48 protein-coding genes, 1 other RNA gene and 2 pseudogenes (1 of these 51 running past the window's edge) are annotated in these 57,671 nt (G+C 42.5%); 30 read left to right on the top strand and 21 right to left on the bottom strand.

All coding sequences use genetic code 11. The features are described 5' to 3' along the window. Positions 1–411: the 5' portion of a CopD family protein gene (locus FTU72_RS09110; RefSeq protein WP_004783286.1), read on the bottom strand. Its footprint begins 42 nt before the window's first position; the window shows 411 of its 453 coding nt (coding positions 1–411); the start codon lies at positions 409–411; the stop codon falls past the left edge of the window. A 23-nt stretch (positions 412–434) separates the two neighbouring features. Then, entirely contained in the window at positions 435–1,664 is a 1,230-nt protein-coding gene (locus FTU72_RS09105; RefSeq protein WP_005234293.1) for a beta-ketoacyl synthase N-terminal-like domain-containing protein, read from the bottom strand. Between the two features lie 275 nt (positions 1,665–1,939). Here FTU72_RS09105 and FTU72_RS09100 point away from each other — a divergent pair, with 275 nt between their 5' ends. The 7 genes and pseudogenes from FTU72_RS09100 (at position 1,940) to rimI (ending at position 9,807) form a co-directional block, all read left to right on the top strand. Then, the gene (locus tag FTU72_RS09100) at positions 1,940–3,442 is read left to right on the top strand and encodes an EcsC family protein (protein ID WP_180052733.1); all 1,503 of its coding nucleotides are present in this window, start codon (positions 1,940–1,942) and stop codon (positions 3,440–3,442) included. Between the two features lie 155 nt (positions 3,443–3,597). After that, a complete protein-coding gene (rpsL, locus tag FTU72_RS09095; protein ID WP_004783283.1) occupies positions 3,598–3,972 on the top strand; it encodes a 30S ribosomal protein S12 in 375 nt (124 codons plus the stop codon). Between the two features lie 180 nt (positions 3,973–4,152). After that, positions 4,153–4,623 carry a 30S ribosomal protein S7 gene (gene rpsG, locus FTU72_RS09090; RefSeq protein WP_004783282.1) on the top strand — a complete coding sequence of 157 codons (471 nt, stop codon included), beginning with the start codon at positions 4,153–4,155 and terminating at the stop codon, positions 4,621–4,623. 131 nt (positions 4,624–4,754) lie between these two features. Continuing rightward, positions 4,755–6,890, top strand: a complete 2,136-nt coding sequence (gene fusA / locus FTU72_RS09085; protein ID WP_159123545.1) for an elongation factor G — start codon at positions 4,755–4,757, stop codon at positions 6,888–6,890. A 94-nt stretch (positions 6,891–6,984) separates the two neighbouring features. After that, the gene (gene tuf, locus FTU72_RS09080; RefSeq protein WP_166139643.1) at positions 6,985–8,175 is read left to right on the top strand and encodes an elongation factor Tu; all 1,191 of its coding nucleotides are present in this window, start codon (positions 6,985–6,987) and stop codon (positions 8,173–8,175) included. 234 nt (positions 8,176–8,409) lie between these two features. Then, positions 8,410–9,235: pseudogene (locus FTU72_RS09075) on the top strand (metal-dependent hydrolase). A 113-nt stretch (positions 9,236–9,348) separates the two neighbouring features. Next, positions 9,349–9,807, top strand: a complete 459-nt coding sequence (gene rimI, locus FTU72_RS09070; protein WP_180002414.1) for a ribosomal protein S18-alanine N-acetyltransferase — start codon at positions 9,349–9,351, stop codon at positions 9,805–9,807. Positions 9,808–9,834: 27 nt separating this feature from the next. On the opposite strand, the gene FTU72_RS09065 is transcribed toward rimI, so the two are convergent. The 3 genes from FTU72_RS09065 to trxB all read right to left on the bottom strand — a co-directional run bounded on the left by FTU72_RS09065 (position 9,835) and on the right by trxB (position 12,446). After that, positions 9,835–10,650 carry an arginyltransferase gene (locus tag FTU72_RS09065; protein ID WP_005234302.1) on the bottom strand — a complete coding sequence of 272 codons (816 nt, stop codon included), beginning with the start codon at positions 10,648–10,650 and terminating at the stop codon, positions 9,835–9,837. Positions 10,651–10,671: 21 nt separating this feature from the next. After that, complete coding sequence (gene aat, locus FTU72_RS09060; RefSeq protein WP_034704429.1) at positions 10,672–11,403, bottom strand: leucyl/phenylalanyl-tRNA--protein transferase; 732 nt, start codon at positions 11,401–11,403, stop codon at positions 10,672–10,674. A gap of 83 nt (positions 11,404–11,486) precedes the next feature. Further along, positions 11,487–12,446 (bottom strand): thioredoxin-disulfide reductase, encoded by a 960-nt coding sequence (gene trxB / locus FTU72_RS09055; RefSeq protein WP_034704432.1) that lies wholly within the window; start codon positions 12,444–12,446, stop codon positions 11,487–11,489. A 238-nt stretch (positions 12,447–12,684) separates the two neighbouring features. Between trxB and FTU72_RS09050 the strand changes: the two genes are divergently transcribed. Continuing rightward, positions 12,685–15,735 (top strand): DNA translocase FtsK, encoded by a 3,051-nt coding sequence (locus FTU72_RS09050; RefSeq protein ID WP_180052732.1) that lies wholly within the window; start codon positions 12,685–12,687, stop codon positions 15,733–15,735. Between the two features lie 61 nt (positions 15,736–15,796). Here the strand turns inward: FTU72_RS09050 and FTU72_RS09045 are convergent, their stop codons facing one another. From FTU72_RS09045 to FTU72_RS09020, 6 genes are all read right to left on the bottom strand, one after another. Next, positions 15,797–16,084, bottom strand: coding sequence for a PA4642 family protein (locus FTU72_RS09045; RefSeq protein WP_004783267.1), 288 nt, complete (start codon positions 16,082–16,084; stop codon positions 15,797–15,799). A gap of 249 nt (positions 16,085–16,333) precedes the next feature. Continuing rightward, positions 16,334–16,606 (bottom strand): cell division topological specificity factor MinE, encoded by a 273-nt coding sequence (gene minE / locus FTU72_RS09040; RefSeq protein WP_004783265.1) that lies wholly within the window; start codon positions 16,604–16,606, stop codon positions 16,334–16,336. Positions 16,607–16,608: 2 nt separating this feature from the next. After that, positions 16,609–17,421, bottom strand: a complete 813-nt coding sequence (minD, locus tag FTU72_RS09035) for a septum site-determining protein MinD (protein WP_166137968.1) — start codon at positions 17,419–17,421, stop codon at positions 16,609–16,611. Positions 17,422–17,485: 64 nt separating this feature from the next. After that, positions 17,486–18,196, bottom strand: coding sequence for a septum site-determining protein MinC (gene minC / locus FTU72_RS09030; protein ID WP_180002419.1), 711 nt, complete (start codon positions 18,194–18,196; stop codon positions 17,486–17,488). Between the two features lie 158 nt (positions 18,197–18,354). Beyond that, positions 18,355–19,419, bottom strand: coding sequence for a preprotein translocase subunit SecA (locus FTU72_RS09025; RefSeq protein WP_180012841.1), 1,065 nt, complete (start codon positions 19,417–19,419; stop codon positions 18,355–18,357). 17 nt (positions 19,420–19,436) lie between these two features. Then, complete coding sequence (locus tag FTU72_RS09020) at positions 19,437–20,363, bottom strand: acyltransferase (protein WP_180052731.1); 927 nt, start codon at positions 20,361–20,363, stop codon at positions 19,437–19,439. A 253-nt stretch (positions 20,364–20,616) separates the two neighbouring features. Between FTU72_RS09020 and FTU72_RS09015 the strand changes: the two genes are divergently transcribed. The 9 genes from FTU72_RS09015 (at position 20,617) to FTU72_RS08975 (ending at position 30,174) form a co-directional block, all read left to right on the top strand. Beyond that, the gene (locus FTU72_RS09015) at positions 20,617–21,270 is read left to right on the top strand and encodes an OmpA family protein (RefSeq protein WP_159124472.1); all 654 of its coding nucleotides are present in this window, start codon (positions 20,617–20,619) and stop codon (positions 21,268–21,270) included. A 136-nt stretch (positions 21,271–21,406) separates the two neighbouring features. Then, complete coding sequence (gene rep / locus FTU72_RS09010; protein ID WP_159124471.1) at positions 21,407–23,446, top strand: DNA helicase Rep; 2,040 nt, start codon at positions 21,407–21,409, stop codon at positions 23,444–23,446. 65 nt (positions 23,447–23,511) lie between these two features. Then, positions 23,512–23,964: a dUTP diphosphatase gene (gene dut, locus FTU72_RS09005; RefSeq protein ID WP_180017037.1), complete on the top strand. Its 453-nt coding sequence runs from the start codon at positions 23,512–23,514 to the stop codon at positions 23,962–23,964. A 418-nt stretch (positions 23,965–24,382) separates the two neighbouring features. Further along, complete coding sequence (locus tag FTU72_RS09000; protein WP_180052730.1) at positions 24,383–25,801, top strand: phosphomannomutase/phosphoglucomutase; 1,419 nt, start codon at positions 24,383–24,385, stop codon at positions 25,799–25,801. 10 nt (positions 25,802–25,811) lie between these two features. Continuing rightward, positions 25,812–26,720, top strand: coding sequence for an acetylglutamate kinase (gene argB / locus FTU72_RS08995; RefSeq protein ID WP_159123314.1), 909 nt, complete (start codon positions 25,812–25,814; stop codon positions 26,718–26,720). Between the two features lie 268 nt (positions 26,721–26,988). Further along, a complete protein-coding gene (locus tag FTU72_RS08990) occupies positions 26,989–27,837 on the top strand; it encodes a class II glutamine amidotransferase (RefSeq protein ID WP_179992931.1) in 849 nt (282 codons plus the stop codon). A gap of 294 nt (positions 27,838–28,131) precedes the next feature. Beyond that, positions 28,132–28,587, top strand: a complete 456-nt coding sequence (locus tag FTU72_RS08985) for a bacteriohemerythrin (protein ID WP_004783243.1) — start codon at positions 28,132–28,134, stop codon at positions 28,585–28,587. Between the two features lie 178 nt (positions 28,588–28,765). Beyond that, entirely contained in the window at positions 28,766–29,845 is a 1,080-nt protein-coding gene (locus FTU72_RS08980) for a hypothetical protein (protein WP_180052729.1), read from the top strand. Then, on the top strand, positions 29,845–30,174 hold the full coding sequence (locus tag FTU72_RS08975; protein WP_005221123.1) for an RnfH family protein: 330 nt from the start codon (positions 29,845–29,847) through the stop codon (positions 30,172–30,174). Before FTU72_RS08980 ends, FTU72_RS08975 begins: the two co-directional genes overlap by 1 nt. Before the next feature lie 103 nt (positions 30,175–30,277). Here the strand turns inward: FTU72_RS08975 and FTU72_RS08970 are convergent, their stop codons facing one another. After that, complete coding sequence (locus tag FTU72_RS08970; protein ID WP_004783238.1) at positions 30,278–30,676, bottom strand: outer membrane protein assembly factor BamE; 399 nt, start codon at positions 30,674–30,676, stop codon at positions 30,278–30,280. Positions 30,677–30,788: 112 nt separating this feature from the next. Here FTU72_RS08970 and fur point away from each other — a divergent pair, with 112 nt between their 5' ends. Continuing rightward, positions 30,789–31,226 carry a ferric iron uptake transcriptional regulator gene (fur, locus tag FTU72_RS08965; RefSeq protein WP_004783237.1) on the top strand — a complete coding sequence of 146 codons (438 nt, stop codon included), beginning with the start codon at positions 30,789–30,791 and terminating at the stop codon, positions 31,224–31,226. A gap of 65 nt (positions 31,227–31,291) precedes the next feature. Here fur and FTU72_RS08960 read toward each other — a convergent pair whose 3' ends face one another. Together FTU72_RS08960 and FTU72_RS08955 are read right to left on the bottom strand one after the other, a co-directional pair. Continuing rightward, entirely contained in the window at positions 31,292–32,413 is a 1,122-nt protein-coding gene (locus tag FTU72_RS08960) for a PilT/PilU family type 4a pilus ATPase (protein ID WP_180052728.1), read from the bottom strand. A 27-nt stretch (positions 32,414–32,440) separates the two neighbouring features. Beyond that, positions 32,441–33,478 (bottom strand): type IV pilus twitching motility protein PilT, encoded by a 1,038-nt coding sequence (locus FTU72_RS08955; RefSeq protein ID WP_004783232.1) that lies wholly within the window; start codon positions 33,476–33,478, stop codon positions 32,441–32,443. A gap of 123 nt (positions 33,479–33,601) precedes the next feature. On the opposite strand from FTU72_RS08955, the gene FTU72_RS08950 reads away from it, so the two are divergent. Continuing rightward, positions 33,602–34,291, top strand: coding sequence for a YggS family pyridoxal phosphate-dependent enzyme (locus tag FTU72_RS08950; RefSeq protein ID WP_166137945.1), 690 nt, complete (start codon positions 33,602–33,604; stop codon positions 34,289–34,291). A gap of 31 nt (positions 34,292–34,322) precedes the next feature. On the opposite strand, the gene FTU72_RS08945 is transcribed toward FTU72_RS08950, so the two are convergent. The 3 genes from FTU72_RS08945 to FTU72_RS08935 are packed head-to-tail and all read right to left on the bottom strand — an operon-like array spanning position 34,323 to position 40,306. Continuing rightward, positions 34,323–35,429 carry an acyltransferase gene (locus FTU72_RS08945; RefSeq protein WP_180052727.1) on the bottom strand — a complete coding sequence of 369 codons (1,107 nt, stop codon included), beginning with the start codon at positions 35,427–35,429 and terminating at the stop codon, positions 34,323–34,325. A gap of 3 nt (positions 35,430–35,432) precedes the next feature. Then, complete coding sequence (locus FTU72_RS08940; protein ID WP_180052726.1) at positions 35,433–39,044, bottom strand: AAA family ATPase; 3,612 nt, start codon at positions 39,042–39,044, stop codon at positions 35,433–35,435. Between the two features lie 8 nt (positions 39,045–39,052). Continuing rightward, positions 39,053–40,306 carry an exonuclease SbcCD subunit D C-terminal domain-containing protein gene (locus FTU72_RS08935; RefSeq protein WP_180052725.1) on the bottom strand — a complete coding sequence of 418 codons (1,254 nt, stop codon included), beginning with the start codon at positions 40,304–40,306 and terminating at the stop codon, positions 39,053–39,055. A gap of 629 nt (positions 40,307–40,935) precedes the next feature. On the opposite strand from FTU72_RS08935, the gene FTU72_RS08930 reads away from it, so the two are divergent. Both FTU72_RS08930 and FTU72_RS08925 read left to right on the top strand, forming a co-directional pair. Beyond that, positions 40,936–41,382: an ABZJ_00895 family protein gene (locus FTU72_RS08930; RefSeq protein ID WP_180052724.1), complete on the top strand. Its 447-nt coding sequence runs from the start codon at positions 40,936–40,938 to the stop codon at positions 41,380–41,382. A gap of 195 nt (positions 41,383–41,577) precedes the next feature. Beyond that, positions 41,578–42,483 (top strand): TIGR01777 family oxidoreductase, encoded by a 906-nt coding sequence (locus FTU72_RS08925; protein WP_180052723.1) that lies wholly within the window; start codon positions 41,578–41,580, stop codon positions 42,481–42,483. Here FTU72_RS08925 and thiO read toward each other — a convergent pair. Continuing rightward, entirely contained in the window at positions 42,472–43,593 is a 1,122-nt protein-coding gene (gene thiO / locus FTU72_RS08920; protein ID WP_180011393.1) for a glycine oxidase ThiO, read from the bottom strand. The two genes, FTU72_RS08925 and thiO, sit on opposite strands and share 12 nt — an antisense overlap. Positions 43,594–43,613: 20 nt before the next feature. Next, entirely contained in the window at positions 43,614–44,627 is a 1,014-nt protein-coding gene (gene hemB / locus FTU72_RS08915; RefSeq protein ID WP_180052722.1) for a porphobilinogen synthase, read from the bottom strand. A 105-nt stretch (positions 44,628–44,732) separates the two neighbouring features. Between hemB and FTU72_RS08910 the strand changes: the two genes are divergently transcribed. The 3 genes from FTU72_RS08910 (at position 44,733) to FTU72_RS08900 (ending at position 48,174) form a co-directional block, all read left to right on the top strand. Further along, on the top strand, positions 44,733–45,230 hold the full coding sequence (locus tag FTU72_RS08910) for a thioesterase family protein (RefSeq protein ID WP_034703122.1): 498 nt from the start codon (positions 44,733–44,735) through the stop codon (positions 45,228–45,230). Positions 45,231–45,495: 265 nt separating this feature from the next. Next, entirely contained in the window at positions 45,496–46,641 is a 1,146-nt protein-coding gene (locus FTU72_RS08905; RefSeq protein ID WP_179992940.1) for an HlyD family efflux transporter periplasmic adaptor subunit, read from the top strand. 6 nt (positions 46,642–46,647) lie between these two features. Further along, positions 46,648–48,174 (top strand): DHA2 family efflux MFS transporter permease subunit, encoded by a 1,527-nt coding sequence (locus FTU72_RS08900; protein ID WP_180052721.1) that lies wholly within the window; start codon positions 46,648–46,650, stop codon positions 48,172–48,174. A gap of 52 nt (positions 48,175–48,226) precedes the next feature. On the opposite strand, the gene glpK is transcribed toward FTU72_RS08900, so the two are convergent. Next, on the bottom strand, positions 48,227–49,711 hold the full coding sequence (gene glpK / locus FTU72_RS08895; protein WP_180012826.1) for a glycerol kinase GlpK: 1,485 nt from the start codon (positions 49,709–49,711) through the stop codon (positions 48,227–48,229). 130 nt (positions 49,712–49,841) lie between these two features. Between glpK and ssrA the strand changes: the two genes are divergently transcribed. The 6 genes from ssrA (at position 49,842) to FTU72_RS08865 (ending at position 55,867) form a co-directional block, all read left to right on the top strand. Further along, positions 49,842–50,201: a transfer-messenger RNA gene (gene ssrA / locus FTU72_RS08890) on the top strand. Positions 50,202–50,375: 174 nt separating this feature from the next. After that, positions 50,376–51,575 (top strand): tyrosine-type recombinase/integrase, encoded by a 1,200-nt coding sequence (locus FTU72_RS08885; protein ID WP_180052720.1) that lies wholly within the window; start codon positions 50,376–50,378, stop codon positions 51,573–51,575. Between the two features lie 74 nt (positions 51,576–51,649). Continuing rightward, positions 51,650–52,450, top strand: a complete 801-nt coding sequence (locus tag FTU72_RS08880; RefSeq protein WP_180052719.1) for a hypothetical protein — start codon at positions 51,650–51,652, stop codon at positions 52,448–52,450. 122 nt (positions 52,451–52,572) lie between these two features. Further along, entirely contained in the window at positions 52,573–52,818 is a 246-nt protein-coding gene (locus FTU72_RS08875; RefSeq protein WP_180052718.1) for a transcriptional regulator, read from the top strand. A 218-nt stretch (positions 52,819–53,036) separates the two neighbouring features. Continuing rightward, positions 53,037–53,549, top strand: coding sequence for a hypothetical protein (locus FTU72_RS08870; RefSeq protein WP_180052717.1), 513 nt, complete (start codon positions 53,037–53,039; stop codon positions 53,547–53,549). A gap of 23 nt (positions 53,550–53,572) precedes the next feature. After that, complete coding sequence (locus tag FTU72_RS08865) at positions 53,573–55,867, top strand: hypothetical protein (protein ID WP_180052716.1); 2,295 nt, start codon at positions 53,573–53,575, stop codon at positions 55,865–55,867. Positions 55,868–57,552: 1,685 nt separating this feature from the next. Here FTU72_RS08865 and FTU72_RS08860 read toward each other — a convergent pair. After that, positions 57,553–57,671 (bottom strand): annotated as a pseudogene (locus FTU72_RS08860) (IS30 family transposase); the annotation flags it as partial.

Genomic DNA, 57,671 nt, shown 5'->3' with positions numbered 1-57,671 from the left:
TAAAATCAGCGTTGGCATTTCATTAAAGAAGCGCCAGAACTTGTGTGACTTGTAATGGGCATTTTCCATCAGTTTCTTACGATAATAACCACATACCAAATGGTAAATGACTAGCAAGCCAACCAAGCCGACTTTCAGATAGAACCATAAGGCTTCATGGTAATGACGCGTTGCATCACCCCAATCGACCAGAAAGTGTGCTGTGATCAGCGTGGCGACCATAGCTGGCCACATAATCCCGCGATACAGCTTGCGTTCCATAATTTCAAAGCGTTGATGACTTACGACATCTTCGCTCATGGCATGGTAGACATAAAGCCGTGGCAGATAGAACAATGCAGCAAACCAGCAAACCACAGCAATAATATGTAATGCTTTTACCCACAAGAAAGCATCAGAAGGAGCATCCATCAAGTCACCCTAAAATGGGCGGCTTAGCCTTCCCATTTTTTGAAAACGAGACAAGCATTTACGCCGCCGAAACCGAAACTGTTACTCATCACAGTATTCAATTTTGCGTCACGTTTTTCAAGTACGATATCAAATGGTTTTGCGCCTTCATCCAGTTCAGTCACATTGATGTTTGGTGCAATAAAGTCATTTTGCATCATCAGGATAGAGTAGATCGCTTCCTGTACACCTGCAGCACCCAGGCTGTGACCTGTCATAGATTTAGTCGAGCTGAGTGGAGGAACCTGACCTTCACCGAAGGCACGTGCCATAGCTTTAAGTTCAGTAACATCACCTGCTGGGGTAGAAGTACCATGTGTATTCACATAGTCAATTTTATCTACACCATGCTGTTTGGCTTCTTCTAGAGCCATCAGGATACAACGTGTTGCACCTTCGCCAGATGGAGCAACCATGTCAGCACCATCAGAGTTGGCTGCATAAGCTACAACCTCAGCCAGAATATTCGCGCCACGTGCCTGAGCATGTTCCAGTGACTCAAGCACCACAAAACCGCCACCACCAGCAATCACGAAACCGTCACGGTCTGCTGAATATGGACGAGAAGCTGTTTCAGGTGTGTCGTTGTATTTAGAGCACAGTGCACCCATCGCATCAAACAGCAGGCTTTGAGACCAGTGATCTTCTTCGCCACCACCGGCAAGCATTAGATCCTGTTTGCCTAATTGAATCAGGTTATAAGCATAACCAATGGCATCGGCAGAAGTTGCGCAGGCGCTGGTAATCGAGTGGGCAATCCCTTGTAATTTGAATGCCACACCGACGTTTGCTGTAATGGTATTCGACATGTTACGTGGTACGAAGAATGGACCAACTTTGCGTGCGCCTTTTTCTTCCAGCAATTTTGTCATTTCTACTACAGAAGCTGTCGAGTTGCCACCTGAACCACCGGCAATACCATAACGTGGATTATTCGCCAGATCTTCCTGTTTTAAACCTGCGTGCTCAACGGCAGCCACAGCGGCGTTGTAGGCATACATTGCACAAACGCCCATAAAGCGTTTCAGCTTACGGTCAATACCATCAAAATCCTGTTCAGCAGCAGCGCTAACATGGCTCTTGAAATTCAGTTCAGCATAAGTCGGATTAAAACGTGTTCCTGAAATCCCGTTTTGTAAAGAGTGATTCACATCCTCTAATGTATTACCAATGCACGAGTTAATACCCATACCAGTGATGACAACACGTTTCATCTACAGATCCTTATAGTTTATCTCTGGGGCAGCGGGAGATATTTGGCGTTGATAAGACTGCAAAATATAGCGCTGACCCCTATTTCACAATGCAGAACATCATAGCAGAAAGATTTTTGAAATCTTATGGCAAATGTTATGCCGTGTGACAGTAGGTTGAGTTTATAAAGTACTGTGTAGAGCTTTTACTAAATGAAACAGAATAAGGTTGAGATAAATGCTGACTACACCTAGTATTTATACCAAATACAAGCACGTGCATGCTGAGGTAAAAAATGGTAAATGCTAATAATAAACAATCTAATGGTCTGATTTCGAATGCCTTTGGAGTGGCGAAAAAGTTCAGTTCAACAGGTTTGGAACTGTTAAATCATGTTGCACCAGATTCTGTGACTAAAACCTTCAATACCGATCATGCTGTTGATGGCTCGGCAAAAGTCAAAAACCCTTTTGCTTCAAAAAAATATGAAAATCCTAAAGACATGCTACGCGAACATCTTCCAAATGTTTCCCGTCAGCTGCTGGGCCGTCGTTTTAATACCGTGAATAATGTCGCGCATTTTGTTTCTCCCCAGTTGGCCGACAAAGTATCTGACTACTTTTATAATCACCTGAATCAGTTCAGCAACCAGATGAGTTCGGTTGATGCCATCCTGAATGAAGCAGGGGCGAAGGATCTAGAAGAACTGACTCAGGATACTACGCGTTCACAACGCATTTCTCAGGCATTTGCCGAACAAAATAAATGGATGGCGACAGTACAAGGTGCTGTAAGTGGCGTCACTGGGGTATTGGGAACTGCGATTGATATTCCGGCTTCTTTATTGATGGCACTGCGTACCATCTATCAAGTAGGACGTTCTTATGGTTTTGATCTGAGCAAGGAAGATGATCAGGAAATCGTACAGCATATCTTTAGACAAATTGATCTCAGTCTGATTGCAGAAAAACAAGCACTCTTAATGGGGCTTAAAGCGCTGAGCAGTACCTTAAAGACACATGACCTGTCCCAGCTACAGACCATGCTCGGGTCAAGCAATGATATAGAAACACTGAAAAAATGGCTCAGTAATCAGGATGGCAGCATGAAGTGGGAATGGATGAACCATTTTCCGAAACTGTCTTTATTAGAGCAGCTAACCAAACTGACTCCATTGGCAAGTGCAGGGATTGGTGCAGTCTATAGCCATCGCTTTGTGAATGATGTGAACCAGAAAGCTCAAGAAGTATTCTCGCATGCTCGTCAGTATTTGCAGCAGCATCAGGATCTAGGTTTGTCGCCATATGCTGCCTATGAAAAAGCCGTTGACCTGCTCCAGCAGGCGACCCCGAAGCTGATGGAAAATCTTGATCATTCAGCCGCTGATAAAGATAAGCCAATTCTGGATAAAGAAATCCCAATTGAAGGCAATCAAACCATCAAGCAAGTCAAACTGGTTAAGAAAGAGCAGGAAAGCTTGAGCCCGGAAGAAGCTGAAGTGAAAAAAGATGAAAAGGTCAGTGAAGGTCTGGATGAATTGACCGATAAACTGGTTGAACATGCCGACGCTAGACAGGAACAAAAACCGGCTATTCCAAAAGATTCTTTTGATGCAGATGCAGCCCTAGAAGAAGAGCTCGGCTTGCAGGAAAATGACACAGAAATGTTACAGGCAGCCGCTGAAGAAGAGACGGATACAAACAATCCAGAAAACTCCGAGACTGCAGACAAACAAACGCAAGCTGAGGAAACTACGGAAGATGTTACAAAAAATGCTGCCACGAAATCGAAAAAATGAATGATTTTCACCATAAAATAAACGCTTAAAGTCGAGATGCGATCGTGTTTTGCCTGACTTCGGCATATTGACCGATTTTGCATCTTGACATACAATTGCATGCCCTCAAAAAGTAGTAGTTTTTTGGGGCTTTTTATTAACGGGAGAATTGCCACATGGCAACAACAAATCAGTTGATCCGTAAGGGTCGTACGACTTTAGTTGAAAAATCTAAAGTTCCTGCGTTGAAGGCTTGTCCACAACGTCGTGGTGTTTGTACACGTGTTTACACAACTACACCTAAAAAACCTAACTCAGCAATGCGTAAAGTTTGCCGTGTTCGCTTAACTTCTGGCTTTGAAGTATCAAGCTACATCGGTGGTGAAGGCCATAACCTACAAGAGCACAGTGTTGTTCTTATCCGTGGTGGTCGTGTTAAAGACTTACCAGGTGTACGTTACCATACCGTTCGTGGTTCTTTAGACTGTGCTGGTGTTAAAGATCGTAACCAAGCTCGTTCTAAATACGGTACTAAACGTCCTAAGAAATAATCTTTCGAGATTAAGTTCTTAGTTCGCTAGAACTGCAATCCTTTATCGTCTCGCTTGTCTGATTTCTGCATTTAATTTTGTGAAAATTCAAGCGACGTGTAGTAAGGCCAGCGAATGCACACGACACTTTGTGCTACTGCTGGATTAACCTGAAGTGTCATATTTATAGGTAGTTTTAAAATGCCAAGACGTCGCGTAGTCGCTGCTCGTGAAATCCTTCCGGATCCTAAGTTCAGCAGCCAAACAATCGCTAAATTCATGAACCACGTAATGCAAGATGGTAAAAAATCTATTGCTGAAAGTATCGTTTACGGTGCTTTAGACCGCGTTCAAGAAAAATCTAAAGTAGACCCAGTTGAATTTTTCGAGACTACTCTTGAAAAAGTTCGTCCTATGGTCGAAGTAAAAGCACGCCGTGTTGGTGGTGCTACATACCAGGTACCTATGGAAGTGCGCCCATCCCGTCGTACTGCCTTGGCTATGCGTTGGTTAGTAGATGCTGCTGCTAAGCGTTCTGAAAAAACTATGGCTTTACGTCTTGCTGGTGAGTTGCTTGATGCAGCTGAAGGTAAAGGCGCAGCGGTTAAAAAACGTGAAGATGTGCACCGTATGGCTGAAGCCAACAAAGCCTTCTCTCACTATCGCTTCTAAGCGGTTAAAACAGCCCCTATTCAGGAGGATGATGAGCCAGTTTTCGCTGTTTTGTCATCGAATCGCTTTAAGCTGCCCAGCAGCTTAAAGCGTCCTGTTTTAAACAACAAAATTTAGGAATGCAAGAAATCATGGCTCGTCAAACCCCAATTTCTCGTTACCGTAACATTGGTATCTCAGCGCACATTGACGCTGGTAAAACAACGACTTCTGAACGTATTTTGTTCTACACAGGTGAGAGCCACAAACTAGGTGAAACTCACGAAGGTTCGGCAACTACGGACTGGATGGAACAAGAGCAAGAACGTGGTATTACCATTACTTCAGCAGCTGTAACATGCTTCTGGAAAGGTATGGGCAACCAGTTCGAACAACACCGTATTAACGTTATTGACACCCCAGGACACGTTGACTTCACAATCGAAGTTGAGCGTTCTATGCGTGTTCTTGACGGTGCGTGTATGGTTTACTGTGCTGTAGGTGGTGTACAACCTCAGTCTGAAACTGTATGGCGTCAAGCGAACAAATATAAAGTTCCACGTATTGCGTTCGTTAACAAAATGGACCGTACTGGTGCGAACTTCTTCCGTGCGGTTGAACAAATGAAAACTCGCTTGGGTGCTAACCCAGTGCCAATCGTTGTTCCAATCGGTGCTGAAGAAAACTTCCAAGGTGTTGTTGACCTTATCGAAATGAAAGCGATTATCTGGGATGAAGCATCTCAAGGTATGAAGTTCGAATATGGCGACATCCCAGCTGACCTAGTTGATACTGCTAATGAATGGCGTACAAACATGGTTGAAGCAGCTGCGGAAGCATCTGAAGAGCTTATGGACAAATACCTTGAAGAAGGTGATTTGACGAAAGAAGAAATCGTAGCTGGTTTACGTACGCGTACGCTTGCAAACGAAATTCAACCGATGATGTGTGGTTCGGCGTTCAAAAACAAAGGTGTTCAACGTATGTTGGACGCAGTAATTGAATTCCTTCCAGCGCCGACTGACGTTGAAGCAATCAAAGGTATCTTAGACGACAAAGACGAAACTGAAGGTTCTCGTGAAGCGTCTGATGATGCACCGTTTGCTGCGTTAGCGTTCAAAATCATGAACGACAAATTCGTTGGTAACTTAACGTTCGTACGTGTTTACTCTGGTGTTCTTAAAGCGGGTAGCCCGGTTTATAACCCAGTGAAAATGAAACGTGAGCGTATCGGCCGTATCGTACAGATGCACGCAAATGACCGTCATGACATCGAAGAAATTCGTGCGGGCGACATCGCGGCATGTGTAGGTCTTAAAGATACAACGACTGGTGATACATTATGTGATGAAAACCACGTAATTACACTAGAGCGTATGGAATTCCCAGAGCCAGTAATTGCACTTGCAGTTGAGCCTAAAACTAAAGCTGACCAAGAAAAAATGTCAGTTGCTTTAGGTCGTTTGGCGAAAGAAGATCCATCGTTCCGCGTACGTACTGACGAAGAATCTGGTCAAACAATTATTGCTGGTATGGGTGAGCTTCACCTTGACATCATCGTTGACCGTATGAAACGTGAGTTCAACGTTGAAGCAAACATTGGTAAACCAATGGTTGCTTACCGTGAAACGATCAAAAAATCTGTTGAACAAGAAGGTAAATTCGTTCGTCAAACAGGTGGTAAAGGTAAATTTGGTCACGTATACGTACGTCTTGAGCCAATGGACCCTGAATCTGGTAAAGACTACGAGTTCGCTGAAGAAGTTGTCGGCGGTGTAGTACCGAAAGAATTCTTCGGTGCGGTTGACAAAGGTATCCAAGAACGTATGAAGAATGGTGTCCTTGCTGGTTACCCAGTAGTTGGCATCAAAGCGACATTGTTCGACGGTTCTTACCATGATGTCGACTCTGACGAATTATCGTTCAAAATGGCGGGTTCTTATGCCTTCCGTGACGGTTTCATGAAAGCAGATCCTGTTCTTCTTGAACCAATCATGAAAGTTGAAGTAGAAACTCCAGAAGACTACATGGGCGATATCATGGGTGACTTAAACCGTCGTCGTGGTATGGTTCAAGGTATGGACGATCTTCCTGGCGGTACTAAAGCAATCCGTGCTGAAGTTCCACTTTCTGAGATGTTTGGTTACGCAACTCACATGCGTTCTATGTCTCAAGGTCGTGCGACTTACTCTATGGAATTTGCTAAATATGCTGAAACTCCACGTAACGTGGCTGAAGGCATCATTGCTAAGTTCCAAGCTGGCGGCAAAAAAGGTGACGACGAGTAATCTTTCGATTACTATATTGCCTAACTAAATTTATAGTTAAAATCTAATACTCATGCAGGTTTACTGCATGAGTAATCTACAAAGGAAGATGAACATGGCTAAGGCTAAGTTTGAACGTAATAAGCCACACGTTAACGTGGGCACAATCGGTCACGTTGACCATGGTAAAACAACTTTAACAGCTGCGATTGCAACTGTATGTGCTAAAAAATTCGGTGGTGAAGCGAAAGACTACGCTGCAATCGACTCTGCACCAGAAGAAAAAGCACGTGGTATTACAATTAATACTTCACACGTAGAATACGATTCTCCAACTCGTCACTATGCTCACGTAGACTGCCCGGGCCACGCCGATTATGTTAAAAACATGATTACTGGTGCTGCTCAGATGGACGGTGCGATCCTTGTATGTGCTGCGACTGACGGTCCAATGCCACAAACTCGTGAACACATCCTGCTTTCTCGTCAGGTAGGTGTACCTTACATCGTTGTATTCTTGAACAAATGCGACCTTGTAGACGACGAAGAACTTCTTGAACTGGTTGAAATGGAAGTTCGTGAACTTCTTTCTACTTACGACTTCCCAGGTGATGATACTCCTGTAATCCGTGGTTCTGCTCTTCTTGCACTTAATGGTGATGACAGCCAATACGGCGAGCCAGCAGTAGTTGCGCTTGTTGAAGCTCTTGACTCTTACATCCCAGAACCAGAACGTGCAATCGACCAAGCATTCCTGATGCCAATCGAAGACGTATTCTCAATTTCTGGCCGTGGTACAGTTGTAACTGGCCGTGTTGAAACTGGTATCATCAAAGTTGGTGAAGAAGTTGAAATCGTGGGTATCAAAGACACAGTTAAGACTACTGTAACTGGCGTTGAAATGTTCCGTAAACTTCTTGACGAAGGCCGTGCTGGTGAGAACTGTGGTATCTTGCTTCGTGGTACTAAACGTGAAGACGTACAACGTGGTCAAGTACTTGCTAAACCAGGTTCTATCAAACCGCACACTAAATTCGATGCAGAAGTATACGTACTTTCTAAAGACGAAGGTGGTCGTCACACTCCATTCCTGAATGGTTACCGTCCACAGTTCTACTTCCGTACAACTGACGTAACTGGCGCGATTTCTTTGAAAGAAGGCGTTGAAATGGTTATGCCTGGTGACAACGTAGAAATGTCAGTAGAACTAATTCACCCAATCGCAATGGACCCAGGTCTACGTTTTGCGATCCGTGAGGGTGGTCGTACAGTTGGTGCTGGTGTAGTTGCTAAAGTAACTGCATAATCGCTGATTGTGTGAAAAAAGCGTCCCTTTGGGACGCTTTTTTTATATCTGTAAATTCAACCTACTCATTTTCAAGCATATTTAAATTGTCTAACAATATATTTACAAGCTGTCCTTAAGTGATATTTCACTGACCTTATCTGCCCTTATGTGAAAAATTCAACGCAGTAATATAACTATAAGAATTTTAATAATTAGATTTCAGCTCTATATAGAACTGATGGGAGTAAGTGTATGAATGCTCAAGTGAAAATTACCAATCGTGCAGGCGCAAGTTTTCCGGTACGTCGTATGAGTTTTGATTTTGATCAGGTGTCAGAATACTGGATGAATGGTTCAGCAGGACTGACTCACTTTATGACTGCACTTTCTGCATTATTCCCGGCAGGCGAAAAATTCTTTATTGATTCTGTTCGCGCTGTACGTCAGCATCCAGCAATTAAGGACAATGAAGCATTGCAAAAAGAAATTTCTGCCTTTATTGGTCAGGAAGCCATGCATACCCAGGAACATGTTGGTTTTAATGCTTCAGCGCAACGCCATGGCCATGACGTTGATACGCTAGATCATTATACTGACCGAGTCATTCAAACTGCACGCAAAATCTTTGCGGCAGTCGGTAAGCCAGTTGGTATTACCCAGGAAATGGTCGACCTCACTGCGACGACTGCACTAGAACATTTTACTGCGACCATTGCATCTCAGTTACTGACCAATCAGCATATTCAGGAACTGATGAAAGATGACACCATGAAAACCATGTGGCTCTGGCATGCAATTGAAGAGAATGAACATAAGGCCGTGGCCTATGATGTATTCGAAGGTGTTTTCGGTAAAGGTTTAAAATCTTATCTACTTCGTATTGCGTTTATTGAAAGAAGACCGTCAGTTAAGTCTTGGAGCTTTAAAAGAAATCTATACTTATGGTTATAGCCCATCTAAAGGAATTATTACCGGTATGGGTAAAGAAATGCTGATGTACTTTAAACCTGGTTTTCATCCAAATGATCATGACACCCATAGCTTATTACAAAGCTGGAAACAAAAACTGGGCCTTTAATTTAAAACTAGATTAAAAGACTGAAGAGCAACCTAAGTTGCTCTTTTTTTTGCTCGATTTTTTAAATAAAGTTTCTATAATGCGGAGGTTAATTCTAGATAAGATGAACGAAGATGATTCGTTTGATGCAAGCTGCGGATGTACCAGCCGTTGCCAAGATTGAAACCAAAGTACAATCCCATCCCTGGACCTTTAAACAATTTGAAGATGCTGTTACTGCCTATCAAAGCACTGTGATTGAACAAGCAGGGCAAGTCGTAGGGTTCTGCATTTTACAGCCGGTGTTGGATGAAGCCAATTTATTACTGATGGCAATTGATCCTGCGCAACAGGGCAAAGGTTTAGGTTATCAGTTGCTAGATGCCTCAATTGCATTATTGAAAAATAGTCCAGTACAAATCTTTCTGGAAGTACGGGAAAGCAATACTGCTGCAATTAAACTGTATGAAAAAACCGGTTTTCATCAGATTGATCTGCGCAAGAACTATTATCCGAATTCGAATGGCACTCGGGAACATGCCATTATTATGGTGAAGTCCTGTACTGATGATTTTGCCAGCCTGTTTAAATAATATTCCAGCTCTTATTTGACGACTAAATTACTTGATGATGGGATTATTCCATCCGCTAGGCAAGGTCGTCATCAAGGAGTTTCCCAGATGTTCAATCTCCACAGGGGTAAGGGTGCGGTTTAATCGGCGCCATTGCCCGTCAATCAATAATTCAAGTGGCAGGTATTGAGACTTGTAGTTCATTTTGGCTGAATGTGGCACCCAGTAGCCCAGATAAACAAACTGTAAGCCAAGTTTTTGAGTGTGCTCAATCTGTTTCAGAATCGCAAAGGCACCAAGGGAACGGCGGTTCTCATCAGGATCAAAGAAAGTATACACCGCTGAAACGCCATCATCGAGCAGGTCACAAGTCGATACACTGATGAGACGGTCATCTTTCCATAATTCCAGAAAGAAACTATCGGTACAGCTTTGCAGTAAAAACTTTTCGAACTGGTCACGGCTAGGTGGATACATATCACCATCTGCATGACGTTCATTAATATAACGTTCATAGAGGGCGTAATGTATATCTGTGGCCTGTTCAGGATGGGTAATTTTAACCGTCAAATCCTGATTACGTTTCCAGGCTTTTTTTTGCGAGCTGTTCATTTGGAATTCATGAACAGGAATACGTGAAGATAAACATTGACGGCACAGGTGGCATTCAGGCCGATAGACAAAATCACCACTACGACGGAAACCGGTACGAGAAAGCTCGGACAGCGTCACTACATCAATACGGTGCGCTGGATCAAGAAAAACCATGCGCGCGGACTTGTTGGGCAGATAGCTACAGTCATGCGGCGGCGTAATATAATACTGTAAATCGTTCAGTAGGGACTGTGGTTGATAAGAGTTCATAACAAGTGCCCTCTGTTATTTTCATTCACTTAATCGCGCAGACTGCGCTATTGTTTTACTTGAAAATACACCGTCTTGATACTTTTTCCAATTGATCGCAGGCTGTTTTATCACATCTTGTAACGATTTAAGATATGTATGGCGAGAAATTGTACAGGCACCTAGACTCATCAAGTGATCATTCACCAATTGACAGTCAATCCAGGGCAGCTGATTTTCTCTGCCAATCAGCATCAGGGCATAGAAAGCCATTTTAGAAACATCGGTTTGGGTACTAAACATGGATTCACCGAAACAGCCCTTGCCGATAGTCACCCCATAGAGTCCACCTACTAGGCGATCTTCATCCCAAACCTCAATACTATAACCATAACCCGCATTAAACAGGTCGCAATAACCTTGAATGATCTCTTCACTAATCCAGGTCTCATCTGCATAAGCGCGAGGCAATGAGCAGGAACGGATGACTCTTTCAAAAGCATGATTCACCGTAATTTTATAATCCTGTTTTTTCATGCTTCGAAGCAGGGATTTACTTGGATGATAATCTTCTGGCCGAATAATACAGCGTGGTTCCGGACTCCACCAGCAGATCGGATCACCTTCAGAAAACCAGGGGAAGAGACCATGGGTATAGGCCTCATACAAAGTAGAAGGGGAGAGGTCTGCACCGATACAAATCAGGCCTTCACCCTCAAGATCTGCTTCTTCAGGATTGGGGAAAATGTACTGTGAAGGAGGAAGAAGATGCATGCAGAACCCTGATCTTGAAATAGACTGTTTTTATCATACATAAAAAAACCGCCCATGATGGACGGTCTTTTTATTTTCGCTGCTTAGTCTAATTTACCCATTGCATCGAGATATTTTTCTGCATCCAGTGCCGCCATACAGCCTGAACCTGCAGAAGTAATCGCCTGACGGTAGATACTGTCTGCGATATCGCCTGCAGCAAATACACCCGGGATAGAGGTTTGAGTGGCATTGCCCGCGGTACCACTTTGAACCTGAATATAACCATCACGCAGTTCTAGCTGGCCTTCAAACATGGTGCTATTTGGTTTATGACCAATAGCAACAAATAGACCTGATACTTCAACATCCTGAGTTGAATCATCTTGGGTTGATTTCAAACGTACCGCAGTGACGCCAGTGGTATCACCCAACACTTCTTCTACCTGATGATTCCAGATAATGCTGATTTTTCCTTCTTTTTCTTTTTCAAAAAGATGGTCTTGCAGGATTTTTTCAGAACGTAACGTATCACGACGGTGAACTAGAGTCACGTGAGAAGCGATGTTAGAAAGATATAATGCTTCTTCAACAGCGGTATTACCACCGCCTACAACCATCACTTTTTGCTCTTTATAGAAGAAACCGTCACAGGTTGCACACGCGCTCACGCCTTGACCCATAAATGCAGCTTCTGATTCCAGACCCAGGTATTGCGCAGTTGCACCAGTACAAATGATCAGGGCATCACAAGTAAACTCTTCCATATCGCCTTTCAGGACGAATGGACGAACGTTAAGATTAACTTCATTGATATGATCATAGACAATTTCGGTACCGAAACGTTCTGCATGAGCCTGCATACGTTCCATTAAAGCTGGACCAGTCAGACCTTCAGGATCGCCAGGCCAGTTATCTACTTCAGTCGTTGTGGTTAATTGACCACCCAGTTGCAGACCTGCAATCAGGGTCGGTTTTAAGTTTGCACGCGCTGCATAGACTGCTGCGCTATAGCCAGCAGGGCCAGAACCTAAAATAATCAGTCGTGAGTGACGTGCGCTCATTCGCTGTATCCTTTTTTATTTAGAAATTTATTGAATTATACGTGAAACTGTATAACAGTGGTGTGAGATTAAAGTCGATATTATTGATCATCGAAATCGATTTGGGCTATATAGAAGAAGTACACAATAATGCATCTTTTTTGATGCAACAGGTGCATAATATGCATTTTATTGCGACGCTTTTTTTGAAGCATACCAGCAAAAGAATATTCATGAAGAATTGGTTACAGGACAGTATATGACAGCGGTGTCGAGTGCCTATGCACAGCGCTTAGTAATGACATTATTTTTAGTCTCATTTGGGATTTATCTGTTTCTTGCAACAGTGACCTATACACCATTTGATCCGGGGTGGATGCATATCTCTAGTGATACGCAGACAGTTTCAAATGCCAGTGGGGTTGCAGGGGCCTGGATTTCAGACCTGTTATTTGGTTTTCTCGGTTGGGCAAGCCTGCTGATCCCTGTGTATCTGTTTATGGAAGCAATCCAGGTCTGGTGGCCGCGCAGCTTCCTGAACCGTCCATTCCGTTATGCTGCCCAATTCTTCCTGTTATTGACTACATCGGCGTTGCTGTTCCTGTTCTGGCAAGTTCCAGCCGATACGCTGGATAATTCTTCAGGCGGGATCATTGGCTATGAACTGGGCCAAAGTCTTGAACAATTACTAACTGTCTATGGCGCAGCTTTTTTCTTGCTGGTGCTTTGGGTGGTTCTGTTTACCTTGGCATTTGGTGTGAAATGGAACAAGACCTGGAGCAGTCTCAAGGTAACACCTGCTTATCTGCAAGACCTGTTCTACCGTAATGTGCCAGAAGGTATGTCTGATTTTGACCGTACCGCACCTGTAATTAAAAAAGAAGCGGTAAAAGCAGCTGCCAAAAAAGTGACAGTACCAGTCACTGCCGCACCTGAGCATGATCTGGTAGAAGTCGACCCTGTAGTTCGCGATCATGTCGCTGAACGCCTGTTTGAGGATTTTGCAGATAAAGAATCGCACCAGCCTCACCACTATGAAGAAGATATTTCTGAACCTGTACAGACATCAGCTTCAGAACCTGTTCAGGAACAAGCACCGCGAACAGTAGAGCCGGATCGTGTGGTGGCAACAGGGGAGGTGTGGCGTGCGTTACATTCCAATGAAGACCAGCGTCACAAGCAGGATATCGATGCTTTGCTTAAAGCTGCAGAAGAAGAGCAAGCTGATTTTTCTCCTGATGCATTTGCAGCTGCGTCAACGAATCACCATGCTCATGAAGTGACATCATCATCTACCGCCAAGAATAATCTGGACTGGGATGATGATGAAATTTTTGATGAGTTATTGGCCGCAGTCCCGCAAGGTAAAACCGCAACGGATGTGCATAGCCCGTTCAATTCAGCAGCAGCTGAAAAATCCCTCAGAATTGTAGAAGATGCTGGAACAATCAGCTCAACTGCGGCTGCTCCACTTATGGCTGCACATGCGATTAAAAATACCAGCCTGGAAGCGGACTTTGAGGATCTGGACGATTTACTGGTTGAAGCTGATGAACCAAAACCTGCACCTGTACGTGCATCAAGTTATGCCCAATCTTCTGCTTTTGTTCAAGCACCGATTCAGCGTGTAGAGACAGCAGCTCAAACCGCAGCGACCAATGCAGCAGTTCGGGAAGCATTGTCCAAAGAAGAATTTATTGAAGCTTGGCATGAAACTGCCGGTAAGCCTCAGGATGAAGACGAGTTTGACTTCGATGCGCCACTGACCGATGCCGCTGGTCGTCCAATGTCACGAGCCATGCAGGTCGCTGAGCGCCGTAAAGACCTGTCACCATTGCCGGGTCTGGAATTGCTGGATAAAGTCGATCCGAACAAAAAAGTGAATTTCACTGAAGAGCAATTATCCCGTTTATCAGAACTTCTGGAAATCAAGCTTCAGGAATTTAACGTTAAAGCCAAAGTGGTCGAGGCTCAGCCAGGCCCAGTCGTGACCCGTTTTGAACTGGACCTTGCGCCTGGTGTGAAAGCTTCCAAAGTCACTAATATTTCACGTGACTTGGCCCGTTCGATGTCAATGGCTTCAGTACGTGTAGTCGAAGTTATTCCAGGTAAGCCTTATATCGGCATTGAAGTTCCGAACAGTAGCCGTGAAATGGTGCGTTTGATTGAACTGGTACAGATTCCAAAATTCAATGATCCAGATGGCATTTTGTCGATGGCCATGGGTAAGGATATTTCGGGCAATCCGGTGATTACTGAACTGGGTAAAGCACCGCATATGCTGGTAGCAGGGACTACGGGTTCTGGTAAGTCGGTGGCGGTTAACTCGATGATTCTATCGATGCTATTGAAGTACACACCAGACCAGTTACGCCTGATCCTGATCGATCCGAAACAGCTTGAATTGGCCAACTATAACGATATTCCACACCTGTTAACCCCAGTTGTGACCGATATGAAAGATGCAGTCAGTGCCTTGAACTGGTGTGTGAATGAAATGGAACGTCGTTACAAACTGATGTCTTTCCTGAAAATTCGTAAGCTCAGCGACTATAACCGTAAGGTAGAAGAGGCGCTTGCCAATGGTGAAGAGCTATTTGATCCAACCTGGAAAGCGAGTGAATCAGTCGCAGGGGAACGTGCACCGCGCTTAACGCCATTGCCATCGATTGTGATTGTTGCCGATGAGTTCGCGGATATGATCATGCAGGTCGGTAAGAAAGCTGAAGAGATGATTACCCGTCTGGCACAAAAATCCCGTGCTGCCGGTATTCACCTGTTACTGGCAACTCAGCGTCCCTCAGTAGATGTGATCACTGGTCTGATCAAGGCGAATATTCCGACACGTGTCGCACTTCGTGTGAACTCGAAAATCGACTCACGTACCATTCTCGATGCAGGTGGTGCAGAAGATCTGCTCGGTCATGGTGATATGCTGTTCCTTGGCCCGGGTAAAATTGAGCCGGAGCGCGTACACGGTGCCTTTATTGCCGATGATGAAGTGAACCGGATCTGTGATGCATGGCGTGAACGTGGGGCGCCTAACTATGTGGATGAGATCCTGACTCCATTTGATGAAGAACCGTCTAGTCGCGGCTTTGAGGATGGTGGAGATGGTGGATCTGATCGAGATGCGCTGTATGATCAGTGTGTGGCTTTTGTTTTGGAAACCCGCAAAGCATCAACTTCATCTTTGCAGCGTAAGTTCAGTCTGGGTTATAACCGTGCTGCACGGATCATTGACCAGATGGAAGAAAATGGCATTGTCAGCTCAATGGGTGCCAATGGGAAGCGTGAGATCTTGGTTTAAATCCAGAATCTCTAGCGATTAAAAAAGCCTGCTTTAAGCAGGCTTTTTTATGCATTACAACTTATGCAAATTTTTCTAATACTGCGAGGAACTCGGCACTTTGACGCGGATAAGTGGCAATCACGTCATGAATGCGCTGTCCTTCCGGATTGGTGGCGTTAAGATCGCGACCGTCTGCGACAAATTTGGTTAGCAGGCGTTCATAATCAAAAGGGCGCATATGCTTGAATGCATGATAAAGCACATGAAAATCTGCATTGACGCCTGCAGGAGGAAGCTGATTCAGGTAGGCATATACACGCTCATCTGACCATTCTTCGTTAAAGGTCGCTGGTTGAGATAATGCCATCGCAATCTCCTTGATGTAATTCTTCGGCATGAAAAAAGGCAAAATATGAGTTCGCAAGAGGCAAAGTCTTATCATGCACTTTGTCTATTCGAAGGATCACTTCACGTTTTGAGATGAGGTAAAAAAAATACTAATTACTATCAAGTCTACGCGAAGCCAAGCTTCTGGTCTTGCGTCTCAACAAAGCGGCGCTTTGTTGAGGCTCATATTTTGCCTTGAATCAATTTACTTGACTAATCAAAATTCAGATTATCGCTCTTCAGGTAAATTGATATTCATTTCAAGCATTTCAATGTTTGCTTCAGAACGTACCTGCATCTGAATGTGCTGTTCATCAACCCCGCGGACGTAGCGATTGACCACTTGCATGATCTCTGTCTTCATCTGGTCAATTTTATCCTGACTCAAACGGCGCCCCAAACCCTGTTCAGAAGCAACAATGACTTTCAAACGGTCTTTCGCGGTTTGTGCGCTTGATGGTTTATCCTCGCTACTAAAAAGTTTACTCCAGAATCCAGCCATGTTTACGCTCCAAATAATCGTGCTAACCAGCCCTTAGGTTTTACTTCAATATGACGGTAAGGACGCTCTTCACCCAGGAAACGTGCTACAAGGTCATCATAAGCCTGACCTGCGGCAGATTCGGTAAAGTGAATCACTGGTTTACCTTCATTCGATGCCTGTAGAACGCTTGGACACTCAGGAATAACCCCTAAGGTTGGAACACGTAAAATATCTTTAGAAATATCGTCAATCGTTAACATTTCCTGTTTATCGGCACGTTCCGGATTGAAACGGGTAATACACAGGTGTTTACGGATGCGACCTTCGTTTTGTTCTACTTTTTTAGTTTTACTGTCTAGCATGCCAATGATGCGGTCAGAGTCACGTACTGAAGAAATTTCAGGGTTAGTTACAATGATGGCTTCATCTGCATGGTACATGGCTAAAATGGCACCACGTTCAATACCTGCAGGGGAGTCACACACGATATAATCAAATTCCTGTGAAAGCTCATCCATTACACGTTCTACGCCTTCATCAGTTAAAGCGTCTTTATCACGTGTTTGTGAAGCAGGTAAAATATATAAATTTTCAATATCTTTATCGCGAATCAGTGCTTGTTGTAATCGTGCTTCGTTATTGAGAACATTTACAAAATCATATACTACACGGCGTTCACAGCCCATAATCAAATCAAGGTTACGCAAGCCTACATCAAAATCGATTACCACAGTTTTGTGGCCACGTAGGGCTAAACCTGTTGCAAAAGATGCACTTGTTGTAGTCTTACCTACGCCACCTTTGCCTGATGTTACGACAACAATTTTCGCCACCGAATCCACTCCTGTTATGGTTCAAATCCCCTATAAAATGGGGTTTTTGGTGTTTATTTATACATTAAAATTGTAGAGCTTCAAATACAAGCTCTTGTTGATCATTCAAGTAAATATGCACGGGTTTTTTCACAACATTCGGTGGAATGTCGTCGGCCACACAATAAGTACCTGCAATAGAAATCAGTTCGGCTTCCAGCGCATGGCAGAAAATACGCGCTGCAGTATTGCCACCCGCACCTGCAATCACACGGCCACGCGCGCTGCCATAAATATGGATATTGCCTGAGGCAATCACTTCTGAACCACTGTTTATTCCGGCCGTAATAATAATGTCACCCTGATTCTGCACAATGCATTGGCCGGTGCGCAGAATTTCATCGTGATAAGAAGTCACATGCGCGACGATCGGTGCTGCATCAGCTTTTTCATCGTCAGCAGCAGATTCGGATTTGACTTCCATGACCTGTTCTTTGGTCGCCTTAATTTCCTGTAACTGACGGTCTGGTGGCAGAACAGGGAACTGAATCGCACGAGCCTGATCCCCCAGAATCCCTTCAGTCACTGCCATAGGCTGAACTTCGAGATCAATCAGTAACTGGATCAGGGCAATCAGTTCCTGATCGACTGAACTTTCAATTACCGCCAATGTGCCTGGCGGAAAAGCCGCTTGTAATTTTGGTTTCAGTTGCTGGCGGATTGCATCATGATCATTGGTATCGAGGCTAATGCGTAGCGCATTGACCATTCTGCCTTTTATCCGTATGTCAGCCATAATTTTTCCTTAATACTTCTGACTTGCTGTTTTATGTCGAAGCAATGTTGTAAATAGTGCAAATCCTAGAACAAATTTCGTTAATTCTCTAGCGATCCAAGTTATTTTTTTTATACGAATAGAATCAGCTTATCTTAGCCGAGTCTGCAAATGAAAACTCATCTATCTATTGAGCCCTGATTTTGTTCGTGTTCTTCTAAAATCTGTTGCCACTGTTTCACTTTGACCTGTTTTTGAATGGCTTCAAGTGTCTCAAAAACAGCCGATTCGACCAATTTATCAATATGTGGATTATGTTCAATCTGAATCTGGCTAATCTTATCTGAAATCATGGCAAAAGTCGGGTTTTCTTGTGATCCGTTATGTGTAAAAGGATCGATCAGGCCTTGAGTGATATTTTCTCCCAGACGTTGACCAATACTCTGGATCTGGCGTTCCAGCCGTCCACCCACAATGGGAATCAGACGCAGAAGCTGGGTGAGCTCAGGTGTATCTTCAATGGCCTGATTGACGACTTGCCCGACATTTTTTGAAATCATGAAGCGCTGTGCCTGTAATTCCTTGCCCAAAGACTCTTGCAAGATATCTGCCAAAGCAACAGCCAGTAATTTACGGTGATGTTCCACCAAATCATCAATTAATTGTTTATGTGATGTGCTGGTGCTGAGTTCACGTTTAATGCCATCCAGTACCGTCAATACTACACGGCTCGAAAGTTCTTCCATCAGCAGGTTATAGTAGAAATTACCCCGTCTATACCAGCTTGCCGGTATGACTTTGTATCCATGGCTATGCAGGTTGTAGCCAATCGCGACTGCACGTAACAAACGCAGAAAACGTAGCTGTGGGATGATGGATAAAATTTCATACCAGTGCACAAAGGGAAAGAACCACCAGCGGGCATGGTGGCGCATAACAATGGCAATGAACCAGCGAACGATGAGTTCAATAATCAGGAAGGTGGTAAACCATCCCTCGGTAATCATTACCCAGGGACGTAATTCACTTTTATAAAACTGCAAGACATCAGGCAAGCGAATGAAGTCAAACAACCAGTGCCCAAAATCGCTCATCAGAATGGCATTGGCACAGAGACAGAACAAATTGATGATGATGACAACCATCATGAAAATGTCGTAAATCAGTGCAATTTTCCAGCCCCAGGTGCCTTTGCGAATAAATTTAAATGAGCTGGACACGAGGTCCGGGTTGTCGTTCTTCATAGTCTCTCTGGCAAATGTCAGGCAGAAGCGGAAATCAGGTTCTGCCGCATTTGCTCAATTAATTGGTCTTTTTCAGTCCAGATCTGGTCTACCCATTGCTGGAAACGCGCCCGGTAATCTGCATCATCTTCATAATTGCCGCCGAGTACCCAGTCCGGAATGTCAATTTTTCTTAAGTTCACGGCAATACGCGGGACTTCACCTAACCAGAATTCCCCATAACCTGGCACACCGTCAGGATAAACAATAGTCATATCCACCAGTGCATCAATTTTGTCTCCCAGAATATTCAGTGCCAGCGCAAGACCGCCCGCCTTAGGCTTCAACAAATGCTTATAAGGCGATTTTTGCTGTTCATGCTTTTCTGGGGTAAAGCGTGTGCCTTCCAGATAATTCAGCAAAGTAAATGGCTGGCTAACCAGTTGTTCACATGCCTTGCGTGCTTCTTCCATATCCCGATATTTCAGGGAAGGGTTTTTGGCAATCTGTTCCTTGCTATGCCGTTTCATCATCGGGAAGCCCAGAATTTTAAATGCTTGACCTACAAATGGAATAAAAATTAGTTCCCATTTTGTAAAGAAGCGGGTGAGAGGCATACGTGTTAAACCGAAATACTGGTTTACCGTGGTATCCACCCAGCTCTGATGATTACAGGTCATTAAATAACGCCCCTGCATGTTCAGATCCAGAGATTCATCAATGCTGATTTGCCATTTGGTATTTTTCAGGACATTGTCAATCAGCCAGTTATTTACGCTTAACCAGCTATTGGTAATCTTGATATTGGTTTCATCAATCTTAGAAGATTTCTTAAAAAGTTTGGTCAGCCCCAAAGCCAGTACAGGTGGCCCATGAAAAAAAGTACTGCCAGTCATGACGGATGTCACCGTGAGGCCACGGGTAAGTTTTTTTAAAGTCGTTTGTTGCTTGCTTTTAGATGACATATAAAAACAGTCCCAGAGAATAATCGTCTAAATTTCATCACATTTTGAACAATATAGAGGGAGTTGAGCGAATAGAAAAGTCTGATCACTAAACTGTGAAGAAACTATGATGAAATTCAGGAAATTGGTTACACATAAACATTATAAAATATTACTAAAAGATTTATTATTAACAAAAATTCAATGGTTATCCCATTATTTTTAAATCATTATCTGACCTAAGATACAAATTACACTACAAAGGAGGCATGCAATGCGTGCACTATTAATTTCAGCAGCTGTAGCAGGGGCAGTAGCACTTACAGGTTGTCAAACTACTGGCAATAACCTGGGTGGTGTTGAGTACGACAAAACAGCTTTGGGTACAGTAATTGGTGCTGCTGCAGGTTATGGTATTTCTAAAAGTAATGCCAATACTAGCCGTCAAAACAACCGTGCAGCTGCAATTGGTGCAGTACTTGGTGGTGCAGCGGGTGTTTACCTTGACAATAAAGAGAAAAAATTACGTCAAGCGACTGCGGGTACTGGTGTAGATGTAAACCGTAATCCAGACGGTTCAATCAACTTGGTAATGCCTGGTGCGATTACATTTGACACTAACAAGTCAAACATCAAACCAAACTTCTATGCAACATTGAATAAAGTTGCCCAAGTTCTGACTGAAGACAGCCAAAGCGGTATCTTGGTAACTGGTTATACAGACAGCACTGGTAATGACTCAATCAACATTCCATTGTCTCAAGCACGTGCACAATCTGTTGCGAACTACCTTGCTGGTCAAGGCGTAGCACGTACTCGTATCAATGCACAAGGTCTTGGTTCAGCGAACCCGATCGCAGACAACTCAACTGCAGCTGGTAAAGAACAAAACCGTCGTGTTGAAATTGCAGTATATGCTGTTCAGTAATCACTGATTTTGTAGAAAAACCACCTTCGGGTGGTTTTTTTTATGTCTGAAAGATGACGCAGGAAAATGAATTTTCAATTAGGCATCTGGGCATGAGATGACTATAATCGGAGCCGAATCTAGAAGAGGAAGCCATATGTCACTCGCCAGTCAGTTAAATGACAAGCAACTTGAAGCCATGAAATATACTCAAGGACCCTTGTTAGTACTTGCCGGAGCGGGTTCAGGCAAGACCTCGGTAATTACAAGAAAAATCGCCTACTTGGTCAAGCATTGCGGGATTCCGGCTCACCGGATTACGGCAATGACCTTTACCAACAAGGCGGCACGTGAGATGAAAGAGCGTGTCACCAAATTGCTGACCCGAGAAGAAGCCAAAGGCCTTTCAGTCTCGACCTTCCATACTTTTGGTCTAAATTTATTACGTTTAGAACTCAAACACACACCGCTAAAAAATAATTTCTCGATTCTGGATGCCGATGACTGTAAGCGGATTCTGATGGATCTGATGCATCGCGATAACTTGTCGGGTGCTGAAAGCAAAGAATTGATTGCCAAAGCGATGAAGATGATTTCGGACTGGAAAAACGATCTGATTCCCCCAGAGCAAGCACATACCACCTGTGAAACGCCAGAAGATGTTCAGTTCGCGCATTTATACCAACTTTATGAGCGAAATCTGCGTGCCTATAATGCCGTCGATTTTGATGACCTGATTGTGATGCCAACGCGTCTGTTACAGGAAAATGCTGAAGTTCGGGATAAATGGCAGAACCGTGTACGTTATTTGCTGGTCGATGAATATCAGGATACCAATACTGCACAGTATATTCTGGTGAAATTACTGGTCGGGGTCATGGGGCAGTTCACCGCTGTAGGGGATGATGATCAGTCGATTTATGCCTGGCGTGGTGCCAAGCCAGAAAATATGGCGCTGTTACAACAGGATTTCCCGAATCTGAAAGTGATCAAGCTGGAACAGAACTATCGTTCCACTAGCCGTATTCTAAAAGCTGCCAATACCGTGATTGGCAACAACCCGCATATCTTTGATAAAAAGCTCTGGTCAGATAAAGGTCACGGTGAAGTGATTCGGGTTATCACTTGTCGTAATGATGATGATGAAGCAGAACGCGTAGTGAAAGACCTGATCACGCATAAGCTGATGAATGGTAAAAATTGGAAAGATTACGCGATTCTGTATCGTGGTAATTTCCAGGCACGTATTCTGGAAACTCAGCTGCGCCAGATGCAGATTCCTTACAAGCTCTCTGGCGGTCAGTCTTTCTTTGCGCGTGCAGAGATCAAGGACATTATGAGTTACCTGCGTCTGATCATTAACCCGGAAGATGACAGCGCTTTCCTGCGGATTATTAACACACCGAAACGTGCCATTGGCCCGGTGACGCTGGAAAAACTCGGTCTGTTTGCCCAGGAAAATAATCTGTCTCTACTGTCAGCAGCAGGCGATCAACGTCTGACCATGGTGATCCCAAAGAAAGCGACCACACAACTGGCAGAATTTTCAGATTTTATCAATAACTTTACCCGTAACTTGCTGGAAGATGATGAGCCCGTACCGATTATCCGCCAGATGATGGTGGAAGCCGGCTATATTGACTATATCAAGGAATCCGCAGCGACGCCGGCACAGGAAAAAACCAAACTCGATAATATTGAAGTGCTGTATAGCAGTATTCAGAGTCTGATCAATCGTGCAGAAGATGTCGATGAAAAGAATATCGAAAGTGTCATCCGTAAGATGGTGCTTCTCGATATGCTGGAACAGCAGCAGGAAGAAGAAGATACCGATAAGGTTAACCTTCTGACCTTGCATGCATCCAAAGGTCTGGAATTCCCTTATGTCTACTTAATCGGACTGGAAGAAGAAATTCTGCCACATAAGAACTCGATTGCTGCCGAAACAGTCGAGGAAGAACGCCGTCTAATGTACGTGGGGATTACTCGTGCGCGTCAGGGCTTGACTATTACCTTGGCTGAGCAACGTAAGGCGGGTGGACAGATGAAACAGATGACCCCAAGCCGCTTCCTGGATGAGCTTCCAGAAGATGAACTGGAGTGGTTAGGTCGCAAGAAAAAACTTGCAGGCAATATTGATCCAAAACAGCAGGCTCAGCATTACTTAGACAACTTACGCGCCTTGATTAAACGGTAAAAGTAACAGAACACTACGATTTTGATTCTTTAAATTTTTTGATATTAAACAACAGGAATAAATACATGAAAGTTCAGGTGAAAGTCCTTGATTCACGTCTGGGGCAGGAATGGCCATTGCCGACTTATGCAACAACTGGCTCAGCAGGACTCGATCTTCGTGCATGTGTCAACGAAACGACTGTAATTGAACCAGGTCAAACAGTTTTAGTAAAAACTGGTTTGGCGATTTATATTGAAGATCCAGCATTTGCTGGCTTGATCTTGCCACGTTCTGGTTTAGGTCATAAACATGGGATCGTTTTAGGTAACCTGGTGGGTCTGATCGATTCAGATTACCAAGGCGAGCTGATGGTCTCTGTATGGAACCGTAGTCAGGCTGCATTTAGCCTGGAACCAGGTGAGCGTTTGGCTCAGTATGTATTAGTGCCAGTGGTACAGGCCGAGTTTGATCTGGTGAATGAGTTTGAAGCAACCGAGCGTGGCGCGGGCGGTTTCGGTCATACTGGTAAAAACTAAAATTAAAGGATGACTTAACTTGGATGTTCTGGGTTAAGTCATCTTCTTTGTAGTTTTAATCATAAAAATAATAAAAAAATGATAGAGCTATTTAATAAACTTTATTCTTGAATTTTATTTTAATGAAAAATATTTAAATAAATTTTTAGTCTCATTTAAATAGAATAATAAAATCATTTAGAATTTAAGAAAATAGGTGATAAATAATGCAAGAAGTCATTTTTAGTTGGGTTTATTTATTTTACTAGTTATACAAATTAAATACATAAAAGATTAATAATTATACTTTTATAATTGATTGTCACATTCAATTCATATAAAAATACAGAGTCTTAAAACAAAAACAAATGTTTAAAGTCATGATGATTGCTTAATCATTATTTTATCTCCTTATATTCAATAGTGAAAAGAACAGTTTATGGGATCCATGAATCAACCCTTTCCGGCTCATATTTTTCGTGCCTACGATATCCGGGGTAAAGTCAGTTTACTCAGTACAGGTGTGATTGATGCTATTGCGCATGGTCTGGCTCAGCAATATCAAGCTGCGGGACAGACTCGGGTTGCGATTGGCTATGATGCCCGAATCAGCAGTCCGGCTTTTGCTGAAACCATTCGCCGTATTTTTCAAGACTATGCTATTGAAGCCGTCATTATCGGCTGTTGTTCCAGTCCGATGCTGTACTACACAGCGCGTCAGTTTGATGGTAATGGTGTGATGGTCACGGCCAGCCATAATTCTAAAGAAGATAATGGAATTAAATGGATTATTGCAGGGGAGCCGCCTTGTCCCGAGATGATTCAGCAGGTCGCACAAAAAGCAAAACTTCATGTAAATAGTTCTTTATCGTGTCTGAATGATTTGCCTCACCAAATTATTCCCGAATTTTGTCTGCAATATCAGCAGGAAATGCTTGAAGATATTCAGCTGAAGCGCCCATTTAAAGTGGTGCTGGACGGTCTGAACGGTTCGGCAGGACGTTGTGCCAACTTGGTGCTGCAAAAACTAGGTTGTGAAGTTACCGCCTTACGTTGTGAAGCCAATGGGCATTTTCCTGATCATGCGCCTGATCCTTCTCAGGAAGCACATTTACAAACCTTGCGTCAGGTTGTCATGCAACAGCAGGCGGATCTGGGTATTGCCCTAGATGGTGATGGGGACCGGTTGGTACTGGTGGATGAGCAGGGTGTCATTATTAGTGCTGATCAGCTTCTCTGTTTATTCGCAGAAATTTGTATGACTGGCACAAAAGCATGTCAGTTTGTTTATGACGTTAAATGTTCAACCCTGATTCGCGATACAGTTCAACGCCTGGGCGGAAAACCGGTGATGATTCGTACTGGTAGCTCATTCCTGCGAAAATATCTGGCGCAGTCCCAGCATCAGGCCATTTTTGGTGGTGAATATGCCGGGCATTATGTTTTTAATGACGGACGTGGCTGGGGCTATGATGACGGTCTTTATGCAGCGCTTCGGGTCATGGAATATCTGGATCAGAAAAGTATGACTTTAAGTAAGGCCTTGCGCGCTTATCCAAAACGTCATGGGACTGAAGATTTATATATTTCCACTCATCAGGTGCAGCCTGTTGAGCTTTTAAACTTTGTTGAGCAGCAATCTACGCAATTAAATGCACAAATCAGTAAAATTGACGGGATACGTCTTGATTTTGATGATGGTTTTGGCATCATTCGAGCATCCAATACGGGTGAATATTTCACGGTGCGCTTTGATGCCAATGATGCACAAGGCCTGAATGAAATTCGACATCTGTTTGTATCCATGTTGCGTGACCGTTATCCACAGATCGCTCAAGACATTTTAGATGCTCAATAAGGAGAGGCGAATGCCAAATCAGCATACAGGCATCGACAAAGCACAAATTTTAACTGAAGCTTTGCCGTATATCCAACGCTTTGCGGGTAAAACCCTGGTGGTAAAATACGGTGGCAACGCGATGACGGATCCTGAGCTAGAAAGCTCTTTTGCACGTGACATCGTTTTATTAAAAACAGTGGGTTTAAACCCGATTGTGGTACACGGCGGTGGTCCACAAGTCGATTCTATGCTGAAACAGCTAGGCCGTGAATCTGACCGTATTGACGGTATGCGCGTGACAGATCCGGCAACCATGGAAGTGGTTGAAATGGTTCTGGGCGGTAGCGTAAACAAATCAATTGTGAACCTGATCAACAAACATGGTGGCCGTGCAATTGGTTTAACCGGTAAAGATGGCAACCTGTTACGCGCCAAAAAGCTGTTAATGGAAAAGACGGCTGAAGACGGTTCAATCCAAAAAGTGGACCTGGGTATGGTGGGTGAAGTCGTTGGCGTGAAAACTGACGTACTGGAAATGTTTACCAACAGTGACTTTATTCCGGTGATTGCGCCACTCGGTGTCGATGAAGAAGGCAATACCTATAATATCAATGCGGATCTAGTCGCGGGTAAAGTGGCAGAAGCATTAGGGGCAGAAAAGCTGATTCTTCTGACCAATATTACGGGGGTGCTCGACGAAAATAAAAATCTGCTGACCGGTTTAACGACTCAGGAAGTTGATCGTCTGATCGAAACAGGTGTGATCTATGGCGGCATGATTCCTAAAGTCGGCTGTGCGCTTGACGCAGTAAAAGGCGGCGTGATCAGTGCACATATCGTGGATGGTCGCGTACCACATGCCAGCCTGTTAGAAATCTTTACTGATCATGGTGTAGGAACTTTAATTACCAATCGTTCTAATCCACATCGTCCATAAAGATAAATTGAATATCAAAGAGTCTCACTTGAGGCTCTTTTTTATTTCTTTTATTTTAAGATTTTGATCACTAGAAATATGAAAGTTAAATCTAAAGTATTTATTTTTAAGCTAAGTTTTGAAGCTTAAACTCCTTTTGCTAAATTAAATATAAAAAAATAGTTTATTAGCATTTTTAGCGCATAGCATTGCAATGATCGAGATTTGAAAAGGTTCAGCCTGTGATGCACAATAACCTTAAGAACACTCTGTGACCTGAATGAAGATTATGTGCCAGCTACTTGGAATGAATTGTGCGACACCAACAGATATTACCTTTTCATTTCGAGGTTTTTCTCAGCGGGCGGGGATTACCTCAGATCATTCTGATGGTTTTGGGATTGCTTTCTTTGAGGATAAGGCCTGCCGATTATTCGTTGATAATCAGTCTGCTGTTGAGTCACCGATTGCAGAACTAGTGCGCAATTATCCAATCAAATCCCGTAATGTAATTGCACATATCCGTAAAGCGACACAAGGCAAAATTAATCTGGAAAATTCGCATCCGTTTAGCCGTGAATTATGGGGACGACAATGGATCTTTGCTCATAATGGTGATTTAAAAGATTTTTTACCTGAGCTTTCTGGACGTTTTACGCCAGTTGGCAATACTGACAGTGAGCGTGCTTTCTGTTATTTGCTGGATCAGCTGGTGAAACATTTTGGTTATGATGAACCGAAGCTGGATCAGGTTTTTGATTTGTTGGCCGAGATTTCTCCATCCATTGCAGAGCATGGCACTTTTAATTTCTGTTTATCCAATGGTCAGGCTTTATTTACCTATGCAACGACTAAACTGCATTGGCTGGTTCGTAAATATCCATTTAAGCCAGCCCAACTGATTGATATCGAAGTTGAAGTTGATTTTAGCCAAGTCACCACGCCTGAAGATCGGGTCGCTGTGATTACCACAGAGCCGCTAACGCAGAATGAAGAATGGACAGCATTTCAGGAAGGTGAAATGATTTTGTTCAGAGATGGAGCCAAATATCGTTCCCAATTGACACATGTCGCCCGTCTGGAAAGAGAACGTTTGGATCCTTCGCTTAAAAGAGTGACTAAAGCAGATTTATATTAAATCTGGTTAAAATTCGATATTAAAAAACAGGACATCGCTCCTGTTTTTTTGAATTTGATATTTATTTTATAGTGAAATCATTAAAATAAATAAACCATGAAATATAAAATCGATCAAAAAATACTTTATTCTTGTGGTCGGGTTTAAAATATAATTGATTGGATAAACAATGATTTACATTAATTAAGTAGAAAATAAACTGAAAACCAACCGATTTACTTCATTTTTATTTAAATCAATTAGATATATGATCTTTTTCAAGCGATAAATCATTAATATCAATAGGTGGTCGTAATGAAAATGAAATGGGTTCCAGATTATAATACTGGTATCGATGTGATTGACGATCAGCACAAACGAATTCTCGATTATATCAATGAGATTGATGGAATTGATGCCAATACCGATCGTGCTCGTATTAAACAGATTCTAGAAAATATTATTGATTATACCCAGTCGCATTTTACCTTTGAAGAATCACTTCAGGAAGAAGCGGGTTATAAATATCGTGTGCCACATAAACGTGTGCATGACCTATTTATTAAAAAGATTGAATCTTATCGTGACCGTTTTGAATTGGGCCAATCTATTGAAGCGGAATTACATGAAGTATTATCTAAATGGCTGATCAATCATATTCAGCACGATGATGCGGATTATGTCGGTGCAGTAAAAGAAAATATGATGGGAATTATTAAAGATAAGGAAAAGAAAAAGGGTAAAAACTGGTTTGCCCGTTTCTTCTCATAACTCGATTGTTGTTAAAATAAAGACAAATCGGGAAAATAAAAAATAAAGCTTAATAACAAAAATAAAGCTTAATAATAAATTTGCGCAGCAAATCACGGGCATGGTGGTTTGCTTTTTTGTTTTTGATTTTCATCGCCTCACAAGGCAAAATAGCGCTAGATTTTTATAGGAATACATCATGCAGGACAATGCTATGTCAAAATGGTTATCGCCTCTGATGGCTTTCTGTTTATCCTTCCTTATCATTGCGACACTCGCACCGATAACAGGTATTCAGATTGACCGTCAGCTTGATTTCTGGATGTTGTGGTTAGCAACCATGCTAATACTGGCTCTTCCAGTCTGTTATCTGGAAATAGCGCTGGCGAAACGTTCAAAAACCACTGCACTACAGGCATTGTCGAGCCTTACCCGTGAAGCTGATAGTTCTCAGCGCTGGCGGATCGTCGGCTGGCTGGCAGTTGTATTTATTCCATTCCTTGCGGGTGCAATGCTCAATTATGCTTCTAATGTGATTGCAGTGGCCAATCTCGATGTTCAGCAGCCAGTGATTTTCGTTGTGCTGGCGATTGCTGCATTTGTTTTATCGCTGGTACCACGTTTAATTTTGGTTGGGATTACTGCGATCGGCGTGCTTGCATCTTTGATTATGGCGAATGTCATAGGAACTGAATTACCGGCTTGGCAGGTAACACCCGTCCAATTCGTAGAATGGGGCAATGCCACAGTATTGGCTTTGGTGGCGAGTGGTCTAGGTATGGGGCTGTATTGGCAATCAAGTCTGACTGTCGTAAAACAGCAAGATGTTGCGACTAAAACTGCTTTACCGATTTGGGTCGCGCAGCTATTAGCGATCATCGCCTTTGGTTTCTTTGCAGTAAAAGCTGAAATCCCTGCATTTGCTTTAATCGCAGCCATTGTCGCAGCCGCTGCTTTGCTTATGCAAATGGCACGTGAGCAATTACAGCAACGTCAAATGAATATTATCATTCAGTGGGCGATTGTGATCGCTGCCACCTTGGTCTGGTTAATTCCAAATGTTGCTATAATTTTCAATAATCTGCTGATTCTTTGGGGACTGGTGATCAGTCTGATTTATGCCTTGTTTGCTGGCTGGATCATGAAGATCAGCCATTTACGTAAATCGATGAACTTTAGCTCAGAAGCAGTGTATAACATCTGGCGTATTGCGGTTCGTATTGTCTTACCAGTATCAATTATTCTGGCGATTGTTGCGGTATTAGGACAATTTTTCTGATGACTGAGGCAATGATCTGGGTGGCCTATGCTACCCCGGAACAACAGTTTCATATTGCTGTACCTTTCCAGCCCGGCATGACTGCATTGGATGCAATTGAGCAAAGCGGAATCCGTGCACAGGTGGAATTGCCTGAACCTCTGAATCTGGGTATTTTTGGCGCTAAGCTACAGGATCATACCCAGCCATTGGCAGCAGGGGACCGGGTAGAGATTTATCGTGCTTTAACCATTAATCCCAAGGATATCCGCCGTAAACGCGCTGAGAAGAATCCGGTAGGACGTTATGCCAAAGGTAACCGTTTCAAGCAAAATAAACGTTCCGATTAGTGGAATGTGGCTTTATTGAACAGATGGTCTGATTATTTGATAAATCAATCTATTTAATTAAAAAAACCCCTGATCATACAGGGGTTTTTTTATGCAAAACCGATTATAGTGGTGGGGCATTTAAGATCGCTTCTTTGGAACCTGGTAAACCTGGCTGAGATTCTGGAATGGTTTCCAGACCTTCAATACGCTCTACGATACCAGACTGATTAAAGTAAATTTTTAGATGCTGGCCTTGGGCTGCTGGGATCTTGGCTTTTTTAGCATAGGTTCCTGGGGTATAGTTGTAGATGTAGTCCCAGCGTAGCGGATTGAGCGGATCAGATACTGTTGGACTACCGAGCAGGAAACGCACCTGTTGGTGGCTCATTCCTACCTGAATTTTAGAGGCTTGTGCTTGAGTTAAAGGTGTTCCTTGAGGAATATCAACTTTGTACACACCTAATGTCGAACAGCCGACAAGCAATGAAGTGACGAATAACGTCAGCATGATTTTTTGCATTTTGCTACACTATCCCAAATTAATTATGATGCATTTGATCCAAGGATAGATCATACTGCATCTAAACTTTGTTGCCTATTCCAACTTTGATTTTGTTGAGAGACCTTTTTACATGCCTATTTCAAACCAAGATTTACGAAAAGCTGGACTGAAAGTTACCCTTCCACGAATTAAAATATTAGAACTATTAGAAAACTCTAGACGGCATCACCTTAGCGCTGAAGACATTTATAAGACTTTACTCGAACAAGGGGAAGATGTGGGTCTTGCAACTGTGTATCGTGTGTTAACACAATTTGAGGCAGCAGGGATTATCGAGCGTCATAATTTTGAAAATAATCACTCAGTTTTTGAAATTATGCAGGAAGATCACCACGATCACTTGGTTTGTCAAAATTGCAACAAAGTCGTTGAATTTACGAATGATGTTATTGAACATGAACAACACGAAGTTGCGAAGAAATTTGGCTTTGCATTGACTGGTCATTCACTTAATCTTTACGGTTATTGTGACGCGCCTGAATGTCAGGAAGCTTACCGTAAGAAATAATTCAGCTTTAGGCTGAAATAAAAACAGGCTTTATTAAAAGCCTGTTTTTTTTGCTTTGAAAATGATCAGGTTTGACCATCAAAAGTAATATTGGAATGCGCACGTAATAAATGCTCGCCACCTTCTTCTGACAGTTTGATTTGCAGACGCAGGTCGTTTGGTGAGTCGGCGTGTTTTAGTGCATCTTTATAGCTAATCTGCTTGGCCTTATACAGGTCATATAATGCCTGGTCGAAGGTTTGCATGCCCAGTTCACGTGAACGTTTCATCAAATCCTTGATTTCATGCACATCGCCCTTACGGATCAGATCCGCAATCAATGGCGAATTGATCAGGATTTCAATCGCTGCACGGCGGCCATTACTATCGATAGTTGGAATTAGCTGCTGTGCCACAATGGCTTTCATGTTCAGGGACAGATCCATAAACAGCTGGCTGTGACGGTCGGCTTCGAAGAAGTGAATGATACGGTCGATGGCCTGGTTGGCGTTGTTGGCGTGCAGGGTCGCAAAAACCAGGTGACCGGTTTCCGCAAAGGCAATTGCATAGTCCATGGTTTCACGAGAACGGATCTCACCGATCAGAATCACATCTGGTGCCTGACGCAGGGTATTTTTCAATGCCACTTCAAAGGAGTCAGTATCGATACCGACTTCGCGCTGAGTAATGATACAGCCTTTATGCTGGTGCACAAATTCGATCGGGTCTTCAATGGTAATGATATGACCTTTGGAATTTTCATTACGGTAGCCAATCAAAGAGGCGAGGGAAGTCGATTTACCCGTACCGGTTGCACCCACAAAAATAATGATACCGCGTTTGGTCATTGCCAATTCTTTTAGAATAGGCGGTAATTTCAGCTCATCCATAGTCGGAATGACGGTTTCAATACGACGCAGTACCATACCTGGCTGATCGCGTTGCTGGAATGCGCTGACACGGAAACGTGCCGATTTGTCCGGGTTGCTGATGGCGAAGTTACACTCGCGTGTGTCCGCAAATTCCTTGCGCTGCTTCTCGGTCATGATTGAGTTAAGTAGCTGTCCCACAGCTGCACCCGGTAATTTTACCGAGCCAATCGGTACAATCTGACCATTAATTTTGATAGAGGGTTCAACATCGGCTGTAATGAACAGATCCGAGGCCTTTTTCTCTACCATGTAGTTGAGTAAGCCGTTAAAGTCCATGATAAAACCCCAAAAAATTAATTATTTTTATAAGAATGATTCAGGCTGTTTTGCTGCAGTACGGGCGACTTGCGGACTGATAATCCCTTTCGATACCAGCGTTTTCAGGCTTTGATCCAGCGTGGTCATGCCATAGTTGGCACCGGTTTGAATCGCAGAGTACATCTGTGCCACTTTGTTTTCACGGATCAGGTTACGGATCGCCGGAATACCGATCATGATTTCGTGTGCAGCCACACGACCACCCCCATTTTTCTTCAATAGGGTTTGCGAAATAACAGCTTGCAGCGATTCAGACAACATGGCACGCACCATGTCCTTTTCTTCAGCAGGGAATACGTCAATCACACGGTCAATGGTTTTTGCTGCTGAGGTGGTATGCAGGGTACCGAAGACCAAGTGACCGGTTTCCGCAGCAGTGAGTGCCAGACGGATGGTTTCAAGGTCACGCATCTCACCGACCAGAATAATATCCGGGTCTTCACGTAATGCAGAACGTAATGCTTCATTAAATCCATGCGTGTCACGATGTACTTCACGCTGGTTGATCAGACATTTTTTTGATTGGTGTACAAATTCGATTGGATCTTCGACGGTCAGGATATGGTCATAGCGGTTGTCATTGATATAGTCCAGCATCGCTGCAAGCGTCGTTGATTTACCCGAACCGGTTGGTCCTGTCACCAGTACAATACCACGTGGATATTCGCAGATATCTTTAAAGATCTGACCCATGCCTAGATCTTCAATGGTCAGTACTTTAGATGGAATGGTACGGAATACTGCGCCTGCACCGCGGTTCTGGTTAAATGCGTTCACACGGAAACGGGCCACACCTGGAACTTCAAAAGAGAAGTCAGTTTCCAGATTTTCTTCATAATCACGGCGTTGCTTGTCGTTCATGATGTCGTACACTAGTTTGTGTACTTCTTTATGTTCTAGTGCAGGCAGGTTGATGCGGCGTACTTCCCCGTCCACACGAATCATGGGTGGTAAACCTGCTGATAAGTGTAAATCCGACGCACCATTTTTAGCAGAAAAGGCTAACAGTTCTGTAATATCCATAAGGTCCCCGAGTTCATTAAAATGTTATTTATTTTGCTAGAATAATAAGGCTTTCCCACAGCTTAACCAACACTTAGTTGATGAGCAAGGGAAAAAAATCCGCACGAAATGAGAACCCCATCAATGAATATGCTGCAACAGTCACGAAATCAGGTTTTAGCTCAGATCCAGTCCGCCTGCGCTCTGGCGGGGCGTGAGCCGGATTTGGTGCAACTTCTGGCCGTCTCCAAAACCCAGCCTAGCCCTGTGCTGGCAGAAATGTATCAGGCTGGTCAGCGTGCCTTTGGTGAAAACTATTTACAGGAAGCACTGGAAAAAATCACGGCACTCAAAGACCTGGATATTGAGTGGCATTTTATCGGTCATGTGCAGCGCAATAAGACCAAACACCTGGCAGAAAATTTTGCTTGGGTGCATGGAGTAGATCGTCTGATTATTGCTGAACGTTTATCTAATCAGCGTAGTGATTCTCAAGCTGCGCTTAATATCTGTCTGCAAGTCAATATTGATGGACAGGATAGCAAGGACGGTTGTCAGCCTGAGGAAGTAGCTGATCTGGTTGCACAGATTAGTCAATTACCGAATTTGCGCTTACGTGGTCTGATGGTCATTCCTGCGCCAGAAAATACTCAGGCTTTCGCAGATGCCAAAGCCTTGTTCGAAGAGGTCAAAAGCCAACATGCAAAACCTGAAGACTGGGATACTTTAAGTATGGGAATGTCTGCCGACATGACTGAGGCGATTGCAGCAGGTTCTACCATGGTACGTGTGGGAACTGCCTTGTTTGGCGCACGTCCTAAAAAAGCGGACTGATTTGTACTGACAATTGAGTTTTGGGAAAGCGTTATTGCAGAGTAGTTGATAACGCTTTTTTTCTTTGGGGTTCCAGCCATTGGGCCATAAGCCAGGCAAAGAAAATTAAGCTGCACATGCTCATAAATAAGGATAAAACGGCACCCTCAAGACCATGATCAAGCGTTGCAGGAAAGCAGCCTAGAATAAAAAGCAGTAAAGGGAAATGAGTGACATAAAGTGTATAGGAGAAATTTGCAGACTGAGGCCAAACTGGTTGATATTGGCTTTGTTGATGTTGCAGCTGCACAATCCAGCAGACAAAGGCGAGCCCCATACACAGGTTAAACGGCACAAAATAATTTACACGATATAAGTCAGCCTGTTCAATGACATGAAACTGGTAAGCATCCGCACAGGCAATTATAAACGCCAAGCCAAAGAGTACTAATTTAACGAGTTGTAGTCGACTCAAAAAACGCAGCTGGATCTGCTGGAATGAACTGGCAAAGGCAACTAGCCAGAGCAGAAAATAAAACAGGAACTGAAAGTTCAGTATTGAAAGCCCTAGAAGCAAGATAAAAAAGCCGATTTTAGCGATTCCAGAATCTTTTAAAAAAGGCAGAAATCCGGCCAGCACATAAAACCAGACTTCAAAACTCAGGCTCCAGAGCGGTGCATTGGCAGATACCGTCGGTGTAATAAAGCCGTTTAGAAAGAATAAAGAACCTAAAAAATCCTGAGTGTCAATGTTATATGCAGTCCGAATCATCATGCCAAAACTGTTCTGGAACTCATGGCTATGTGAAGCAAAAAATGTAGGTGCTAGCGCATATAGAATCAGACTGAAAGCGGATGCAAACAGAAAGGGCGGTAAAATGCGCCGATAACGCTGCCGTATATACTGCCGCAGATTAAAATTTTCATGTTGTTGGATGTTGTTCTGGACCGAAGTCCCGATTAAATAGCCACTGAGCACAAAAAAGATCATCACAGCAGCCTGGCCTAATAGACGTACCCAGGAATATAGGCTCAGATCAAAAGGCGCGATAAAAGCCTGAAAACTATGACTGAATAGCACCACAATGGCACTGATACCCCGTAAGCTCTCAAGTTGTAAGCTGAAATAGGGCGAGAGCTTGTTCGGGATAGAGCTCATGCTTTAACCTATAATCTGAATGGTACTGGCACCGGCACCGACCGGTTTAACCTGAATCTGAACCGGAATCCGTTCATGCATCTCCTGTACATGTGAAATTAGCACCACTTTACGGCCCTGACTCTGCAAATGATCCAGTGCATTCATGACCATATGTAAGGAAGCCGGGTCTAAAGTACCAAAACCTTCATCAATAAATAGCGATTCTAGTTTCATTGAGCCGGAAGCCATATTGGCAATCGCCAAGGCCAGAGCCAGAGAGACCAGGAAGGTTTCACCGCCAGAGAGTGACAGGACAGGACGCACTTCGCTGTTCATATCCAGATCGATAATCGCCAGACTTAAACTGTCTGGAATCCGGTACAGCTGATAACGCGGCGCCAGGGGCTGTAATTGCTGATTGGCATATTCGACCAGAATATCCAGGTGATGTTCCTGCGCGATTTTCTGGAATTTGGTGCCTTCCTTATGGCCGATCAGGTCATAGATCCGACCCCAACGATATTCTTCAGTTTTGACCTGTTCAATCTGATGCTGGTAGCGTTGTAAGGTCGATTGATTATTGGCATGTATTCTTAATTTGGTGGCAACCTCATTACAGGCATTTTCCTGTTCAGCTTTTTCCTGTGCCAGACTACTTAAGCGCAGTTCAACTTCTTCAAAGCTAAGTTCAGGCTTGGATTTCAAATGATGCTGATATTGTTCTTCCAGAATGTCCCAAGCCGTTTTGGCATTTTCAACCGCCTGATGTTGTGCCTGTAATTGCTGGCGAATTTGCTGATGCTGTTGTAAATCAATATTCAGGCAATGCTGGATATGTTCAGCATCAAAAGCAGGATGTGTATTTTGCCAGTCCTGAATAGATTGCTGGCATTGCTTGATCTGCTGTTCCAGTTGCTGAATCTGGGTGATGAAACTCTGTTTTTTCAGTTCCGCCTGTTGTAAACGCTGATCATGCTGCTGGGTCATCAGACTCTGTGCCCGTAGCTGTTCATCCAACGCCTGTTGTTGTTGCTCCAAACGGTCACGCCATTCTTGTGCCTTAGGATATGTCTGACCGGCATGGGTAAGGGTCAGATGGTTGAGCTGTTCACGTAGCGCTTTACCCATATTCAGCGCCGTATCCATCTTTTGCTGTAACTGTGCATCATATTGTTGATGCAGGCTGAGCTGATCACGTGTTTTTTCAATCTGCTGGTTTAAGCTTTGGATGTGAGTCTCTAGGGTTTTGAATTCCTGAGACTGTTTCTGACGTTGTTGCAGTTGTTGGGATAACTGCTGACAGCTTGATGAGGCATCAGTAATCCAGGATTTCTGCAAGGACTCAGGCAGTAGATTAAGAACCGGATGAATCATTTGTTCTAGCTGTAAATGCTGCTGCATGCTAAAAAGTAGCTGATCCCGCTGTTGCTGTTGCTGACGCCACTGTTTCCAGTCACTTTGCTGATTTTGCAGGGTCTGGACTAGCTGCTGTTGTTCTTGTTGAAGTTGAAGCACATGCTGACCAAGCTGTTGCTGCAAATGATCTGTACTCTGGCTTAAATCCAACAGCAAATCAAATTGCTGAAGGTCCTGATTCAACTGAATCTTCTGCTGTTGTAGTGTCGTATTGAGCTGACTGCTGCGTTGCTGATGTTGCTCAATTAAGGTTTGTAGTTGAGATTGCTGGATTTGTGCTTGCTGATATGCCTGAGTCAGTTGCTGTAGTTTTTTCTGAGCTTCCTGAAGCTGCTGGTCATGTAGCTGTTGCAAAGCATTTTCTAGCAGTTCCTGATGCTGTACAAAAGGATGCTCATGACTGCCACAGACCATACAAGGCTCATTTGGTTTCAGCTGTGCACGTAATTCCTGAACACTTTGTGCCTGTAATAAACGTTGCTGAGCCAGTACTTGTTGCAATTGTTCGAAGGCCTGTTCTGCTTCCTGACGTTGTTGCTGTAATTGAACCAGCTCAGTTTCTAGTTGCTTTAAACGATCATGATGGTTTTTTAAATCCCGGTTCAATTGTAGGCTTTCAGCTTCTAAGCCAGCCATTTGCTGTACGGTTCGCATTAAAGCTTCAAGCTTCGAATGCTGGGTACTGAGTTGCTGTTGTTGGGTCTGGAACTGTTGGATTTGCTGTTCAAGCTGGTCCAGATGAGTATAGCGCTGAGTGAGTTCCTGCAAGCTGGCAGATAAAGCCTGTTGCTGCTGTTCCAGTTCAGTCCGGCTAGATTGGAAAAGTGCCGGGTGCTGCCGCATGAATTTCTGGTGAAGTTCCTGATAGTCCCGCAGGCGTTGCAGAGTCGCCTGCGGTTCGTCATCAAAAACCGCTAAAAAGCTCTGTTGTTCTAGTTGCTTTTGAATCTGCTGGTACTGAGCCTGAACCTGTTGTAACCGTTGCTCAGTCTGCACCAGTTGATTCTGAACAGGCTGAATCTTCTGGGTTCTATAGGTCTGCTGTTCAGCTGCAAGCTGTCTGTACTGATCGCCAATCGATAGCATTTCATGATCCAGCTTGAGTCCCTGATCCAGATAAGGTTTGATCTTCTGGAAATCATATTGCTGCTGTTGTTGCTGTTGCTGAATGTGCTGCAACTTGTACTGTTCGCTATCACGCTGCTGTTGAACTGCTGTGAATTCGGCAACAAAGTTTTGCTGCTCAATCAGTAAATAGCTACGCTGCTTTTGAAACTGCTGTTGCTGGACAAACTGTTCCCGAATCTGCTGAAACTGGTCCAGTTGATCTAATAACTGTTTTTGCGGTGCCATCTTCTGTTCAGCATCCAGTTGAACCGTATAGATTTCTTTTTTTGCCTGAATTTCAGTATAAAGATAATGCTGCTGGCGATGCCATTTCAGGTCATTTTCCAGTACCTTTTCACTCTGGTTTAGATGCTCAACCGCTTGTTTTAAAGTAGTGTGTTGCTGCTGTAAGGCAGAAATATCTTCTTCAGATAACAGTTCCAGATGACCGATTAATTTTTCCAAGTCAGCACGTTTTTGTTTTACTTCACTATGTTTTTCAAATGCTTTTTGGCTGACCAGACTGAAAATCTGAGAATTGGTCAGATATTCGAGTAAATCGGCACGTTCATTATCTTTGGCTTTTAGAAAGGCACCAACCTCAGACTGTGCTAGTAGAACCGCACGGGTAAACTGCTCGAAACTCAAGCCGACCAGTTTTTCAATCAGCGGCGTGCATTCAGAAATTTTCTGGTTCAACACACGTTGATCATCCAGACAGGTAATGGCACGATCGACCTTTAAATTACCATCCACTTTCTGCCGGGCACGACGAATTTCCCAACGTGCGGTATAACGTTTCTGGTCTAGGGCAATAAATTCAAGCTCGGCAAAACCCTGTACGCAGCCACGACGCAGAATATTTTTGGAATCCTTGATCGAGACATCCTGTCCGCCGGCATCTTTCAGACTGCCTGTCGCGCCTTTTAAACGTGGAATTTCGTTGTACAGCGCCAGGCACATGGCATCGAGCAGGGTAGATTTTCCAGCACCGGTTTTTCCAGTAATCGCAATCAGTCCGGCATGTGCCAGAGGATTTGATTCAAAATCAATATGGTGCGTACCAGCGAGAGAGGCGAGGTTATTTAGGCTCAGACGGATAATTTTCATGGCTGATCCTAAGCTTGTTGTTTTTGTGCAAGTTCATGTTGGGCTTCGACCAGTAACTGCTGAAAATCCTGCTGCACCGAATGATCCTGGCTATAGCCCATTTTTTCCCAGATATTGAAAAACAGTGTTTCTGGTGTTGGAGGTGCCAAGTCAATTTTAGAGCTATCGGTCTGATCTTCTGCTTGTCGTTGATAAATCCGGCTGATGCGTAGCAGACGATAACGATTTGGCGGCAGTGCCTGTTCAATCTGCTGACGTAAATCTACTGGTGGCGGTGCATCAGTAGTGTATTCAATTTCCAGAAAATGTCGTGCTGCCAGATGCTCAATTTCCCCAGTCGGCAATGCTTTTACTTTGCTGAGCAGATTTTCCAGATTTTCCCGGATTCTAAACAGCTCGACAGTACGAGGAACTTTCAGTGCTTCAAACTGAAAACGCTGTTCAGCATTTTGTTCAGGATCGATTCTGACTTCAACGACCTGATGCGAATAGTTGATCTCACTAAAGGATAGGGGAATCGGGGAGCCACTATAGCGGATATGTGGCTGACCGACTTTTTGAGGTTTGTGCAGATGTCCCAGAGCGACATAATCAATGACTTCATCAAATAGCGCCGTTGAGAGAGCCTCTTCATTGCCGACAATAATGGGCCGTTCGGAATCGGAAGTTTCACCACCTTGCATATGCGCATGTGACATAAGAATCAGCGCCTGATGTGGCTGCTTACGTGCCTTGGCTTCGGCAATCAACTGTTGGTGCAGATAGCTGATGGCATTCTGGCTATTATGGGTATGTTCATTAATACCGGTAATCTCGGCACTACGCAAATAAGGCAGGGTTAGGCACCAGGCAATAATCTCTAGCTGCTGGTCATAAATCGGAACCAGCAAACGATCCAGATCAAGAGCATTGTCCGCAGTCCGGCCGACAATACCCACCGCTTTAGCATTAAATTTGGTCAATAAAGGTTGAACCTGTTCAATTCGATAACCTGAATCATGGTTGCCGGCAATCATCAGGGTTTGCATATGCGGTGCCAGTTCATGGGCATCGGCAAGGAATTGATAAAGCTGTCTTTGGGCACTGGAAGCGGGATTGATGACATCAAAAATATCACCGGCAATCAGTAGGGCATGTGGCTGTTTTTCCTTGATTTGTTCAAGAAGCCAATTCAGGAATTGTGCATGTTCAAATTCACGGTCATGGTTATGGAAAAATTGTCCCAAATGCCAATCAGAAGTATGTAGAAAATGAACTGCCATGTATACCCACCTTTATTTTTGCCCTCCTACTATAGAAAAAAGCCCAACTAAAAATCTACTTGAAAAAAATATTTTGATCTATTTCATTGCTACACGTCATTGAAACTATTTCCAGCGTAGTTTTGGATATAAGAATAATACTTGTGAAATCAATAAAATGTGATGTTTATATATAAAGTATTGAATCCAGCGTTTTTATTTTAAATTTTACTTCAGGCATTTTTTGTAGTACCTGAATTGCAGAACCAATATTTTTTATAAAAATTGCAAAAAACAGACTTGAAAAACTACAGGTAATCATTATTTTATGCTGCATAAGAAGCTGATAAAGATTTGCAGGCGAATTGCTAAAAACGGTTCGTCCAAAAAATAAAAACCGACGATTCGAGTGATGATGAAATCGTCGGTCAAAGATTTGTGTATAGTGAAAATTTTGGCTGCTATTCAAAATTTTCTAAAACACTGGACTTATTGCTTTAGCAAAGAGAACGAAAATTTGTGGATGCCAGTCCAAATTTCCGAACCTTGTACCCTATATAACGTCAGCATCTCGCTTTAGGTTGACAATAAAATGAAAAAAAAATTAATTTTTTTTATACTAGTTGATTAATCGTCCTTGAGTCCTGCTAATGGTGCCTCTAACTCGCTATTTTCTCTGGTTTTTTTTCTTATGCTTTGTTTTTACCTGCATTTGCGGGGTTGTAGCGGCGTTAATGCCGACTGGCATGGGCGCAGTATTAACCATTGTGCCTTATCTGGTGGCGATGATCTGGGTACTATTTAAATTTTTAAAAAAGGAGCAACGGGCGCCCACCCAGGCAGAGCGTAAAAAGTTTACCTTAGGATTCAGCCTGATTTATTGGGGTTATAACCTGGTGTTTTTAATTCTAGGGATTGCTATTGCGACGCGTTCCAATCCGAATGCTTGGCAGGACTTTTTACTATATCTGCAACAGCCCCAATTTATGAGTATTGTCGTGATTATGTTCCTGCTCATCGCGATTCCGCTTTATCTGCTGACCTACTGGTTTTATGGCAAACAGGCACAGCGTATGGCAGCAAAAATGTTTGGCTAAGATTTCGACTCTTTATATCAAAATCGTTGAGATTAAATTCAAGATGCTAAATCAGGCTATATAGAAAATTAGAAGTTTTCTGTATGGCATGATGAGACAATTTTGCATTCATCGACCCATATCACTTTCCCGAATATTCTGATTCATAAGTGACGTATAATTTGAGCAATACAATAATAATGGCACAGAATAACCATGTATAAACCTGTAGTCCTCATGACAGGCGCCAGCGGTTTTATTGGCAGCCATCTGGTGAAATTTTTACTGGCTCGTGATTATGCCGTGATCGGCCTGACCCGGCAGAAAAAATTGCGAGAAGAGCATCCTGATTTTCACTGGATTAATAATCTGGAAGAATTGAAAAATCATCAGATTGACTATGTGATTAATCTGGCTGGTGAAAGTATCGGTCAGGGTCGCTGGACAGCCGCCCGGAAAAAGAAATTGCTGGACAGTCGGCTAAATACCACCAGGCAGTTATATGACTATCTAGAGAAAAATCAGATTAAGCCCAAACGTATTATTTCGACTTCAGCGGTCGGCTACTATGGAATCGATCCGCAAGAACACTGGGAGACGGTGTGTACTGAACAAAGTCCACCACAATCCATTTTTATGTCAGAACTGTGTGAGAAATGGGAAAAACTGGCCTTGTCCTATACCGGGCAGGACACCAAAATTGTTCGCTTTGCTGTGGTGTTTGGTCAAGGAGGCGGGATTCTTCCGCAGATGTTATTGCCAATTAAGCTGAATATATTTGGCCGGATTGGTCATGGGCGTCAGCCGGTGACCTGGGTACATCTACAGGATGTCATGCGGGCGATCGAATTCCTGATGCAGCAGTCGACCCAGCAACAGGTATTTAATGTGGTTGCACCAGAAAAAGTCAGTCAGGCGCAGTTTGTCCGGATCGCAGCACAGGTGCTGAAGCGTAAACCTTTATTGCCCTTACCAGCTTGCAGTATGAAAATGATGCTAGGTGAACAGTCACAACTGATTCTGAATGGTCAATATGTCCAGCCCAAAGCTTTGCAGGAAGCCGGATTTGAATTTAGCTATCCGACCCTGAAAGAAGCCTTGATTGAAATTTTAAACCGTTAAAGAGTGCGGCTGTAAACGCTGTACCGGACTATAAGGCTGTGGATCTACGATGGTCGGTTGTTCCAGGATTAACTGAGACAGCAATTTTCCAGAAGCAGCACCCATACATAAGCCATTACGGAACTGGCCAAAATTGGTCCAGAGATTGTTCAGATGCGGAATTTTGCCGATATAGGGAATGCCATCCGGGGAGCTTGGTCGTAGACCAGCCCACTGTTTCACAATTGGGAAATCAGCCAGCTCCGGTACCATTTCCAGGCAGGCTTCCAAAATATCCTGACGGATTTCAGCAGAAGGCGAAGTATCAAAACCGACCTGACGCATGCTGGAACCACACAGTACATGACCATCACGACGTGGAATCAGATACATGACCTTGTTCATGCACATGGTTGGTAGCCAGTTTTCTGGTGTTTTAAAGAGCAACATCTGGCCTTGAACCGGATGAACTGGAATGTCCAGACCGAGCTGTTCAGACCAGCGTGCAGACCATGCACCGGTGGCAATGACGAACTGATCTGCTTTAAAGCTCAGGCCATTTTTAGTGGAAACACTGTGTACATAATCTTGCTGGATATTTAGCTGACTAATATTGCAATGCTCTTGCCAAGTGACACGCGGATGCTGTTTAAGGTAAGCAATAATGGACTGTAACAGTCGCGGATTGCGGATATTGGAAAGTTCTGGAAAATAGATCGCCTGTTTAAATTTCGGATCTACTTTGGAATTGATTTGCTGGATTTGAGGCTGATTCAGATATTCGGCATGTTGCTGTGGATCCTGATATTGCTCGGCATAGCGCAGTCCAATTTCAAAATCCGTTTCATCAAAAATCAGCATACCGGTTTCGTGAATCTGGAAATCAATGCCAGTCACCGGTTGCAGTTTCTGGTTCCAGGCTTGATACAGCGGTTTGGCATGGCGGGCGAGGGCATTGACGGCATCGGGATAACGCCAGGGATACATCGGGGAGAGGATACCACCTCCGGCCCAAGAGGCCGCCTGTCCAGCCGCTTGCTGATCGAAAATCGTAATAGAACATCCCTGTTCAAGCAATTCCAGAGCTGACATCAAACCGGTGATGCCCGCTCCGATAATGGCGATATGCATTGCGCCAAGGTCCTTCTATTTTATTTCATGTCTTTCAGTTTGAGCGCCGCTTCTTCCGCAAAGTAGGTCCAGATACCATCTGCACCGGCACGGCGGCAGCACATCAGGGATTCAAGAATCACGCTATCAGATAACCAGCCATTCTGAATCGCAGCAGCCAGCATGGCATATTCGCCACTAACTTGATAAATAAAAGTAGGTACACCGAAGGTATCTTTGACTTCACGAACCACATCCAGATAAGGCATACCCGGTTTAACAATCACCATATCTGCACCTTCCTGGATATCGAGAGCAATTTCATGCAGTGCCTCGGCACGGTTACCGAAATCCATTTGGTAATTGTATTTATTGCCGCTTTTCAGGTTGCTGGCAGAACCAACCGCATCACGGAATGGACCGTAGAAACTAGACGCATATTTGGCTGAATAAGCCATAATAGAGGTATAGATATGGCCATTCTGTTCAAAGGCCTGACGAATTGCACCGATGCGGCCATCCATCATGTCACTTGGCGCGACAATATCAGCACCGGCTTCGGCATGGCTTAAAGTCTGCTTGATCAGTGCTTCAACCGTTTCATCATTCAGTACGTAACCGGTTTCATCAATGATGCCATCCTGGCCATGCGTGGTATAAGGGTCTAGCGCGCCATCAGTGATCAGCACCATTTCCGGTAATTCTTTTTTCAGCAGGCGAACGGTCTTCTGTACCAAGCCATCTTCATGCCAAGCGGCTTCTGCAGTCAGACTTTTATCTTCTTGTGGTGTGACTGGGAACAGCGCCAGCTTATTGACACCCAGTTCCAGCAAACGTTCTGATTTTTTTAACAACAAGTCAGCAGACAGGCGCTGCACATTTGGCATACTTGGAATGTCTTGGGTCTGATTTTGTCCCGGCAGCACAAATACTGGATAAATCAAGTGATCAGCACTGAGATGGGTTTCACGTACCATAGAACGTAAATGCTCATTTTTACGAATACGACGCATGCGAGTTGCAGGAAACGCGGGACGATTGAACGTATAGGTCATAAAAATCTCAGTAATCAGTATTAAACTAGGCCCCTATTGTAACCCTATCTGAATTTTTTGGGCATAAATTAGCGGTTTTTTATTGTTGTAGCTTCGGGCAGACTTATGACTAAGACAGAAAGAAATTGGACAGGTAATATACATTTAGGTGCAAAAGTGGATATTGAAGTGGTCTTAAACCAGTTGGTACACGCTTTTAATACCTCTCCTTTTTTTAAGCATAATGGCATGACCATGCGGGTGGTCGATGGTCAGATCGAAGCATATGTTGAAATGCAGGATTTCATGATTGGCAATGTGGCATTTCAGATTCTGCATGGTGGTCTTGCAGCGACCATACTCGACAGTATTGGCGGAATTGTGGCGATGGGTGAGCTGTACAAGAAAGCTGAACCGGAAACTATTGCCGATACGATTAAAAAGGTATCACGTCTGGCGACAGTAGATATGCGCGTGGATTATCTGGCGCCCGGTCGTGGCAAATATTTTATTGCCCGTGCAGAAACCTTACGTTTGGGGCGTAAGGGTTGCACCATGCGCATGACTATGGTCAATGATGATGACAAGCCGATTGCCACAGCGATTGCCTCATATGCCTATTAATTAAGTTTATCTCCTCGATCCTGGCTTACTCTGAGCCCGAACTAAACCCTTATTCCTGGAATAGGGGCTTAGCTTTTTAAACTTCCGAGTAATATTTTTTTGCATATTTTCTAATTTTTATTATTAGAATGCATGAAAATTAAATTAATACGGCTTTCTCATTTTACCCATTGATCAATAAACGGGATATGAATCTATACATTCATGTCAGTGCTGGTCAGTGTGGCTGCGTGACCAAGTCTGTTGGATTTAGGAAAAAAAATCAATGACAGATGTACAAGACACCCTGCCAGAAAACGCATCAGATACAACTTCGGATCAAGCTTTAAAAAATAAACGTAAAAAAGCCCTGAGTATTGTTGCCCTCCTTATGGTGATTGCACTGGTGCTGTTTCTGGTGTGGAAATTCTTTCTGAACAATTCAGTCAGTACTGAAAATGCCTATGTGGGTGCTGAAACGGCTTCTATTACGTCTATGGTCAGTGGTCAGGTCGCTGAAGTACTGGTTCATGATACCCAAGCGGTCAAACAGGGCGATATCCTGGCCAAAATCGATGACCGTGATGCCAAAATTGCAGTGGCTCAGGCACGTGCAGAACTGACCAAAGCCAAGCGCCAGTACAAACAGACTGCGGCCAATAGTGGGGCTTTAAGCTCACAGATTGGTGTTAGTGATGATGCGATTCGCAGTGCCGAAGCTCAGCTGGCTCAGGCTCAGGCAGCCTTACATAAAGCACAAGATGAATATACGCGTCGTGAAAAACTCAGTGCGAGCGGTGCAGTGTCAAAAGAAGAACTCAGTACCGCACAATCTGCATTGGATACTGCCAAAGCAGGCGTAGCTTCTGCTGAAGCGGGTCTGGCACAAGCAAGATCCAGCCAGAAAGCAGCGCAAAGCAATTTAGCGGCGAATGAGGCCTTGATTCAAGGTGCGAATGAAAATTCGACTCCTGATGTACTTGTGGCTGAAGCCAAGCTGAAACAGGCTGAACTGGATTTAGAACGTACTGTAATTAAGGCACCATTTGATGGAGTGGTTTCACGCCGTTCAATTCAGGTGGGTCAACGTGTTGCACCAGGTACAATGCTGATGATGGTCGTACCAGTAGATCAGCTCTATGTTGATGCAAACTTCAAGGAAAGCCAGTTGGAGAAGGTCCGCGTGGGGCAGAAAGCTGAACTGACCTCTGACCTGTATGGAAAATCGGTGAAATATCACGGCACTGTGGTTGGCTTCTCTGGCGGTACAGGTTCAGCTTTTGCTCTGATTCCGGCTCAGAATGCAACGGGTAACTGGATCAAAGTGGTACAGCGTTTGCCAGTGCGTATTCAGCTGGATCCGAAAGAGCTGGCTGAGCATCCGCTACGTGTGGGTCTGTCGATGGAAGCTGAAATCCACTTCAAGAAGTAATTCCCGATGAATAAATATGTTCCATATGGGAATCTGACTGGCGGCAAGCTGATGCTGGCGGCCTTTGTGCTGGCATTGGCCAATTTCATGGTCGTGCTGGACATGACCATTGCCAATGTCTCGGTGCCGCATATTACCGGTAGTCTGGCAGTGTCCAGCTCGCAAGGTACTTGGGTCATTACTTCTTATGCAGTCGCAGAAGCGATCTGTGTACCTTTGACAGGATGGCTGGCGGGTCGCTTTGGTAGCGTGCGCCTGTTTGGTGTCTGCCTGCTGGGTTTTACCATTTTTTCGATTCTATGCGGGATTTCTACCAGTCTGGAAATGCTGGTGTTTTGCCGGATCGGGCAGGGGTTGTTCGGTGGCCCAATCATGCCGCTAAGCCAGACTTTATTACTGCGAATTTTCCCACCTGAAAAACAATCCCAAGCGATGGGGATGTGGGCGATGACCACCGTTGTCGGTCCAATTCTCGGTCCAATTCTCGGCGGTACGATTAGTGATAACCTGTCTTGGCACTGGATTTTCTTTATTAATATCCCGGTGGGTTTGTTCTGCGGTCTGGCTGCATTGAAGCTATTAAAACCAGCAGAAACTGAAACCAATACTTTGAAGATTGATAAAGGTGGTTTGTTCTTACTGATTCTTTGGATTGGTGCGCTGCAGTTGATGCTGGATCTTGGTCATGAACATGACTGGTTTAGCAGCTCCTTTATCAGCACATTGGCGGTGCTTGCCATAGTTGGTTTAATCATCTTTACCATCTGGGAACTGACCGAGCGGCATCCGATCGTAGATATCCGGATCTTCCGATATCGCGGGTTTACCTTTGCTGTGCTGTCATTGGCCTTTGCCTTCGGTGCCTTCTTTTCCAGTATTGTTCTCATTCCGCAATGGGTGCAGATTAATCTCGGTTATACCGCAACTTGGGCAGGTTATCTGACCGCGACCATGGGTTTTGGTAGCCTGTTGATGTCACCGATTGTGGCGAAGATGGCGACTAAATATGACCAGCGCATTCTGGCCAGTTTTGGTTTAACCTTGCTTGCCGTTGTGACTTTGATGCGCGCTTTCTGGACTACGGATGCGGATTTTATGGCATTGGCTTGGCCACAGATTCTGCAAGGTTTTGCGGTACCATTCTTCTTCATCCCACTCTCCAATATGGCGTTGGCCTCAGTCCAGCCTCAGGAAATGGCTTCAGCGGCTGGTTTGATGAACTTTCTGCGGACCATGGCTGGAGCGATCGGAGCTTCAATTGCAGTCACGATCTGGGATGACCACAGTAAAGTAGCACGCAGTGAGCTGGTCGGTAAACTGAATGTCGAAGAAACCCAGAATACCTTGATAGCTCAGGGCATGAGTTCAGACAGTGCCTTGGGTTATATTTCCAGTCTGGTGGATAAAGAAGCCTTAACCCTGTCAGCCAATCATCTATTTTTGATTTTGGCGATGGTTTTTATTTTTGCAGCCTTAATTGTCTGGCTAGCTCCACGACCGAAAGCGGGTGTCGGTGGAATGCCATCACATTAATATTTTCCAAAATTAAAAAAAACCGCTAAATATTTAGCGGTTTTTTATAGGATTATAAATCTGATTTGGCCCGTTTTAAGGCATTTTGCCATTTGGCCAAATGGGCTTCACGTTCATCGGACTGCATTTTCGGTTCAAAGGCGCGATCTAGCTGCCAGGATTGAGAAATTTCATTTAAATTAGAAAATACCCCTGACTTTAAACCTGCCATCGCTGCTGCACCCCAAGCGGTGGATTCCAGCATTTTTGGACGCAAGACAGGCACATTCAGCAGGTCAGCCTGAAACTGCATCAGCATATCATTACAGCTGGCGCCACCATCGACGCGTAGCTCTTTTAAAGGGTGAGCAATATCCGATTGCATGGCAGTCAGTACATCGGAGACCTGAAAGGCAATCGATTCCAATGCAGCACGGGCAATATGAGCCTTATTGGTTCCTCGTGACATACCACAAAGCAGGGCACGCGCTTCACTATCCCAATGCGGTGCACCCAGTCCGGTAAAGGCAGGAACTAAGACCACGCCGTCGGTATCTTTAACTTTACAGGCTAGCTTCTCTATATCACTGCTTTTTTGAATGATGCCAAGCCCATCACGTAGCCATTGCACCACTGCACCGGCCATAAAAACACTACCTTCTAAGGCATAACTGGTCTGTTCCTGTGCCTGCCAGGCGAGGGTAGAAAGCAATTTATTCTGGCTGAGCTGAATGTCATGGCCGGTATTAAATAGCATAAAACAGCCAGTGCCATAGGTATTTTTTGCCATACCGGGTTCGAAACAAGACTGGCCAAACAAGGCAGATTGCTGATCACCCAGAATGCCGGTAATGGGAATGGTGGCTCCTAACAAACCCGGTGCTGTATCTGCAATATGACAATCGGAACTGATGATTCGTGGCAGGACTGAAGCAGGGATATTAAATAGGTCTAGTAGTTCCTCATCCCAGCGTTGAGTATGCAGATTCATCAACATGGTACGGGACGCATTACTGGCTTCGATGATATGCTCGGCACCTTGAGTCAGGTTCCAGATCAGCCAGCTATCAATAGTGCCAAAAGCGACATGACCTTGTTCTGCAAGTTCACGTAAGCCATCCACATGTTCCAATAACCAGACCAGCTTGCCAGCACTGAAATAAGGATCAATCCGTAGCCCGGTTTTTTGTTGTACCTGATCCATCTGGCCTTGCTGTATCAGCTGATTACACCAGTCTGTTGCACGACGATCCTGCCAGATAATCGCTGGTGCAAGAGGCTTCCCATTACGACAATCCCATACCACAGTCGTTTCACGCTGGTTGGTCAGGCCAATCGCTTTAATATCTTTGGCCAGAATCCGGGCAGTAGCAAGCGCCTGTTGTACCACTGCAATTTGCGAGCTCCAGATTTCCTGTGCATCCTGTTCGACCCAGCCGGAATGTGGGGTCTGGATATGGGTTTCGCGTTGAGCTGTTGCCTGAATCTGTCCGTGTTCATTAAAGATGATTGCACGGCTAGATGTCGTTCCCTGGTCGAGTGCCAATAAATAGCTCATAATTTTTTTAAATGCTGACTTGAATTATGAAATATTAGCGCAATTATGTAATCAGGCGCATTCAAAAGTGTATTTGTGTAGAAAATGCATCGTATTTTTTGCCAGTTATGCTATGATGAGCTTGTACTTTGGGGATGTTCTTGGCTTCGACGCCGATGATGAAACTCATAGATGCATGCCGAGAGCGCATTTTCTCTCGTAAATAAAATTTGCATTTAAATAGTCGCAAACGACGAAACTTACGCTCTAGCAGCCTAAGGGCTGCTTGTCCGCATCTCTGAATACTTGTGGTTAGAGATCCCGACTGAAGCGAACGCACACAAGTCCGTATAGAGTCAAGCCTCGGGGCTTTATACCAAATCTAGAGGATCGCACCTTGAACCCTGTTCGTCGGGTCTCTTGGTGTTAAAACAATAGACGATATCTAAGCATGTAGTATTCTCGAGCGTAATGTTGGCGGACGCGGGTTCAACTCCCGCCATCTCCACCAAAATTCAAAAGTAAATCCGAAGATCTTCAAAGATCTTCGGCTAAAGGCTTGAATCCTAAGGGTTCAAGCCTTTTTTGTTTTAAGATCATTGCATATCATTTAAGAACATTTTGAAGTGAAGCTGTACACGTAGGGTGTACACAGCGGAAAAATTGAACTGGATGTGTACAAATCATGAAGCGGACACAAATAAAGCGTTTTCCGATCGCTGATACAGCATTGGAAAATCTAGAACCTGAGGCAAGTGAGTACCGAATTAAAGACAGCGAAAATCTTTATTTTAGGGTTGCTCCAAGTGGGAAAAAATCTTGGGTTTTTCGGTATAAAAAAGAAGATGGAAAATGGTCTTGGATTAGTTTGGGCTCTTATCCGCTAATATCAGGTGCTAAGGCAAGAAAAAAAGCTCGGGAATTACTTAATGATATTGTTGATGGTAAAAATCCAGTTTTTACTAAGAAACAATTTCAAGAAAAAGAGTTGAATGAGCGCAAAGATTTATTTAAGGCTCTCGCACAAGAATGGTTGGAAATCCGTAAAGGAAGTTGGGTCGAAGGGACTTTTGTAAGAAATAAAGGTGCTTTGGAAAAACATATTTTTCCTAAGTTTGGTCATAGGCCTTTTGATACGATTTTGGCCGTTGAATGGTTCAATCATTTAAGAAGTATCCAAGCTGAGCAAGGTATTAACGAACAGGTTAAGAGAATTTTAACAATGTGTCGGGATATTTATAATTTAGCAAAGGTTACAGGGCGCATAGAATATAATCCGCTTGAAGGTATACATAAATATCTAGAACCAGCTACTCCCAAAAGTATGCCCCATGTACGAACAGAAGACGTTCCTGAATTGCTTAGAACAATTCGTAGATATCCGACAGAAGACACTAGAATAGGCCTAATGCTTTTAAGCTATCTATTCTGCAGACCTTCTGAACTTAGAGAAGCGACCTGGAGTGAATTTAATTTAGAAAAGAAGTTATGGTCTATTCCAGCTGAGCGAATGAAAAAAAGACGTGAGCACATAGTCCCATTGTCAAAGCAAGTCTGTAAATTATTACTACGGTTGAAAGAGCTTAATCCTAAAAGTGAATATTTGTTTCCGAGTAGATTGAATCCAAGCGAACCTGCTTCAGAAACTGTATTCATAATGGCTTTACGTCGTTTGGGATATCAAGGTCGTCAAACACCGCATGGATTTAGGCATATCGCATCAACGATTCTTAATGAACATGATTATGATGAACGACATGTTGAATTTTCACTTGCACATGTAAAAGGCGGTGTTGAGGGTAAATATAATAAAGCGAAGTATTTGCCTCAACGTGTAGTGATAATGCAGGAATATGCTGATCATTTGGATAAAATTTCAGCATAAAAAACTCAATAATTTTCACAAAATGTCTAATAGGCATTATAAAGGTAAGGTTATCAACAAACCTTACCTTTTTTATGACTTTATTACCAATAATTGAAAAGTTAGAAGAACTAAAAGCAAATGATATTTATGGAGCAGAAATTGTAGATGCTATTAAGAGCTCTAATCTAAGCTTATATTTTTATTATGATGGATTTGTTGGCCTAACAGATAATCAAGTTGATTGTAAGGATTTAGATAAAAATATTTTTGAAGTTGTTAGGTATGAAGGATATCTAAAACTAGATAACAAGGCTTTTAACATAAAAAATATCTATAATATTGTTAGGAGTTTAGATTTAAAGAGTGAATTTATAGTAAACACTGCTATTAATGGTGATGAATTGGTCTGCTTGTTAAATGGGCCAAGTAATATTAATTTACCTGCAAAATTTGGAGAATTTTTTTCTAAAAAAATAAATTTAGATCTTAATTTAAAAATGAATAATTTATTTGTTGAAAGAAAATGTTTATTAAATCTTCTTGGTGGGTTGGAGAATGAAAAGGCTATAAATAATAATTTTTCTATTGAAAATGATGAAGATATTGGCGGGTTTACTAATGTGGAGGAATATCTGAGAAAATTATCTGAATTTAATAAAAGTAATTTAAATGGAGATTTTCCCAAAAAAATAATGGTTATAATTGATGCTTATTGTTCTATGTATGTTGAAAAAAAATATTATAAAACTGAGAAAAACTTAAAGCATACAGATTTATTTCAATTATGCGCTATGGATTTAGATAGAAAATATGATATCAACCAGACTTTTATAAAAGAAATTGAAAAAATAACAAATCCAAAACCCCAATATGTTGTCACTGATAAAAAATAAATACATTATAAAACAAGTGTTTACACTGAGGTGTCACCTAAATATCAAATCGGTGTGTTCACTCCTACCTTGAATGATTTGTATAAATCTTCGCAGATCTTAGAGAAGTTAGGAGTGATCTCATGAAGAAAGATAAAGTGGAGGTCAAAGTGAGTACTGGTAAAGTATTCCTTGACGAAAGACTTCGTATTAAGCAGTCAACATTATGTAAGATGCTTGATGTTACCCCACAGACCATTAGAGAGTTAAGGGAAACTGACCCCAACTTTCCAGTAGCAATAAAGCAAAATGATAAACGTCAAGCCGCAATTTATTTTGATTATAACGAAATTGTTGAATGGCATGAGAATCTAAAAAAGTCTCGTTAATCAATTAAATTGAGATAGTTTTTCCTGTTCTTAAAGCTCATTATATTTAGGTATAAAAAAGCAGGCAATAACAAGAAATACTATCTCAACCCGAAAATAAATTTTAATAATCTCTAAATATAACATCAGTTTAAATTCTTTTTGAATTTATGCTCTAGGCTTTGCTACGCTTAAAAAAGCCAAACTGAATTTTTAGAGCATTATTTTTGGAGTTCATAATGTCCAAAAAATATTCAAAATCAAAGCAAAAAGTCAAACATCGTAGTACGAGTCACTCGAAGATTGTGGTTGAAAAAACTCAATTGGACATACTTAAGACTGTACTTAATCAAACTGGCTCTAGTGTAACCCTGCAAAAGAAGGTCCAAGGCCAAATACTTACTTCAATTGCTAAACGAATCAGTGACGATCTTGAATGTTTTAAAACAGCATGTGCTTATTTACCGGATTCGATCAAGCAAGATCAGAAGGTTTGGGTTGAGGCTCAAACAAGTTATGTTTTTTGGTTCGAGCTTTTTGATTATTTAAAAAGTGCTTCAATTAAGAAGGAATCAAGAAATTATTTGTTTAACAGGATTTTTGAATATTTAAACCAAAAAGATAAGACGGAAATAAGGTTTTATATTAATAAGGAGGTGTTTAAAAAACGTGGATATTCTAATCATGAAAAATTATATAAGAGTGATTTTGTGAAATTTTTTAAATTGCCTAAGAATTTTAATGAATATTAAGAGTTATTTTGGAGTTAATTAAAATGGGTGAAATTTTAAATCAGGAAGATCTTGAAAATCATTGTAATGATTTTGAGAAAAAAATTTCTGGATATGGTGAAAGAATTGCGGTTTTAAATTTTGAATATGTTCAAGATTTTCATTTGAATTTTATAGATAAAGATAGTTTTGAAATTCTAATAGATCGCTGTGAGATGTTGTATTTTAATATTTGCAAATATCAGCAAAGAACTAAATATAAGCATATATTGGGGTTTTTGAGTATCTCGATACTATGCAATAATTCTAAAAAATTAAATAATGGTACTAGAATTGAGATAAATAATAAAACTTTTGAAATTTTAAATTATGTAATGTTTTTGTCTGGATTGCTTTTGAAGCTTGATGACTCAGAATTAAAAGTCCAAAGAATAAACTATACATTGTACTTATTACTTAGAGTGGTGGGTAAAAACTTTGATAAATGTGTAGATGATGTATTAACCAATCTTGTTTTCTATTTTAGAGCAATTATAGATGTTGATCCATTAAAGCTTTCGAAAAAAGAATTTAGTAATTATGCTAAACATCACAAAGACCGAACAATTGCTACTTGTCTAGTTTTCAATGCACAGAAAAATAATCAGATTGAAAAATCATTAAATCGCTATTTAGATGAATATAGGGTGGCTGTTGAAAATCTCTACTATGATGAAAAAGTACAGGTGAATAGAAAAAAAGCTCAACCCTCACTTGAGGACACAGAGGTTTCTATTTTAAGTTTTATCGATCCACCTTTGGTAGTAGACAGCTACTCTGACTATTCTGATGCTCATGCAAAGGATGACGATGAAGAAAATGAAGATGTAAAAAGTCATCAATATGATTTTAGTCAAGATGAGAATACACGCAGATTATCAACTCTTGTTGATCAGCAAGTATTGCGTAGATACCTGGATCATGTACACGAACCTACTGTGAGTAATGTTTACTATATCGACCCACCTTTTTTGAAAGTTATTTATCAGGTCTTAGGTGACGAACTACAGGACAATAAAGACATAGAAGAATCTGCCATGGCGGCTTGTTTCTTGATGTCCTTATCTACAGGATTGAGTCCTGTTGTCTTTCAATATGTCGATTACCTATTTGAAATTAAGAAATTAAGACGTTCTTCTAGTAATGATTATTATTTATGGACGGTTGATGCAGATGTTAATAAAAGGTTAGATGGTGAAATTGCAAAAAAAGGGAATAGGCTGAATCAACATTCTAGTTGGGCATTCCAAATCCCTGCAATGTGGATTAATCGTATCAAAGAGGCTCAGCTAAATAACTACACAAATACTGATTTTAATCAGTATTTGAAAGAGTGTTTCTTTGGTTATTGTATTGGAAATCTATCGATTACCCATATCAGCTCACAACTCTCATTGCATTTACATCGAATTTGTAAAGATGATTTACAGAAAAGCTTTCAGATCGGTAAACAAGTTTCACATCAACCCGATCTGGCATACGGTGGTTTTTCTTATAAACAGTTAAATGATTCGTATGAGAAATACGTATGGCTTTGGTTCCAGAATAAATATGATAGTCATGCACTAGATTGTCCTCAATTTATTCAAGCTAAAAATGATGAACGTGTAGGAAGTCAGCGCGCTTGGTCATTTAATCAGGCGAAAAAATTCTTAAATTCACTGAACAAGCATGTTATTGAGATATTAAGGGATAAGAAATCAATTGAAGAACGATTTAATGCTTTCAGTGTTTGGATTTGGATTTGTTGTCTATTATCTTCAGGAGCACGCCCAGTAGTTGGCGCATCGAGTATCAAGGATAACTATGACTTCATTACAGGCATAGTTTACATTCATGACAAACAAAGCCAATCACGACCTCATGGTCGCTTTTCACCACTGACCGAATTTGTTGTTGATGAATTAAAGCTTTATGAAAAATTCATTACATCCCTTATGGATTCAGGGATATTAACTCAAAGTGAGGATAACTATTATCTTCATTATTGGAAGAAAAATGCAGGATTCATGAATATAAAAATAAGTCCTTTAACTCAGAAAGATGTGGCTTCTTACCTCGCATTTAATTTCCCTGAAATTGAGCCGTTATACCCCAATTGGATTCGACATTTTGTAAGGAATACCCTTGATTTGCCAGATGCAGTCTTTAAGTCATGGTATGCGCATGATCAACAAGGTGAAATTGGATTTTCTAAATTATCATCTTTACAGCCATATGCTTATAAAACACAAATCCAGGATGCTTTGAGCAAGCTTTTTAAAAAGCTTGAATTAATATCTGTGGGGATTTCTTTGTGAATAATGAAAAATTAGAGAAATTAAATAAAGAGTTGGAGTCTATGGCTAAGAGCTTGTTTGAGAGTATTTCAAATATGCTCGTTGAAGAGGTTGTGGAGCATAATTTAAAGCTTAAGCTTAACGATAAAATTATTAATAAGATGTATAAGGCGAGAGCTCAAGTTAATAAATATTTCAAATCACAAAAATTGGATGCTAATGACTTAAAAGCTGGATGGCAATATTGGACAGATTTATGTGTACAAAATAAACAGGAGGTTGAATCAAAGATACAATGGCTAGCTGGTAATTATGAAATACCACTGATCACAATCAGTTCTTTTCCATCTAATATTAAAGATATTGAATCTACCCAAATTAAATTACAGTTTGGAAGGGAATTACGTGATTTTAAGCTAAAGCTGGATGGTTTTTGGCAGAAGCAGTTACCGCATAAGCTTAAGACAAGTAAATTCAATCCATCTACGACATTCGAACAAAAACAATTTCTGTTTCGACAGTTCTTATTAGCTCTCATATTTGACTGTGGATGTCGGACACGAGCTGATTTGATCGCAATTCTAAAATCAGTGAGGGATACATACTCGAATGATAGAGTTTCACCATTTGAGTTATCAGGTGGTCTTGTATCGGCATACGGTAAAAACATTTCAAAATTTGCTTGTTTATATAGCTATCCTCTAGAAAATTCGTCTTATGCGAATTTAATCTACGATGAAAAATCATATCAAGTTAAACAAATATATCTGACTCCAATAAGTTTATTGATGTTAATTCGACTGATAAATGAAATTGAAATAGAAACGCAACCAGAAAAAAGACAAGTAGATCAAGAATTATTGCAACTGATTGATTCTATAATTAATTTAAAGGGAGAAATTTTAGATGAAAAAATCTTATCGGGCTTACAAGATGTAGATCAAGAACATGCTGTTATTAAGATTTTTTCAAAGAATAGATATAAGATTTTTGATCATTTAGATTACGTACAGTATTTTGGAGCGAAAAATACATTAGATGGTTTTCTTATTGCTTTATCTAAGGGAGTTTTTAATTACTCGGCGCTTTCTTATTCATCCTTAAAAGCAATGGAAGGAATTGATAAACATGACAGTACTCAGACGTCTAAAAAAAAGAGCATCAATCAAGCTGTTGTAGATAATTTTTACTATACGGAATTGAAGAAGGCTAAGTTGGAGCAGATTCGAAATTTGAATACAGATTATCACTGTGCCGCAGATATTAAAAAGAGCTTAGTGAGAACCTTAGGGGGTAGTAACCTAAGTGTGAGTGAAGTTATAGCTGAATTTTCAAAGGATCTTAGCTTACTTCAAAACAGTTATTCTTCCCGGCAATATAGTTCATCAAAAGATATTGCTCTTGTTAGTGTTCAGATTGTTGTGATTACTTGGTATTTGGAATGCCTGAAAAATATAAAATCGATTGACTCTGGTAAAAATAAAAAAGGTATTAAACTTAGTTCTTTAGATACTTATAAATCATCATTTATTGACGAACTTTTTTTATATGTTGTGAGCAATGATTTAGACCTGCAAGCCATAGATGAAGAAGAGTTTGAAGATATCTACACTCATATTTTGGCTGTCAAATCCATTGGGGACCGTAGCAAGAAAAACAGAAAACATTCACAAAATGGAAGGGAGATTAAACATAATAGGGCGAATTCAAACATGAGGTGCGACAGTTTCAAAAGCCTTATGATAATCAACAAGCTGAGCAAATTTCTCTAATGGTGTAAGCCAATCTAACGCTTTTCTAGGACGAGTATTCAGTGACATGGCGA

The sequence above is a fragment of the Acinetobacter sp. YH12137 genome (assembly GCF_013418535.1).
Lineage (GTDB): Bacteria > Pseudomonadota > Gammaproteobacteria > Pseudomonadales > Moraxellaceae > Acinetobacter.
The sequence above is the reverse complement of the archived record's forward strand: the minus strand, read 5'-3'. Positions and strand labels throughout refer to the sequence as shown.

Excerpts from the sequence above, each read along its gene's own strand:
- FTU72_RS09105 (WP_005234293.1), bottom strand. The coding sequence starts at position 1,664 with ATGAAACGTGTTGTCATCACTGGTATGGGTATTAACTCGTGCATTGGT.
- FTU72_RS09100 (WP_180052733.1), top strand. The coding sequence starts at position 1,940 with ATGGTAAATGCTAATAATAAACAATCTAATGGTCTGATTTCGAATGCC.
- rpsL (WP_004783283.1), top strand. The coding sequence starts at position 3,598 with ATGGCAACAACAAATCAGTTGATCCGTAAGGGTCGTACGACTTTAGTT.
- rpsG (WP_004783282.1), top strand. The coding sequence starts at position 4,153 with ATGCCAAGACGTCGCGTAGTCGCTGCTCGTGAAATCCTTCCGGATCCT.
- fusA (WP_159123545.1), top strand. The coding sequence starts at position 4,755 with ATGGCTCGTCAAACCCCAATTTCTCGTTACCGTAACATTGGTATCTCA.
- tuf (WP_166139643.1), top strand. The coding sequence starts at position 6,985 with ATGGCTAAGGCTAAGTTTGAACGTAATAAGCCACACGTTAACGTGGGC.
- rimI (WP_180002414.1), top strand. The coding sequence starts at position 9,349 with ATGATTCGTTTGATGCAAGCTGCGGATGTACCAGCCGTTGCCAAGATT.
- FTU72_RS09065 (WP_005234302.1), bottom strand. The coding sequence starts at position 10,650 with ATGAACTCTTATCAACCACAGTCCCTACTGAACGATTTACAGTATTAT.
- aat (WP_034704429.1), bottom strand. The coding sequence starts at position 11,403 with ATGCATCTTCTTCCTCCTTCACAGTACATTTTCCCCAATCCTGAAGAA.
- trxB (WP_034704432.1), bottom strand. The coding sequence starts at position 12,446 with ATGAGCGCACGTCACTCACGACTGATTATTTTAGGTTCTGGCCCTGCT.
- FTU72_RS09050 (WP_180052732.1), top strand. The coding sequence starts at position 12,685 with ATGACAGCGGTGTCGAGTGCCTATGCACAGCGCTTAGTAATGACATTA.
- FTU72_RS09045 (WP_004783267.1), bottom strand. The coding sequence starts at position 16,084 with ATGGCATTATCTCAACCAGCGACCTTTAACGAAGAATGGTCAGATGAG.
- minE (WP_004783265.1), bottom strand. The coding sequence starts at position 16,606 with ATGGCTGGATTCTGGAGTAAACTTTTTAGTAGCGAGGATAAACCATCA.
- minC (WP_180002419.1), bottom strand. The coding sequence starts at position 18,196 with ATGGCTGACATACGGATAAAAGGCAGAATGGTCAATGCGCTACGCATT.
- FTU72_RS09025 (WP_180012841.1), bottom strand. The coding sequence starts at position 19,419 with ATGAAGAACGACAACCCGGACCTCGTGTCCAGCTCATTTAAATTTATT.
- FTU72_RS09020 (WP_180052731.1), bottom strand. The coding sequence starts at position 20,363 with ATGTCATCTAAAAGCAAGCAACAAACGACTTTAAAAAAACTTACCCGT.
- FTU72_RS09015 (WP_159124472.1), top strand. The coding sequence starts at position 20,617 with ATGCGTGCACTATTAATTTCAGCAGCTGTAGCAGGGGCAGTAGCACTT.
- rep (WP_159124471.1), top strand. The coding sequence starts at position 21,407 with ATGTCACTCGCCAGTCAGTTAAATGACAAGCAACTTGAAGCCATGAAA.
- dut (WP_180017037.1), top strand. The coding sequence starts at position 23,512 with ATGAAAGTTCAGGTGAAAGTCCTTGATTCACGTCTGGGGCAGGAATGG.
- FTU72_RS09000 (WP_180052730.1), top strand. The coding sequence starts at position 24,383 with ATGGGATCCATGAATCAACCCTTTCCGGCTCATATTTTTCGTGCCTAC.
- argB (WP_159123314.1), top strand. The coding sequence starts at position 25,812 with ATGCCAAATCAGCATACAGGCATCGACAAAGCACAAATTTTAACTGAA.
- FTU72_RS08990 (WP_179992931.1), top strand. The coding sequence starts at position 26,989 with ATGTGCCAGCTACTTGGAATGAATTGTGCGACACCAACAGATATTACC.
- FTU72_RS08985 (WP_004783243.1), top strand. The coding sequence starts at position 28,132 with ATGAAAATGAAATGGGTTCCAGATTATAATACTGGTATCGATGTGATT.
- FTU72_RS08980 (WP_180052729.1), top strand. The coding sequence starts at position 28,766 with ATGCAGGACAATGCTATGTCAAAATGGTTATCGCCTCTGATGGCTTTC.
- FTU72_RS08975 (WP_005221123.1), top strand. The coding sequence starts at position 29,845 with ATGACTGAGGCAATGATCTGGGTGGCCTATGCTACCCCGGAACAACAG.
- FTU72_RS08970 (WP_004783238.1), bottom strand. The coding sequence starts at position 30,676 with ATGCAAAAAATCATGCTGACGTTATTCGTCACTTCATTGCTTGTCGGC.
- fur (WP_004783237.1), top strand. The coding sequence starts at position 30,789 with ATGCCTATTTCAAACCAAGATTTACGAAAAGCTGGACTGAAAGTTACC.
- FTU72_RS08960 (WP_180052728.1), bottom strand. The coding sequence starts at position 32,413 with ATGGACTTTAACGGCTTACTCAACTACATGGTAGAGAAAAAGGCCTCG.
- FTU72_RS08955 (WP_004783232.1), bottom strand. The coding sequence starts at position 33,478 with ATGGATATTACAGAACTGTTAGCCTTTTCTGCTAAAAATGGTGCGTCG.
- FTU72_RS08950 (WP_166137945.1), top strand. The coding sequence starts at position 33,602 with ATGAATATGCTGCAACAGTCACGAAATCAGGTTTTAGCTCAGATCCAG.
- FTU72_RS08945 (WP_180052727.1), bottom strand. The coding sequence starts at position 35,429 with ATGAGCTCTATCCCGAACAAGCTCTCGCCCTATTTCAGCTTACAACTT.
- FTU72_RS08940 (WP_180052726.1), bottom strand. The coding sequence starts at position 39,044 with ATGAAAATTATCCGTCTGAGCCTAAATAACCTCGCCTCTCTCGCTGGT.
- FTU72_RS08935 (WP_180052725.1), bottom strand. The coding sequence starts at position 40,306 with ATGGCAGTTCATTTTCTACATACTTCTGATTGGCATTTGGGACAATTT.
- FTU72_RS08930 (WP_180052724.1), top strand. The coding sequence starts at position 40,936 with ATGGTGCCTCTAACTCGCTATTTTCTCTGGTTTTTTTTCTTATGCTTT.
- FTU72_RS08925 (WP_180052723.1), top strand. The coding sequence starts at position 41,578 with ATGTATAAACCTGTAGTCCTCATGACAGGCGCCAGCGGTTTTATTGGC.
- thiO (WP_180011393.1), bottom strand. The coding sequence starts at position 43,593 with ATGCATATCGCCATTATCGGAGCGGGCATCACCGGTTTGATGTCAGCT.
- hemB (WP_180052722.1), bottom strand. The coding sequence starts at position 44,627 with ATGACCTATACGTTCAATCGTCCCGCGTTTCCTGCAACTCGCATGCGT.
- FTU72_RS08910 (WP_034703122.1), top strand. The coding sequence starts at position 44,733 with ATGACTAAGACAGAAAGAAATTGGACAGGTAATATACATTTAGGTGCA.
- FTU72_RS08905 (WP_179992940.1), top strand. The coding sequence starts at position 45,496 with ATGACAGATGTACAAGACACCCTGCCAGAAAACGCATCAGATACAACT.
- FTU72_RS08900 (WP_180052721.1), top strand. The coding sequence starts at position 46,648 with ATGAATAAATATGTTCCATATGGGAATCTGACTGGCGGCAAGCTGATG.
- glpK (WP_180012826.1), bottom strand. The coding sequence starts at position 49,711 with ATGAGCTATTTATTGGCACTCGACCAGGGAACGACATCTAGCCGTGCA.
- FTU72_RS08885 (WP_180052720.1), top strand. The coding sequence starts at position 50,376 with ATGAAGCGGACACAAATAAAGCGTTTTCCGATCGCTGATACAGCATTG.
- FTU72_RS08880 (WP_180052719.1), top strand. The coding sequence starts at position 51,650 with ATGACTTTATTACCAATAATTGAAAAGTTAGAAGAACTAAAAGCAAAT.
- FTU72_RS08875 (WP_180052718.1), top strand. The coding sequence starts at position 52,573 with ATGAAGAAAGATAAAGTGGAGGTCAAAGTGAGTACTGGTAAAGTATTC.
- FTU72_RS08870 (WP_180052717.1), top strand. The coding sequence starts at position 53,037 with ATGTCCAAAAAATATTCAAAATCAAAGCAAAAAGTCAAACATCGTAGT.
- FTU72_RS08865 (WP_180052716.1), top strand. The coding sequence starts at position 53,573 with ATGGGTGAAATTTTAAATCAGGAAGATCTTGAAAATCATTGTAATGAT.